This window comes from Papillibacter cinnamivorans DSM 12816 (assembly GCF_900176335.1).
Classification (GTDB): domain Bacteria; phylum Bacillota; class Clostridia; order Oscillospirales; family Oscillospiraceae; genus Papillibacter; species Papillibacter cinnamivorans.
Genome location: NZ_FWXW01000006.1, coordinates 54,449 through 112,119, shown reverse-complemented (window position 1 = coordinate 112,119; position 57,671 = coordinate 54,449). Strand labels below are relative to the sequence as shown.

50 protein-coding genes (2 of these 50 running past the window's edge) are annotated in these 57,671 nt (G+C 57.0%); 15 read left to right on the top strand and 35 right to left on the bottom strand.

The annotated features are described in order from the left end of the window. The 4 genes from rplU to obgE all read left to right on the top strand — a co-directional run. Nucleotides 1–141, top strand: partial view of a 50S ribosomal protein L21 gene (rplU, locus tag B9A13_RS10360; RefSeq protein WP_084235086.1) — the 3' end only. The gene continues 174 nt to the left of window position 1, outside the view; only the last 141 of its 315 coding nucleotides appear in the window; the start codon falls outside the window, past its left edge; the stop codon is at nt 139–141. After that, nucleotides 138–467, top strand: a complete 330-nt coding sequence (locus tag B9A13_RS10355) for a ribosomal-processing cysteine protease Prp (RefSeq protein WP_084235085.1) — start codon at nt 138–140, stop codon at nt 465–467. Before rplU ends, B9A13_RS10355 begins: the two co-directional genes overlap by 4 nt. Nucleotides 468–470: 3 nt before the next feature. Continuing rightward, the gene (gene rpmA, locus B9A13_RS10350; protein ID WP_084235084.1) at nt 471–755 is read left to right on the top strand and encodes a 50S ribosomal protein L27; all 285 of its coding nucleotides are present in this window, start codon (nt 471–473) and stop codon (nt 753–755) included. Between the two features lie 126 nt (nt 756–881). Next, the gene (gene obgE / locus B9A13_RS10345) at nt 882–2,153 is read left to right on the top strand and encodes a GTPase ObgE (protein WP_084235083.1); all 1,272 of its coding nucleotides are present in this window, start codon (nt 882–884) and stop codon (nt 2,151–2,153) included. A gap of 195 nt (nt 2,154–2,348) precedes the next feature. Here the strand turns inward: obgE and B9A13_RS10340 are convergent, their stop codons facing one another. The 18 genes from B9A13_RS10340 to B9A13_RS10255 all read right to left on the bottom strand — a co-directional run bounded on the left by B9A13_RS10340 (nt 2,349) and on the right by B9A13_RS10255 (nt 21,916). Continuing rightward, nucleotides 2,349–2,579, bottom strand: coding sequence for an alpha/beta-type small acid-soluble spore protein (locus B9A13_RS10340; protein ID WP_242942840.1), 231 nt, complete (start codon nt 2,577–2,579; stop codon nt 2,349–2,351). Nucleotides 2,580–2,829: 250 nt separating this feature from the next. Next, nucleotides 2,830–3,450 (bottom strand): single-stranded DNA-binding protein, encoded by a 621-nt coding sequence (locus B9A13_RS10335; RefSeq protein WP_084235081.1) that lies wholly within the window; start codon nt 3,448–3,450, stop codon nt 2,830–2,832. A 128-nt stretch (nt 3,451–3,578) separates the two neighbouring features. Next, nucleotides 3,579–4,094, bottom strand: coding sequence for a hypothetical protein (locus B9A13_RS10330; protein WP_143806945.1), 516 nt, complete (start codon nt 4,092–4,094; stop codon nt 3,579–3,581). A gap of 281 nt (nt 4,095–4,375) precedes the next feature. Then, entirely contained in the window at nt 4,376–5,242 is an 867-nt protein-coding gene (aroE, locus tag B9A13_RS10325; RefSeq protein ID WP_084235079.1) for a shikimate dehydrogenase, read from the bottom strand. Then, nucleotides 5,239–5,676 (bottom strand): type II 3-dehydroquinate dehydratase, encoded by a 438-nt coding sequence (gene aroQ, locus B9A13_RS10320; RefSeq protein WP_084235078.1) that lies wholly within the window; start codon nt 5,674–5,676, stop codon nt 5,239–5,241. Before aroQ ends, aroE begins: the two co-directional genes overlap by 4 nt. Continuing rightward, nucleotides 5,673–6,182, bottom strand: a complete 510-nt coding sequence (locus tag B9A13_RS10315) for a shikimate kinase (protein ID WP_084235077.1) — start codon at nt 6,180–6,182, stop codon at nt 5,673–5,675. Before B9A13_RS10315 ends, aroQ begins: the two co-directional genes overlap by 4 nt. Further along, nucleotides 6,179–7,348, bottom strand: coding sequence for a bifunctional chorismate mutase/prephenate dehydratase (locus B9A13_RS10310; RefSeq protein ID WP_242942839.1), 1,170 nt, complete (start codon nt 7,346–7,348; stop codon nt 6,179–6,181). Before B9A13_RS10310 ends, B9A13_RS10315 begins: the two co-directional genes overlap by 4 nt. Then, on the bottom strand, nt 7,345–8,415 hold the full coding sequence (aroC, locus tag B9A13_RS10305) for a chorismate synthase (RefSeq protein WP_242942838.1): 1,071 nt from the start codon (nt 8,413–8,415) through the stop codon (nt 7,345–7,347). The genes B9A13_RS10310 and aroC overlap by 4 nt, the downstream gene beginning before the upstream one ends. Next, nucleotides 8,412–9,623, bottom strand: coding sequence for a 3-phosphoshikimate 1-carboxyvinyltransferase (gene aroA, locus B9A13_RS10300; RefSeq protein ID WP_084235075.1), 1,212 nt, complete (start codon nt 9,621–9,623; stop codon nt 8,412–8,414). Before aroA ends, aroC begins: the two co-directional genes overlap by 4 nt. Further along, nucleotides 9,620–10,696 (bottom strand): 3-dehydroquinate synthase, encoded by a 1,077-nt coding sequence (gene aroB, locus B9A13_RS10295; protein WP_084235074.1) that lies wholly within the window; start codon nt 10,694–10,696, stop codon nt 9,620–9,622. Before aroB ends, aroA begins: the two co-directional genes overlap by 4 nt. Nucleotides 10,697–10,744: 48 nt before the next feature. Continuing rightward, nucleotides 10,745–11,764, bottom strand: coding sequence for a 3-deoxy-7-phosphoheptulonate synthase (gene aroF, locus B9A13_RS10290; protein WP_084235073.1), 1,020 nt, complete (start codon nt 11,762–11,764; stop codon nt 10,745–10,747). Nucleotides 11,765–12,391: 627 nt separating this feature from the next. Then, entirely contained in the window at nt 12,392–12,889 is a 498-nt protein-coding gene (locus tag B9A13_RS10285) for a universal stress protein (RefSeq protein WP_084235072.1), read from the bottom strand. A 306-nt stretch (nt 12,890–13,195) separates the two neighbouring features. Then, nucleotides 13,196–13,606 (bottom strand): hypothetical protein, encoded by a 411-nt coding sequence (locus B9A13_RS10280; RefSeq protein WP_143806944.1) that lies wholly within the window; start codon nt 13,604–13,606, stop codon nt 13,196–13,198. Nucleotides 13,607–13,836: 230 nt separating this feature from the next. Continuing rightward, nucleotides 13,837–14,592 (bottom strand): polysaccharide deacetylase family protein, encoded by a 756-nt coding sequence (locus B9A13_RS10275; RefSeq protein ID WP_084235070.1) that lies wholly within the window; start codon nt 14,590–14,592, stop codon nt 13,837–13,839. Nucleotides 14,593–14,958: 366 nt separating this feature from the next. Beyond that, nucleotides 14,959–15,444 (bottom strand): prolyl-tRNA synthetase associated domain-containing protein, encoded by a 486-nt coding sequence (locus B9A13_RS10270; protein ID WP_084235069.1) that lies wholly within the window; start codon nt 15,442–15,444, stop codon nt 14,959–14,961. Nucleotides 15,445–15,511: 67 nt separating this feature from the next. Continuing rightward, on the bottom strand, nt 15,512–18,943 hold the full coding sequence (locus tag B9A13_RS10265; RefSeq protein WP_084235068.1) for a pyruvate carboxylase: 3,432 nt from the start codon (nt 18,941–18,943) through the stop codon (nt 15,512–15,514). Between the two features lie 437 nt (nt 18,944–19,380). Further along, on the bottom strand, nt 19,381–19,803 hold the full coding sequence (locus B9A13_RS10260) for a 4Fe-4S dicluster domain-containing protein (RefSeq protein WP_084235067.1): 423 nt from the start codon (nt 19,801–19,803) through the stop codon (nt 19,381–19,383). Beyond that, the gene (locus B9A13_RS10255; RefSeq protein ID WP_278309017.1) at nt 19,787–21,916 is read right to left on the bottom strand and encodes a molybdopterin-containing oxidoreductase family protein; all 2,130 of its coding nucleotides are present in this window, start codon (nt 21,914–21,916) and stop codon (nt 19,787–19,789) included. Before B9A13_RS10255 ends, B9A13_RS10260 begins: the two co-directional genes overlap by 17 nt. Nucleotides 21,917–22,375: 459 nt before the next feature. On the opposite strand from B9A13_RS10255, the gene B9A13_RS10250 reads away from it, so the two are divergent. Both B9A13_RS10250 and B9A13_RS10245 read left to right on the top strand, forming a co-directional pair. After that, nucleotides 22,376–23,809: an N-acetylmuramoyl-L-alanine amidase family protein gene (locus B9A13_RS10250; RefSeq protein WP_084235065.1), complete on the top strand. Its 1,434-nt coding sequence runs from the start codon at nt 22,376–22,378 to the stop codon at nt 23,807–23,809. 204 nt (nt 23,810–24,013) lie between these two features. Further along, on the top strand, nt 24,014–24,712 hold the full coding sequence (locus tag B9A13_RS10245) for a phosphatase PAP2 family protein (protein ID WP_200809710.1): 699 nt from the start codon (nt 24,014–24,016) through the stop codon (nt 24,710–24,712). A gap of 75 nt (nt 24,713–24,787) precedes the next feature. Here the strand turns inward: B9A13_RS10245 and B9A13_RS10240 are convergent, their stop codons facing one another. From B9A13_RS10240 to B9A13_RS10185, 12 genes are all read right to left on the bottom strand, one after another. Then, nucleotides 24,788–25,765, bottom strand: coding sequence for a glycosyltransferase family 2 protein (locus tag B9A13_RS10240; protein WP_423241268.1), 978 nt, complete (start codon nt 25,763–25,765; stop codon nt 24,788–24,790). A 44-nt stretch (nt 25,766–25,809) separates the two neighbouring features. After that, on the bottom strand, nt 25,810–26,991 hold the full coding sequence (gene glf / locus B9A13_RS10235) for a UDP-galactopyranose mutase (RefSeq protein WP_084235063.1): 1,182 nt from the start codon (nt 26,989–26,991) through the stop codon (nt 25,810–25,812). Between the two features lie 147 nt (nt 26,992–27,138). Continuing rightward, complete coding sequence (locus tag B9A13_RS10230) at nt 27,139–27,780, bottom strand: hypothetical protein (RefSeq protein WP_084235062.1); 642 nt, start codon at nt 27,778–27,780, stop codon at nt 27,139–27,141. 75 nt (nt 27,781–27,855) lie between these two features. Next, on the bottom strand, nt 27,856–28,389 hold the full coding sequence (locus B9A13_RS10225; protein ID WP_084235061.1) for an inorganic diphosphatase: 534 nt from the start codon (nt 28,387–28,389) through the stop codon (nt 27,856–27,858). A gap of 573 nt (nt 28,390–28,962) precedes the next feature. Further along, nucleotides 28,963–29,739: an amino acid ABC transporter ATP-binding protein gene (locus B9A13_RS10220; RefSeq protein WP_084235060.1), complete on the bottom strand. Its 777-nt coding sequence runs from the start codon at nt 29,737–29,739 to the stop codon at nt 28,963–28,965. A gap of 15 nt (nt 29,740–29,754) precedes the next feature. Further along, nucleotides 29,755–30,372 carry an amino acid ABC transporter permease gene (locus B9A13_RS10215; protein ID WP_143806952.1) on the bottom strand — a complete coding sequence of 206 codons (618 nt, stop codon included), beginning with the start codon at nt 30,370–30,372 and terminating at the stop codon, nt 29,755–29,757. Nucleotides 30,373–30,482: 110 nt separating this feature from the next. Continuing rightward, nucleotides 30,483–31,307, bottom strand: coding sequence for an amino acid ABC transporter substrate-binding protein (locus tag B9A13_RS10210; RefSeq protein ID WP_084235059.1), 825 nt, complete (start codon nt 31,305–31,307; stop codon nt 30,483–30,485). A gap of 231 nt (nt 31,308–31,538) precedes the next feature. Then, on the bottom strand, nt 31,539–32,360 hold the full coding sequence (locus tag B9A13_RS10205) for a beta-keto acid cleavage family enzyme (protein ID WP_084235058.1): 822 nt from the start codon (nt 32,358–32,360) through the stop codon (nt 31,539–31,541). Between the two features lie 555 nt (nt 32,361–32,915). Continuing rightward, nucleotides 32,916–33,263 carry a rhodanese-like domain-containing protein gene (locus B9A13_RS10200; protein ID WP_084235057.1) on the bottom strand — a complete coding sequence of 116 codons (348 nt, stop codon included), beginning with the start codon at nt 33,261–33,263 and terminating at the stop codon, nt 32,916–32,918. 3 nt (nt 33,264–33,266) lie between these two features. After that, nucleotides 33,267–33,578 (bottom strand): thioredoxin, encoded by a 312-nt coding sequence (gene trxA / locus B9A13_RS10195; protein WP_084235056.1) that lies wholly within the window; start codon nt 33,576–33,578, stop codon nt 33,267–33,269. A gap of 162 nt (nt 33,579–33,740) precedes the next feature. After that, nucleotides 33,741–36,161: an FAD-dependent oxidoreductase gene (locus B9A13_RS10190; RefSeq protein WP_084235055.1), complete on the bottom strand. Its 2,421-nt coding sequence runs from the start codon at nt 36,159–36,161 to the stop codon at nt 33,741–33,743. Between the two features lie 246 nt (nt 36,162–36,407). After that, on the bottom strand, nt 36,408–37,097 hold the full coding sequence (locus B9A13_RS10185; RefSeq protein ID WP_084235054.1) for a Crp/Fnr family transcriptional regulator: 690 nt from the start codon (nt 37,095–37,097) through the stop codon (nt 36,408–36,410). A gap of 305 nt (nt 37,098–37,402) precedes the next feature. On the opposite strand from B9A13_RS10185, the gene B9A13_RS10180 reads away from it, so the two are divergent. The 3 genes from B9A13_RS10180 to B9A13_RS10170 all read left to right on the top strand — a co-directional run bounded on the left by B9A13_RS10180 (nt 37,403) and on the right by B9A13_RS10170 (nt 42,243). Beyond that, nucleotides 37,403–39,073: a B12-binding domain-containing radical SAM protein gene (locus B9A13_RS10180; protein WP_159448098.1), complete on the top strand. Its 1,671-nt coding sequence runs from the start codon at nt 37,403–37,405 to the stop codon at nt 39,071–39,073. 112 nt (nt 39,074–39,185) lie between these two features. Continuing rightward, on the top strand, nt 39,186–39,563 hold the full coding sequence (locus B9A13_RS10175; protein ID WP_084235052.1) for a BlaI/MecI/CopY family transcriptional regulator: 378 nt from the start codon (nt 39,186–39,188) through the stop codon (nt 39,561–39,563). Next, a complete protein-coding gene (locus tag B9A13_RS10170) occupies nt 39,556–42,243 on the top strand; it encodes a M56 family metallopeptidase (RefSeq protein ID WP_084235051.1) in 2,688 nt (895 codons plus the stop codon). Before B9A13_RS10175 ends, B9A13_RS10170 begins: the two co-directional genes overlap by 8 nt. A gap of 153 nt (nt 42,244–42,396) precedes the next feature. Here the strand turns inward: B9A13_RS10170 and B9A13_RS10165 are convergent, their stop codons facing one another. Next, entirely contained in the window at nt 42,397–43,212 is an 816-nt protein-coding gene (locus B9A13_RS10165; RefSeq protein ID WP_084235050.1) for a TIGR03915 family putative DNA repair protein, read from the bottom strand. Continuing rightward, nucleotides 43,191–44,513 carry a putative DNA modification/repair radical SAM protein gene (locus B9A13_RS10160; protein ID WP_084235049.1) on the bottom strand — a complete coding sequence of 441 codons (1,323 nt, stop codon included), beginning with the start codon at nt 44,511–44,513 and terminating at the stop codon, nt 43,191–43,193. The genes B9A13_RS10165 and B9A13_RS10160 overlap by 22 nt, the downstream gene beginning before the upstream one ends. Nucleotides 44,514–44,832: 319 nt before the next feature. Between B9A13_RS10160 and B9A13_RS10155 the strand changes: the two genes are divergently transcribed. From B9A13_RS10155 to B9A13_RS10145, 3 genes are all read left to right on the top strand, one after another. Next, on the top strand, nt 44,833–46,932 hold the full coding sequence (locus tag B9A13_RS10155) for a ribonucleoside triphosphate reductase (RefSeq protein WP_084235048.1): 2,100 nt from the start codon (nt 44,833–44,835) through the stop codon (nt 46,930–46,932). Next, nucleotides 46,929–47,615, top strand: a complete 687-nt coding sequence (locus B9A13_RS10150) for an anaerobic ribonucleoside-triphosphate reductase activating protein (protein ID WP_084235047.1) — start codon at nt 46,929–46,931, stop codon at nt 47,613–47,615. The genes B9A13_RS10155 and B9A13_RS10150 overlap by 4 nt, the downstream gene beginning before the upstream one ends. 143 nt (nt 47,616–47,758) lie before the next feature. Beyond that, complete coding sequence (locus B9A13_RS10145; protein WP_084235046.1) at nt 47,759–48,043, top strand: hypothetical protein; 285 nt, start codon at nt 47,759–47,761, stop codon at nt 48,041–48,043. A 13-nt stretch (nt 48,044–48,056) separates the two neighbouring features. On the opposite strand, the gene B9A13_RS10140 is transcribed toward B9A13_RS10145, so the two are convergent. Continuing rightward, the gene (locus B9A13_RS10140; protein WP_084235045.1) at nt 48,057–48,899 is read right to left on the bottom strand and encodes a prephenate dehydrogenase; all 843 of its coding nucleotides are present in this window, start codon (nt 48,897–48,899) and stop codon (nt 48,057–48,059) included. 7 nt (nt 48,900–48,906) lie between these two features. Next, entirely contained in the window at nt 48,907–49,920 is a 1,014-nt protein-coding gene (gene aroF, locus B9A13_RS10135; RefSeq protein WP_084235044.1) for a 3-deoxy-7-phosphoheptulonate synthase, read from the bottom strand. Nucleotides 49,921–50,377: 457 nt separating this feature from the next. Here aroF (B9A13_RS10135) and B9A13_RS10130 point away from each other — a divergent pair, with 457 nt between their 5' ends. Together B9A13_RS10130 and B9A13_RS10125 are read left to right on the top strand one after the other, a co-directional pair. After that, nucleotides 50,378–52,399, top strand: a complete 2,022-nt coding sequence (locus tag B9A13_RS10130; RefSeq protein WP_084235043.1) for an oxidoreductase — start codon at nt 50,378–50,380, stop codon at nt 52,397–52,399. Between the two features lie 335 nt (nt 52,400–52,734). Then, nucleotides 52,735–53,394, top strand: a complete 660-nt coding sequence (locus B9A13_RS10125) for an HD domain-containing protein (protein WP_242942836.1) — start codon at nt 52,735–52,737, stop codon at nt 53,392–53,394. 215 nt (nt 53,395–53,609) lie between these two features. Here the strand turns inward: B9A13_RS10125 and B9A13_RS10120 are convergent, their stop codons facing one another. Further along, a complete protein-coding gene (locus B9A13_RS10120; RefSeq protein WP_084235042.1) occupies nt 53,610–56,519 on the bottom strand; it encodes a PAS domain S-box protein in 2,910 nt (969 codons plus the stop codon). 287 nt (nt 56,520–56,806) lie between these two features. On the opposite strand from B9A13_RS10120, the gene amrA reads away from it, so the two are divergent. Continuing rightward, nucleotides 56,807–57,671: the 5' portion of an AmmeMemoRadiSam system protein A gene (gene amrA, locus B9A13_RS10115; protein WP_084235041.1), read on the top strand. 521 nt of this gene lie beyond the right edge of the window; the window shows 865 of its 1,386 coding nt (coding positions 1–865); its start codon is at nt 56,807–56,809; the stop codon falls past the right edge of the window.

The window sequence follows — 57,671 nt, the reverse complement described above, 5'->3', positions numbered from 1 at the left end:
GTGGAAGCCACGGCGGAGAAAAACGGCAAGCAGAAGAAGATCCTGATCTTCAAGTACAACTCCAAGAAGGGCTACCGCAAGCGTCAGGGTCACAGGCAGCCCTATACCAAGGTCACCGTCGGCAAAATCACCCTGGCATGACCACCATATCCTTCCGCACGGAAAACGGGCGGATCACCGGCTTTGAGTGCCGGGGACACAGCGGTTTCGGCTGCGAGGGACAGGACATTGTCTGCGCGGCGGTCACCAGCGCGGTCCGTCTCGTGGAATGCGCCCTTGGCGATGTGATGGGCCTGAAGGTGCATGTGAAAACGGACGCGGAACAGGCTCTCATTTCCCTTCGCCTTCCCGGCGGGCTCGCCCCCGAGGAAGAGGAAACCAGCCAGACTCTGCTGTCGGCGCTGATGGTGTATCTGGCAGGGCTCCGGGAGGAATACCCGGACAACATTGACGTTTTGGAGGTGTAATCCATGTTAAAGATAGGTCTTCAGTTTTTTGCACATAAAAAGGGCGTAGGCTCCACCAGAAACGGACGCGACTCCGAGTCCAAGCGGCTGGGCGTCAAGCGGGCCGACGGGCAGTTGGTCCTGGCGGGCAATATCCTGGTCCGGCAGCGGGGAACCAAAATTCATCCGGGCACCAACGTGGGCATCGGCAGCGACGACACCCTCTTTGCTCTGAAAACCGGCCGCGTCAGCTTCCAGCGGCTGGGCAAGGACCGCAAGCAGGTCTCCATCATCGAGCCGGCGCAATAAGAGGACACCCTGAAAATCCCGGGCCTTTGGTTCGGGATTTTTTTATCGTCGGAGCCTCTGTCCCGGGAACGGCATATGAGGCGCAAAACGGGGTAAGGTATGGCTTAGAAGAAAAGGAGGCCGGAAATGTTTATTGATACGGCAAAAATCCTGGTGCGGGCCGGAAACGGCGGGAACGGCGCCGTTTCTTTCCACCGGGAAAAATATATCGCCGCCGGCGGGCCGGACGGCGGAGACGGAGGGCGGGGCGGCGACGTCGTTCTCCAGGTGAGCGACAGCCTGTCCACTCTCATGGACTTCCGCTACAAAACGAAATATGTGGCGGAAAACGGGGAAAACGGACGGGGAAAGCGCTGCTCCGGAAAGGACGGCGCATCTCTTACCATCCGGGTCCCCAGGGGCACTTTGGTCCGGGACGCGGAATCCGGCGGACTGATTAAGGACCTTTGGGATGACGAGCCTTATGTCGTTGCCAGAGGAGGAAAGGGCGGCTGGGGAAACCAGCACTTTGCAACCCCCACACGGCAGGTCCCCCATTTTGCCAAGGCGGGACTGCCCGGAGAGAACCGGGAGATCCGGCTGGAGCTTAAGCTTCTGGCCGACGTGGGCCTAGTGGGATTTCCCAACGCGGGAAAATCCACCTTGCTGTCCGTGGTTTCAAACGCCAGGCCGAAAATCGCCGATTATCCCTTTACCACCCTCTTTCCCAATCTGGGAGTCGTCTATGTGGACGAGGGAGTTTCCTTTGTGATTGCGGACATCCCCGGGATCATCGAGGGAGCTTCCGAAGGAGTGGGCCTGGGACACGACTTTCTTCGTCATATCGACAGGTGTCGGCTTCTGGTCCACATGGTGGACGTCTCCGGCAGCGAGGGGCGGGACCCGGTGGCCGATTTCGACGCCATCAACCTGGAGCTTGCCCGGTACAGCCCGGAGCTCGCTTCCCGGCCCCAGATCGTGGCGGCCAACAAATGCGACCTCCTGGAGGACCCCTCCGCCATGGACCCCCTCCGCCGCCGCGCGGAAGCCCTGGGGTATCCCTTCCTCCCCATTTCCGCCGCCCTGCACCGGGGAACGGAGGATCTGGTCAAAAAAATCGCTTCGGAGCTGCAGCGGCTCCCCGCCATCCGGATTTTCGAGCCGGACTATGTCGCCGCCCCGCCCCGTGCCGGCACCGCGGAAGAGCTTTCCGTCCAGGTGGTGGACGGGACCTACATCGTGGAGGGTCCCTGGCTGCAGCGGCTGATGGCAAACATTAATTTCGGTGATTACGAATCCCGCATGTATTTCGACCGCATGCTCCGGGAGTCTGGCATTTTCAGCCGTCTGGAGGAAATGGGAATCCGGGACGGCGACCCCGTCAGCATGTACAATCTGGAATTCGAATATAAAAAATAAAAGGAACCAGGCAGAATCTTATCCGCCCGTAGAGTACATCTCGATACCTGCGGCCGTTGGACCGCAGCCGCCTTCGCCCTGCAAAGGCGGCGGAAAATCTCGAAATCGGGCAAAAGCCGGTTTCACATTTAAGGCAGACAAAGCCGCCCGGCGAAAACGCCGGGCGGCTTTGTATTGTAAAAAATGGGTCCTTCGTTACTTCATGCCGTTCTCGTAGCTCTGGATCATCTTTTTGACCATCTGGCCGCCGACAGAACCGGCCTGCTTGGAAGTCAGGTCGCCATTGTACCCCTGTTTCAGGTTCACGCCAACTTCGCTGGCAGATTCCATCTTGAACTTGTTCAGAGCTTCACGGGCCTGAGGAACAACGCTCTTGTTTGCCATTGTGTTGATCTCCTTTAATAATAGATTGGGTATCGCGTTCATAGCTTTACCCCACAAATACTTTATATGCATTCTGCTCTCAGTTAAAATAATGCAAATTCACAGAAAATCTGGAATTAAGGCAACACCGCGCAATTCCAAATGCCCGGATGCGCCGTCGGATTTTTCGTCAGATGAAGCAAAGAGCAGAGGAAATTCTATGTGTATTCCTGAGCATTTTTGTGAAATATGGCGGAAAATATGCAGGCAGACGGACGTTTGAGGCGTGAGCCGCGAATTGTGCGGTGCTGCCTTAATTCTGTTCCTCCTCCGGCCCCAGCAGCTTCATAACGGAGACTTCGTAAGCCGTACGCTCCTGGCTCGCCCCGTTTTCCGTCTTGACATAGCTTCTGCTCTGCACTCTTCCCTCCAGGCGGAGCATCGCACCCACGTCCAGGTCCTTTGTTTCCGCCGCCAGCTGTCCCCAGGCGATACAGGGCAGATAATCCGCTCTCCCGTATTTTCGGTTGACGGCCAGCATCAGGTCGCAGATGTCCCTTCCCAGGGGTGTGCGCCGGAAGACGGGCGCTTTGCACAGAGAGCCGGAAAGAAGTATGTAATTATAAAATAGCTCGTCTGTTTTTTTTACCTCTTTGGCAAAAACGGTGATAACCAGCCGGTTTCCTTTGCCGCTCTTGTTGTTGAAGGATCTCAGCTCCCCGGTAATCTCCAGCATCCCGCCCGGACGGACGGTGTCCGGTTCCGCCAGCGGCCCCGGCGCCACCACGTTCAGCCTGTCCGCGATCCCGGAAAGGCGTTTCACCTCCAGGGGAAATGTATAAAACCGCTCTCCGTGGGTTTCGTGGGAAAAAACCGGCTGACCTCCTGCAATTCCGCGAAGCCGGGCGCTGTTTTCGTTCCGGTTGGATTCCATACCCTCCACTCCTTCTGTGCCTTTCGGCGCCCCGCGCCGATTGCCCATTCTGTGGAATGTATATTCGGGTTTGTCCTCTCTTATTCCTGCCGGAACGCACGGCGACACCGCTTCTCCGGTTTTTAAAATCAGCCGGTGAGCCTCTCCGGGGAAACCCCTAAAAGCAGAAGTCCCCCCACGGCGGCCATCAGATCGTCGGCGGAGCCGGGCAGCGGCCGCTTAAGGGGCAGCTCCTGCCGCTCCAGAACCGCTCCGTCCAAAGTCACCAGCTCCCGCTGCAGGGCAACTACCGTCTGCGTGTCGTTGATGCTGGACAGGGTGATGGTATCCCGGGGGGACATGCCGTAACTCACGGCGCTTTTCGTGCGGATCCGCGCCCCCACGGAGGATGCGTGAACTCCAGGGATAAGAGCCGCGCCGCAGTGGATCGGATCCCCGGTTTCTGAATTGGTTTTGTCTCCCCAGTGCCGGGAAAAGATAACCAGCTCCGGGTTTTGCCGGAGAAGAAGGCCCAGTTCCCGTCCCGCCGCCATGCAGATTCCGCCGGATTTTTTTTCGGAAACCACCGGGCAGTTCTCCAGATACGCCCGGATTACCTCGGACAACGCCTCACACTCAAGCTGCGCCACGGCAAAACAACGCACACCGCCCACCTCGGATACAGTTTGATCACTTTTGGCCCGTTTATACCTTTTTTGATTTTCTTGACAGATTGTATAATACTGCTATGCGATGGAAATAAAAATGTTGATATAACAAACAAGACAGTACGGTTGTCCCCCCGCCGGAGGCGGGGGGACAACCGTACTGTCTTGTTTAATCTTTTTATTGGATAATAGTATCAGTATAAACCCCCGGCCAGCTCCGGTAACAAAAAAGCGAAACGGGAGAATCCGCTTCGCTTTTGATATAATTCATTTATTTTTTATTGCCCCCGCTGTTCAAGGACCTCGTGAAGCAGCTTCGCCGCCGCTTTGTGATCGACTGTCGTTTCCGTAAACAGCTCCAGGGCAAAAATCGCCTGGTGTATCAGCATACCAAGGCCCCCGACGGTTCGGAGCCCCCCGGTTTCCGCCCGGCGCAGAAGCTCGGTCTTCCCCGGACTGTAAATGAGATCGCATACGGCGGCGTCCTTGGGAAGTCTGTCGACAAAGTCCAGCCGCTCAAACCGATCCGAAACCCCGGACATGCCCAGGGGGGTTGCGTTTACAAGAAGGTCGCAGTTTGAAGCACCGGCGGATATACCGTCGTAGGAAAAGGCCGCGTGCCCGATGATCTCCGGGGCGGCATCCACAAGCGGCCGGGCCTGTCCTTCCGAGCGGGAGAAGACGGTAATCCGCTCCGCGCCCGCCGCGGCCATGGACAATACCACCGCGCCGGCCGCTCCTCCGGCCCCCAGAACCGCGACGCGCCTTCCCTTCACGGAGATTCCGGCGTCGGCGAGAGACGCTAAAAACCCGGCTCCGTCCGTATTGTGTCCCACGGTCCTTCCGTCCCGGAGAACGACGGTGTTCACCGCTCCGATTCTCTCGGCGTCCGGCGACCGTTCGTCCACAAGGCGGAGAAGCTCCGTCTTGTGGGGCATGGTGGCGTTGAACCCGGCAAAGCCGACCCGACGAGCGGCCTTCAGCCATTCTCCCGTCTCGCCCCGGGGAACGCGCACGGGAAAATAGATATAGTTGAGTCCCAGCCGTCCCAGCATGGTGTTATGGATCAGCGGTGAAAGGCTGTGCCCCACCGGATCCCCGATTACGGCCAGAAGCCTGGTTTCGTTGTTCAGCTCCACCCTCATGCTTCGTTTTTTCTGTCCAGGAAGTAGACCATGGCGGCCTCGTACCCGTAGATGCCCAGCCCGCAGATCTGCCCTACGCAGGCGGGCGCGATCACCGATTTCCTCCGGAATTCCTCCCGCCTGTGCACGTTGGACAGGTGGACCTCCACGGCGGGCAGGCCCGCCGCCAGAATCGCGTCGTAAATGGCGTAGCTGTAATGGGTGAAGGCTCCGGGATTGATGACGATGGCGTCGAATTCCTCCCGGGCGGAGTGGATTTTGTCGATGAGCTCCCCCTCGTGATTGCTCTGGAAGCAGACCGCCTCGCAGCCGATCCGCGTGGCAAAGAGCGTAAGCTCCTCGCAAAGGGCGGCATAGCTGCTCTTTCCGTAGATATCCGGTTCCCGGCTTCCCAGGAGGTTCAGATTCGGCCCGTTGAGAATGAGAAATTTCATTTGGGTTCCCCGCCTTCTTTATAAAATGAGTAAATCCGTTCTGCCGCCTGCTCCGGGGTCCCTACGTTCAAAACCCGGCAGTCCGCGCAGGCAAGATACAGCCCGATCCTCTGATCGTACAGCCGGTAGATCCTCTCCCAGTCCTCCGCCAGCAGCGGCCGGTCGCTTAAATCGGCGCTTTTTAAAATCAGCTCCGGCGGCCGGTCGATAAAAAACACCACGCCGTTTTCCCGGAGGGTCCGCCGGTTCTCCTCCCGGAGGATCGCGCCGCCTCCCGTGGCAATTATGGTATTTTCTGCCCCTGCGGCTTCGGCGATCCAATAAGACTCCAGATCCCGAAAGCATTCCTCGCCCTTTTGGGCAAAAATCTCGGAGATGGTTTTCCCCTCCGCGGCCTCGATCATCTGGTCGGTATCCGCGAATTTCATCCCAAGCCGATCCGCCAGCAGTCTTCCCAGGCTGCTTTTCCCGCTGCCGGGCATCCCGATGAGCACCAGGTTTTTCACATCGCTTCCCCCATGTTGGACCTGTAGTTGCCTAAAATCTGAAACGACCGGCTGTTTTCCCGCAGTTCCCGGATGACGTTGTCCATGCCGCCTTCTCCAAGCCTTCCGGAAAAGTCCACGAAGAACCGGTACTCCCAGCTTCTGTCCGGAATGGGGCGGGACTCGATCTTTAAAAGGTTCAGCCCGCTCACGGCAAAAATGGACAGGGCCCGGTAAAGGCTTCCGCTCTCGTGCTCCAGGGTGAAAAGAGCGCTGATCTTGTCCGCCCCCTCCCGGATTTCCATACCGGGAGAGACCACCACGAAGCGGGTGCTGTTCTTGTCGCTGAAATTGATCCCCTCCGCCAGCACCGTCAGGCTGTAGATGTCGGCGGCCCGGGAACTGGCGATGGCCGCCCTGGCGGGGTCCCCGGACTCCGCCACAAAACGGGCCGCTTCCGCTGTGTTGAGAAGCGGGATCCGCTGCCATTGGGGATACCGCCTTAAATACTCCTCCGATTGAAAAAAGCCCTGCTCGTGAGAATACACCTGCCGGATACCGTCCAGCACCGCGCCCCGGGGAGCCAGCAGGCAGTGGCAGACCCGGACGCTCTGCTCTCCGACGATATAAAATCCGTATTTCCCCAGAAGGTCGTACACCGCGTTGATGGCTCCGGTGGAGCTGTTTTCGATGGGCACCACGCCGTAATCCGCCCTTCCCTGCGAAAGGACCGTAAACACCCCTTCAAAGCTCTCCGTATGGATATAAGAGGCCTCTTTACCGAAAAAAAGCGCCGCCGCCTCTTCGCCGTATGCTCCCGGAAGCCCCTGGTAAGCCACGGTGGGGCGCTCCAGGGGGCGCCGGATTTCCCTCCACACCGGAGAACCGGACGGTTCCGTCGCACCGTTCCCGGCACGGTCCTGCAGCAGTCTCTGCTGCCTCCTGCTCTGGCTCATGATGAGCTCGAACAGGGCCGTGAGGTCGGCTCCCAGCGACCTGTCCCGCAGCAGGGCGCGCCGGGCCGCCAGAGCTTCCGCTTCCCGTTTGGGATCGGTCACTCCAAGCCCCTTGCCGCGCTTGTATTCCCCCACCTGCGCCGTCAGCTCCCGGCGGCGCTCGTAGAGCTCCGTCAGGGCAGCGTCCACCGCGTCGATCTCTCCCCGCAGGCAATCAAGCTTGTCCATCATACCGCTCCCTCGCCGGATTGTTCTAGAATTTCCCAGACCGCCAGCGCTGCCGCCGCCTCGATGACCGGGACCGCCCGGGGCACGATGCAGGGATCGTGTCTGCCCTCGATGATGAGTTCGGCGTTCTCCCCCGTCTCCAGGTTCACCGTGCGCTGGGGCAATCCGATGGAAGGCGTAGGCCGGATAACAACCGAGAAAACTAGCGGCATAGCGTTGGTGATTCCGCCGTTGATCCCGCCGCTGTGGTTAGTCTCCAGGATAATGCCCGCCTCGCCTTGCCGGATGGGGTCGTTGGCCTCGCTCCCCAGCATCCGGGAAAACCGGAATCCCGCGCCGAAGGAAACCCCCTTGACGGCGGGAACGGCGAAAAGGTGCCGGGATAAAATGCTCTCGGCGCTGTCCTGCCCCGGCGCTCCCGCGCCGGCCGGCAGCCCCAGCACCGCGCATTCCACAACGCCGCCCACAGAGTCCCTCGCTTCCCGGGCCTGATCGATTTCCAGCATCATATCCGTCCCGCACTTATCGTCCAGAACGGGGAAGGCCTTCCCCGCCACCACGGCCAGCTGCTCCGGAAGAATATTCACGGGGTCGAAAGACGCGTCCTCTTTGCCGTGGATCTCCAGGATGTGCGCGCCCACGGCAATTGAGCGCCCGGCGAGAACCTGTCTTGCCACGGAGCCGGCGAAGACCAGGGGGGCCGTGAGCCTCCCGGAAAAATGGCCTCCGCCCCGGTAATCCTCAAAGCCGCGGTACTTCACGTGCCCCGTATAATCCGCGTGTCCCGGCCTAGCCAGGTACCGCGTTTTTTCGTAGTCCCCGGACTTGACGTCAGTGTTCCGGATCAGGGCGCACAGAGGGGTCCCCGTGGTTTTTCCCTCAAAGACGCCGCTGAGAATTTCAAAGGCGTCCTCCTCCCGGCGGGGGGTTGAAAAACGGTTTTTCCCCGGAGCCCGCCGCTCCAGTTCCCGCCGGATGAGGCCCTCCTCCAGGGGAATTCCCGGAGGCACTCCCTCCAGCACCACGCCCACGGCCGGACCGTGGGATTCCCCGAAAAGCATGTATTTCATCGGATGTTTCCTCCCAGCATGCGATAGTCTTCCCAGAAGTCCGGATAGGATTTCCGCACCGCTTCCGCTCCCGTGACGGTCACTTCCCCGGATGCCCGGGTGGCGGCCACCGCCAGGGCCATGGCGATCCGGTGGTCCCCCCGGCTGTCGGTAGAACCTCCACGGAGGTTTTCCACGCCGTGTATCTTTAAAAAGTCTTCTCCCGCCTCAATTTCCGCCCCCAGGGCGCTAAGCTCCGCGCTCACGGCCTCCAGCCTGTCGCTCTCCTTGAGCCGCAGGCGTCCGGCCCCCGTGAGGCTCGTTGTCCATCCCCGCCGCAGCGCCGCAGCAGCGGCCAGCGCCGGCACCAGGTCGGGGCACTGGCTGACGTCGATCTCCAGATCCCCCGGTGTCGTCATCCTCCCGGCAAGCTCCAGAATCACCCTGTCTCCCTGAATGGAGTCTGGATTGAGCCCGGAAACCTCGATCCGGTTTCCCATAACATTTGCCGCCAGGAAAAAGGCGGCCTGGGAATAGTCGCTCTCCACCGTCATCTCCCGGGGACGGTAGCTCTGTCCGCCCGGGATGAAAAAGCTTTCGTACCCCCGGTTATCCGCCCGGATGCCGAATCCCGCAAGGGTATCCAGAGTCATGTCCACATAGCCCCGGGATTCCAGAGGCGAGGTGACCTCGATGACCGAGTCTCCCTTCAGAAGGGGAAGAGCAAAGAGAAGTCCCGTGACAAACTGGGAGCTCACATCCCCCGGCAGCCGGAATACGCCGGATTTCAGTTCCCCCTCAGCCCAGAGAAGATCTCCCTGCAAATCGTAACGAATCCCCCGTTCCCGGAAAATTTCAAAATACGGCTCCTGCGGCCGCCGCATCAGGCGGCCCCGGCCGGTGAAGCGTCCAGCTCCAAAAAGGGCGAGGGCAATGGGAATCAGAAACCGGAGGGTGGAGCCCGATTCCCCGCAGTCTATAGGGGCTGCAAGGTCCCGTTTCATCCGCAGCTCGCCCACCGTGACCGTCTTCCCGTCTTTCCGGCAGGAAATCCCCAGGCTTTGTACCGCGCCCATGGTGGCAAGAATGTCTTCCGACGGATCCACGTTTTGAATGCGGCTTGTCCCCCGGGCCAGCGCCGCAGCCAGAAGCGCCCGGTGGGCCTGGCTCTTGGAGGGCGGAGGCTTCACTGTACCGTGAAGCCTTGCGGGAGTGATGAATACCGTCATTCCCTCACCTCTCTCGAAAGAAGCTCCAGAAGCGCCTCTTTCTTTATCTGATAGAGAACGGCCTCTCCCGGGGCTTTCAGCGCAACCAGCCGGATGCTGCCGCCCTCGCCCTTTTTGTCCAGTCGGAGAGCCCTTCCGTATTGCTCCGGGGTACACTCGATGGCGTCGGGAAGCCCCCATTTCCGCACCAGCGCCCGCAGGCGCTTTGCCGTTCCGGGTTCGGTGATCCCAAGCTCTTCTCCCAACAGGGCGATCCGGCACATACCGGCGGCCACCGCCTCGCCGTGGGTATATTTCTCGAAGTTGTAAGCGCTTTCATAGGCGTGAGCCAGGGTATGGCCGAAATTGAGGACCATTCTCTCCCCAGTGTCCCGCTCGTCCCGCTCTACAATCTCCCGCTTGATGTCGCAGCACCGACAGACGATCTCCTCGGTCCCGGCGGGAAGCCCTTCCCGGATCTCGGCTTCCTCCAGCCGCCGGAAGAGCGCCGCGTCCCGGATTGCCCCGTATTTGATGACCTCCGCCATCCCGCCGGAAAGTTCCCGGGGGGGAAGCGTATGGAGGCAATCGGTATCGATAAGCACCAGCCGGGGCTGATAAAAAGCTCCCGCCAGATTCTTCCCCGCCTTCAGGTCAATTGCCACCTTGCCCCCCACGGAACTGTCCACCTGGGCAAGAAGGGTGGTGGGAACCTGGATGAAATCCACGCCCCGCAGGATGGTGGCGGCGGCAAATCCGGCAAGGTCCCCCACGACGCCGCCCCCCAGGGCCAGCACCGCGTCCGCCCGGGTAAGCTCAAAGGACATGAATTCGTCGTAAAGACGCTCCAGCATGGCCATGGACTTGCTGGTCTCTCCCGCGGGGATCACAACGGGCCGGACCGAAAACCCGGCTTTTTCCAAGGCTCCCCGTACCCGGTCCCCGTACAGGGGCATGACGTTCTCATCCGTCACCAGGGCGATCCTCCCTCCCCGGACGGTCTTTCGGACCATTTCCCCCGCCCGGTCCAGGATCCCCCCGTCCGTCAGGATCTCATATTCTCTTCCGGGAATGGACACCTTCAGCTTCTTCATATCCCGCCTCCGTGTGGGTTCGTTTCCATATGCCCTGGCTGTACAGGTTTATTGTACAATTCTTTTGCCCATGAGGTCAACCATTCCGCCCATTTTCCCCATGAGGCTCCCAAACTGCTCCGGCGTCAGAGACTGGGCCCCGTCGCACAGGGCGTGCTTCGGGTCGTTGTGCACTTCCACGATGACCCCGTCGGCCCCCGCGGCGATGGCCGCCAGGGCCAAAGACTCCACCAGCCAGCTGGCTCCCCCGGAATGGGAGGGGTCCACGATGACGGGCAGGTGGCTCATCCGCTTGATGCAGGGGATGGCGCTCACGTCCAGGGTGTTCCGGGTGTAGGTCTCAAAGGTGCGGATGCCCCGCTCGCAGAGAATCACGTTGGGGTTTCCCCCCGCGAGGATATACTCCGCCGACATGATCCACTCCTCATAGGTGCTGGAAAGGCCCCGTTTGAGAAGCACCGGCTTGGACATATGCCCCACCTCCTTGAGAAGGTCGAAGTTCTGCATGTTCCGGGCCCCGATCTGCACCACGTCCACCTTTTCCTCGAAAACCTGGCAGAGCTTAGGCGACATGATTTCGCTCACGATGGGAAGACCCGTGATCGCCTTGGCCTCCAGCAGCAGGTCCAGCCCTTCCGCCTCCAGACCCTGGAAGGAATAGGGGGAGGTCCTGGGCTTGAAGGCTCCCCCCCGGAGCATGGCGGCACCCGCCGCCTTCACCGACTCGGCCACACTTACGATTTGGGCCTCGCTTTCCACCGAGCAGGGGCCGGCGATCACGGAGAAATTGCCTCCCCCCACCTTGGCGCTTCCCACCTGTACTACGGTGGGCTCGGGGTGAAATTTTCGGTTTGCCTTTTTATAGGGCTCCTGGATACGCATCACCCGGTCCACATGCTCGTTGAGGGTAATCTTGTCCATGTCGATGCTGGCGGTGTCTCCCACCAGCCCCAGAATGGAACAACCGATCCCGTTGGTGACGCTGGCTTCCACGTTCAGCTCCCGCAGACTTTCCACAAGGGCCTCGATGTCACTTCGCGCCGTACCCGGCTTTAAAACCACTACCATTTGAATCTCTCCTTGTAAAATAAAATGGGACCCATTGAAATTCAATGAGTCCCGTAAAGTATACTCTTACCGAAGTCCCGTTTCCCGTCTATGCGGAAGCAGGACAGCACCCATCGCTTTCACAATTCAGTTTTCCGCAACTAAACCAGCCGTTATCGAAAAATCGATAGCAGCTGCTGGTAAAGGCGAAAAATTTCATTGTGGAGCGGCTGTAATCCATACCATTACCTCATGCTGTCAGGTTTCATCTTTTTGCGGGGAATTAAAAGCATTATACATGCTTCCGGGGAAAAAAGCAATCGTGAATTCCGGCAAATGCGGTAAAATAAAAACCTTATCCTTCCGACGGCGCTGTGCAGTATGCCCCGCACCGCGCAGAAATGACGGGTACCGCGCAGTTCTGCGCGGGCAAATTTGTCTCCCCCGCACCCTTGATCAGAGCAGGTTCCCGCTTTAAAAACCATGGTACCACACCTGTATGCGGGAAATCGGTCGGAGGTTCCTGTGCCGGATGTGTCTACTTTGCGGCGAAAACGCCGCAGAAACGGATAATAGATTAACTGAACAATAAAAAGCCGCCGAATCTTCAAATACGGCGGCTTTTTGAACGTATATCCAATGTCTGAATCAGTCGGCCTCGTCCTCCGCGTTGGTATGCACCACCAGCACCGGACACGGGGCTTCGGAGATGACTCTTTGGGTAACGGACCCCACAAAAAAGCGCTTGATTTTAGAAAAACCCCGATTCCCCATGACGATCAGGTCGGCGCCTTCTTCTTTTGCGGTCTTAAGAATGACTTCGTACGGCTCACCCATCAGCACTTCTTTTTCAGTGGGCAGCCCGTCACAACCGGCCTGGGTACAGATGGAGTCGATCATTTCGCTGGCCCGGCGGCGCAGCCTGGCGTATACCGCGTCATCGTCCATGGGTGAAATGGTGCCGCGAATCAAAGACCCGTCCAGCTGCTGCCACGCCTTTGCGTTCCTTTTATATGCCTGCAGATCGTCGGGCTTGATAACAGAGATTATTTTAATGGTATAGCCGTCTTTTTTTGCGATTTCGGCCGCTTTCTTAGCCGCGTTGACGGAAGCCCGGGAGCCGTCTACCGGTATAAGCAGTTTCATGCAGTTGCCACCCTTTCTTCTGTGAGGACGCTTTGATCTTCGCATCCGCGGCTCCTTTTGATAAGCCACCCTTCATTAAGTGAAGACAGGATGCCATAGCCTGATTATACAACATTTCTCCGAAAATGAAAACCTTCTGATAAAATGCTATAATTAAATCTCTATAATAACTGCCTTGACGCTGCAATTCCGGTATTCGGTGTGAACGCCAACGGTTTTTGGTACTGCATATTCATCACGCCATACCTAAAAATAAAATAGGAAGACCCATTTTTTCGTTTTAACTGTATATGCTGTGGGCAGCCCTCAGGCCTTTTTAACGACAGCCCAATCCGTTGCTGATTTCTGAATGATTTCAGCATTACTATATCTGCCCATACTATTCTTTATGGCATCAAGCCATTTTTCAAATCTCAGCGTAAATAAGTACTCATTTCCATCTTTTGTATGAACGCACAAAATATTATTATCGAACTGGATTTTCCGCCTGGAGACACCGGAAATTGAACTCAGAGGTATATCCAGAATCGCTTTGCCTTTTGACAAATTTGACAAGGCGCCCGCAAGTACTTTTAAAGCAACATTTTTTTGAAAAAACACAATTCTTTTGTTTGTCAGCTTCAATACCCCAACCTTGCCGGTCCAGGTGCTTGTCATAAGGTTCGTCTGGCTCTCCAGAATAACAAATTCATCTTGATCAAGAACGCTTTCTGGCATATATTTCTCCTCCATTTTTTCTGGTTTTTCCGCGGGCTGAGCAGCTTTATGCAAATCATCAAGCAAATTATATCGTATTAGGAAAATTAATACAAGTCTTACTAAATTTATTATGAATTCCAGCGTATATAAGTAGCGGCTTCTAAAATGCAAGCTTCATGTTGACGGTTACTGATATAAAAAGGCCCGGGCTGTTTTTACCCGCGCCTTTTTTGCATGCATATAGCTTTTTATCCTGCGATCTGCCGTCCGGTGTGGTCGATGGTATAATCGCCGTGTATGATGAGCTCCGACACCGGGACCATCTGGTATCCGTCCTGAATGAGCTTTTCGATAATGCCGGGAAGAGCCTCCGGCGTGTGGAGTGCCGCGTTGTGAAACAGAATGATGGATCCCGATTGGACCTTGTTCGTCACCCTCCGGGTGATCTCATCCGCAGCCAGCTCCTTCCAGTCCAAGCTGTCAACGTCCCATTGAATAGGCTCCATCCCCAGGGAACGGATGGCGGCAATCACCTTGTCGTCGTATTCCCCGTAAGGAGGGCGGAACAGGGTGGGCCTTACGCCGGTGACCTTCTCGATTTTATCGTTGCAGGCCTCCACATCCGCCAGGATCTGGTCCCGGGAGAGCTTGGTCATATGGGCGTGGGTGTCGGAGTGGTTCATTACCTCATGCCCCGCGTCGTGGAGAGCCTTTACCGATTCCGGGTACTTTTCCACCCAGTCCCCCACCACAAAAAACGTCGCTTTGACGTTGTATTTTCCCAGAATATCGATAAGCTTCTGGGTGTCCTCGTTTCCCCAGGCCGCGTCGAAGGTCAGAGAAACCAGCTTCTGGTCCCGCTGTACGCTGTAGATGGGCAGCTGCCGCGCAGTTCCGGAAACCCCCGCGACGGCGGGATAGTTCACCGCATAAATCATCCCCAGGGCCACAAGGATCCCCGCGAGGATCGTAAAGCGTTTCCGTTTCAGCAGCAAAATCTTCATACCGTTCTCCCTTCCCCTCTGTTCCGTGAGGAATCAAACTTTCCTTTCAGAAACCCGGCCCCCGCTTTCCCCCGGTTGTCTCCGCGGCCGCTTTGCCGACGGTACAATCTATGACCGGAGATTTTGATTTATACTAATCTTCGATGGACATGATGAATACAAAAATTGAGTATGCTTTGTCCTGCAAGGCAGAGAACGCATGCGGGCTTCCGCCCGTCAGGGAGGATAACAACGCAGGATAAAGCATACTCAATTTTTGTCATTCGTTTCATCGAAGATTTGTATGAAACTCCCTTTGTCTTCCGAAACAGGAAAAGAGAAAGGCGCCCGTCCGGTTTTCCGGAGGGGCGCCTTTTGCTTCTGTATTTATATTGGAACGGTACGGAAGGGATTTCCGTGGGCCTCGATCACCCGGCGGAGATCCTCACAGGCAATCCAGACAGTCTCCGTGTTGACGTTGGGGTGCACCCCCAGACGCTTTTCGCCGGAAAGCGCCTCGTCAAAGACCACCTCCACCTCACGCCCTTCGTCGTTGAGAATCCCGAAGGGCGTGACGGCCCCCTTGGACAGCTTCAGATACCGCATGAGCCGCTCCTCTGAGGCAAAGCTCAGCCGTGAAGTCTCCAGTGCCTCGGACAGCTTCCGCAGATCCGCCTGCTTGTCCTTCTGCAGCGACACGAGAAAATGCCGCCGTCCCTTGGCGTCCCGCAGAAACAGGTTCTTGCAGACGGCGCCGCCCGTAAACAGGCCCAGCTTGTCCATCTCCTCGATCGTATAAACCGGCGGATGGTTCACGGTTTCATATGAAATCCCCATACGGTCCAGGGTTTCAAATACCAATTCTCTTGACATGCCGCATCTCTCCCAAAGCGGAGGCCCCTCTGGCCGAGCGGCTGAGGGGCCTCCATCGTATTTCGTCTTATTTCATTACAATGAGAAGCTCTCCGGCCTTCACCGACTGGCCCGGCTTGATGAAGACTTCCTTGATGACCCCGTCCATGCGGGCGACCACGCTGGTCTCCATCTTCATGGCCTCGATTACGGCCAGCACCTGGTTCTCCTTCACCGCGTCCCCGGCCTTTACCATGACCTTGCTCACGGCGCCCGGGATGCTGGCTCCGATCTGGCTCTTGTCCTCGGGATCGGCTATGGTCACCGCCTGGGCGGAAACGGGAGCCGTGTTGTCCGGCACGGCCACCTCCCTGCGGGCGCCGTTGAGCTCAAACTGCACGTTGCGCGTGCCGTCCGGATTCAGGTCGCCCAGGCCCAGGTACTTGATTACCAAAGTCTTGCCGTCCTCGATGTTCACCTTGTTGGTCTCGCCCACGGCCAGCCCGTGGAAATACACGTGGCTGCCCAGCCGCATGATGTAACCGTGCTCCCGATAGGTCTTAAAATAGTCCTCCAGCACCTTGGGATACAGGCACCAGCTGAGGATATCCCGCCAGGTGGGATTGTGCTGGAACTTTTCGATCGTCTTCCGCGCGGCCTCGAAGTCCACGGGGGGAAGAAGCTCGCCGGGCCGTCCTCTGATGGGCTCTACGCCCTTGAGAACCACCCGCTGCAGATCCTCCGGGAAGCCCCATGCGGGCTGGCCCATCATTCCCTTGAAATAGCTCACGACGGAGTCCGGGAAGGTCAGGTTCTCGCCCTTGGAAACGATGTTTTCCGGCGTCAGGTCATTCTGCACCATGAAGATCGCCAGGTCTCCCACCATCTTGGAGGAGGGGGTGACCTTTACGATGTCTCCCAGCATGTCGTTGACCGTCTTGTATTTTTCCTTTACCTCGTCGAACCGGTGGCCCAGGCCCAGGCTCTCCACCTGGGGCTTGAGGTTTGTGTACTGGCCGCCGGGGATCTCGTACCGGTAGATGTCCGTGGCCGGGCTCTTGATGCCGGCTTCAAACACGTCGTACCGCTCCCGGATGTCGCTCCAGTAGTCGGTGAGCCCTTGGAGCTTCTGGAGATCCAGGCCGGTATCCCGCTCCTGCCGCTCCAGGGCGGCCACCACGGCGTTCATGGAGGGCTGACTGGTGAGGGAGGACATGCTGGAAATGGCCACGTCCACGATGTCCACTCCCGCCTCCGCCGCCATCAGCAGGGCCGCCACCTGGTTTCCGCTGGTGTCGTGGGTGTGCAGGTGCACCGGGATGCCGATTTCGTTTTTCAGCGCCGTCACCAGTTTTTTGGCCGCATAAGGCTTTATGAGGCCGGACATGTCCTTGATGCAGAGAGTATGAGCTCCCCGCTTTTCCAGCTCCTTGGCCATGTCCACGTAGTATTTTACGGTGTACTTGTCCCTGGACGGATCCAGGATGTCGCCGGTGTAGCAGATGCTGGCCTCGGCGATCTTTCCGCACTTGAGAACCTCGTCGATGGCGATCTCCATGCCGGGGATCCAGTTAAGAGAGTCGAAAATGCGGAACACGTCGATGCCGCTTTTTGCAGCCTCCCGGATGAACTCCCGGATCAGATTGTCCGGATAGTTGGTGTAGCCCACGGCGTTGGCGCCCCGCAGGAGCATCTGGAAGAGGATGTTGGGGATTTTCTCCCGCAGCAGGTCGATCCGCTCCCAGGGATCCTCGTGCAGGAAACGGTAGGCCACGTCGAAGGTCGCGCCGCCCCACATCTCCAGGGAGAAGGCATCTGCCAAAGCGTCCGCCATTCCCTCGGCTCCCTTCACCATGTCCCGGGTACGCACCCGGGTGGCCAGCAGCGACTGATGCGCATCACGCATGGTGGTGTCGCAGACCAGGAGCTTTTTCTGGGCAAGGACCCATTTCTGCACGGCTTCCGGGCCCTCTTTGTCCAGCATCTGCTTCAGGCCGGGCCTGGGCTGCTCCGTGACCTTGGGGAACCGGGGCGTCTCGTAGAGCTTCCGGCCCGCCGTGGGGTCGTTGACCACGATATTTGCGATGTACTTGAGCATCTTTGTCGCCCGGTCCTGGGAATCCTCGATCTTGAACAGTTCGGGCGTTTCGTCTATGAACTTGGTGTGGCACTTGCCGGCCCGGAAGGTGGGGTTGCTGAGGATATTGCTGATAAAGGCCATATTGGTCTTGACGCCCCGCACCCGGGTCTCGCTGATGGAACGAAGAGCTTTCCGGCAGGCGCCCTCGAAGGTGTTGTCGATCGTGGTGATCTTCACCAGCAGGCTGTCGTAATACGGGGAAATTTCGGCGCCCGAGTAAGCGTTGCCCGCGTCCAGCCGCACGCCGTAGCCGCCGCCGGAACGATAGGCCGTGATCTTCCCGGTGTCGGGAGCGAAATTGTTCTGGGGATCCTCCGTGGTGATCCGGCACTGGATGGAATAGCCCCGGGCCTTGACGTCGTTCTGGCTTTTAATGCCGATCTCGGGAGTGCTCAGAGGCTTGCCTTCCGCGATGAGTATCTGGGCCCGGACCAGATCGATGCCCGTCACCATCTCGGTTACGGTGTGCTCCACCTGGATCCGGGGGTTCATCTCGATGAAGAAGTGGTTCCCGCTTTTATCCACCAGAAACTCTACGGTTCCGGCGTTGATGTACCCGACTTCCTTTGCGATCTTCACGGCGTCCGCGTAGAGCTTTTTCCTGGTCTCCTCCGGTACGGCAAAGGCGGGGGTAAACTCCACCACCTTCTGATAGCGCCGCTGGAGAGAGCAGTCGCGCTCATACAGATGCACCACGTTGCCGTGTTCGTCCGCCAGAATCTGGACTTCCACGTGTTTGGGCTCTTCTATGAATTTTTCAATAAAAATATCGTCGTTTCCAAAGGCCTTTTTCGCCTCGCTGCGCACCAGGTCGAATGCGGGGATTACCTCCTCCGGTTTGCTGCACCGGCGCATGCCCCGGCCGCCGCCGCCGGCCGCCGCCTTGAGGATGACGGGAAATCCGTAGTTTACGGCCTTTTCCAGCGCGTCCTGTCCGTCCTTCAGGGGCACGGTGCTGCCCGGAATGATGGGAACGCCGCACCGGATTGCAATCGCCTTGGCGTTGAGCTTGTCGCCCATCTGGGCAAGAACGCTGGAGGGGGGCCCGATGAACTTGATTCCGTTGTCTTCGCAGGCTTTGGCAAAATTCGGGTTTTCCGATAAAAATCCGTATCCCGGATGGATGGCGTCCGCCCCTCTGCGCTTGGCCTCGGCGATGATCCAGTCGATGTCCAGATACGCGCCCAGGGGGCTGTGGCTCTCGTCTACCTGATACGATTCGTCCGCCTTGGTCCGGAATAAATTATAAACGTCCTCCTTGGAATAGATTGCAACCGTGTTGAGCCCCAGGTCATAGCAGGCGCGAAAAATTCGGATTGCAATCTCGCCCCGGTTGGCCACAAGTACCTTCTTGAAATCCTTTACCTCAGTCTGTGCCACTTTACCAATCAATCCTTCCGTCCGGGTCTAGAGCATCAATGGGTACAGCAGCGCTGGAGGCGTGATCCCCTTTGATACGCGACCTTCGTTATTTACGGCAGCCGTATAAGGCTGCCGATGGGTGAAGTGCTCCGCCCCGGCCAATCGGAATGGTGAAAAGAAACCAGGGGGATTCCTTCCTTTGTCTTTCGATTTTATTATACGATATGTAAAAGATTTTTGCAATATAAACGATGCCGAATTGCAAATTAATAGTGCTCCCCGGATTGGGGAATTTGCCCTGTATTTATGCCCCGTCCGCTTTTACGCCGGTTTCCGGCACTGCCATGCTCCCGCAGTATATTGCATACAGGCGGAAGCCGCGTTTCCTTTCCCGGGGAAAATCCATCGGGAAAAGTCTGTTTCGGGTCCGCATCCGCGTTTAACAAACGGCGGGACTATCGGTCAAACTGAAGCGCCTGTTGGGGGCATGCCGCCACGCAGGCGGGAAGCAGCCCCCTTCGCACCCGCTCGATGCACCCGTCGCATTTCTGAATTATGTGATTCTCGTCAAAGGAAATCGCGCCGAACGGGCAGGCCTCGGCGCATTTTCCGCATCCGATGCAGGGCGCCCGGTTATGTACCACAAGGCCGGTCTCCGGGTCCTTTACAATGCAGCCGTTGGGACAGGCCGGAGCGCATTTTGTGGTCACACAGTGGAGGCACCCTCTGGAGTCGAAGGCGATCTGGACCTCTCCCGCCTCCACCCTTTCCCGGCGGACTATCCTCCGAAGGGGAGAAGTGCGGTCCCTCTCGTCCATGCAGGCCACCACGCAGACGCCGCAGCCGGTGCACCTGGTCGTGTCACAGTGTATTCCCATTGCTTATCCTCCTGACGGCGCAGCGCATGGCCCGGAACGCGGGATATCCGGTATACGGGTCCAGATGGTTGGAAACGATGATGGAACTCACGTCCGCCTCCTCGTAATCCGGCAGCATGTGGACCGTTCCGGGGAGAATGGAAATACTGAGGTTAGCCTTGATGCGTATGCTCCCGCCGGGGGTGGAGATCTCCATATCGTCCCCCTGCCTGAGGTCCAGGGCCTCGGCGTCCGACGGATTCATATCGGCCATTGCGTCCGGCCGCAGAGCCCGCAGCCAGTTGACACGGTGCATCCTGGAGTGGAACGCGAAGGGCATCCGGTTTCCTACCGACAGAATGAAGGGGTATTCCTTGGAATCCGCCTTGTCCAGGGAAGACACATATTCCGGCAGCGGCAGAAGACCTCTGACGCCGCAGGACTCGATCACGGTGGATTTCAGCTCGTATTTTCCGGTGGGCGTGGAAAATCCGCCTGAGGTATACTCCCCCGGCTCCGGTCTGCGAAGGCGCGGCAGAAGGATTGGTTCGTCCGACCGCTTCACTGCCTCGATGCCGTAAGGCAGCCGCCGCATCATCCGGGCCCAGCACGCGTCGGTGCCCCCCCGCAGCACGTCGTCCCCCAGCTTCAGCGTTTCCGCCAGAGAACAGATGATATCCGTATCCGGTCTGGCCTCCCCCGGAGGAAAAATCACCGGTTTTGTGTAGTACAACGAGTTTCCCACTCTTCGAAGCTCTCCCCGTTCAAAGGAAGAGCAGGCGGGAAATACGATATCCGCGTAGCGGGTGGTGGGAGTTGAAAATAAATCGGCGGTGACAAAAAAGTCCAGATCGCCGAGGGCCTGATACATTTCCCGGTTGTTGGGGAATCTTCCGGCATTCATTCCGAAGGCGCAGAGAGCGCGGACAGGATACGGCTCCGAAGAGAGAATCTGCCGGGGCAGATCCATGGTCTGAAACTCGCGGGCGTATTTGGCCCAGAGAGGAAACCGCCGGCTGCCGATTCGGGGCCGGGCTCCCCGGGGGCTGGTTTCCAGGACAAAACCTTCCGTGTCGAGTTCCGCGGCTCCGCTATTGAGATTGCTCCCCCATCCCACCGGGAGCATTCCTCCCTTACGGTCGAAATTTCCCGTGATGGCGCAGAGTGCGTCGATGGCGCGGCAGGTCTGCATCCCGTTTTTCTGCTGGGTGATGCCGCCGTCCGACTTCCAGACGGCAAGGGGCCCGTTGCCCATGATGAGACGGGCTGCGTTCCGGATTTTTCGCTCCGGAAGGCCGGTGATCTCCGACACGGTTTTGAGATCGAAGCGCTCCACATAGGATGCGTATTCCGGGAAGCCGTAAACATGCTCCTGGATAAACTGCGTATCGATCCACCTGGAATGGATAAAAATCCTGGCTAGGCCGTGGGCCAGGGCAGCATCGGTGCCCGGCCGGATGTGCAGGTGCTGGTCTCCCAGCTTATAGGTACTAACCGTGGTCCTGGGATCGACAACGATGATTTTCATACCCCGCCGTTTCTGGGCAAGCGCCGGAGGCTCCGTCACCACGTCGCCGCTGTATTGGTTGCATCCCCACATCAGAAGCACCCCGGCGTTTTCCAGATCCGGTTCGGCCCCGGTGCCCGCTGAAATCTTTCCCGCAATCACAGCCGCCTGGCCAGACATGCTCCCTTCGCTCCCGAAATTTACCGATCCGAAGGAATGGGCAAACCTTTCCAGAAATACCTGATGCCAGCCGCCGGCACCGGAATAAAAGGCCACGGAGTCCCCCCCGTAGAGCTTTCGTATCCCGTCCAGCCGCTCGGCGGTTTCGGAAAGCGCCTCTTCCCAGGAGACGGGAACGAACTTCCCGCCTCCCCGCGCTCCCGACCTGCGCAGCGGAACCGTAAGCCTGTCCTCATGGTAGATATACTGGCGGCTGGCGTGACCCTTGGCGCAAAGATACCCGCTGCCAAAGCCCGGGGCCTTGCACCCCTCCACCTTGACAACCACACCGTTCTTCACATATGCATCCGCCCAACATCCCGCATTGCAAATATCACATACGGCGCGCTTCACTTCAATTCCCGTATCCGCACCGGCAATTTTCAATCCGCTGGCTGTTTCCTGCATTGACATGGCATCCCCTCCTGCAGAATCCCGCATGGCCTTAATTATATCAGACTACAGGAAAAATGGATATAGAAGATTTTTATAACCGCCGGTTTGTAAGGAATGGCTCTCCGTTCATGGGAATCGGAAAGACCGGCGTACCGCCGGTATAACCGTTTCGGCCGCCTGCAGCTGCGCGGTTCTGCGGGCTTTCTTCTTTTCATTCCTCAATCCATGGCGGAAAAGCGTCGTTTTTTAAGGGAACTTGTCTCTGGAAAATCCGTCTATCCTGGCGGTGCCGTTTCATTTGACAGGTGAAATTGCAGGACAGGGAAAAAGATGATTCAAACAGAACGGGAATCGGCAGTTTGTCCGGTTTTAGCCGAAATGGGAATGGTTTTCTGTCAGCACTTGACATAAAACCTTTTATTATGTAAAATAATAGGGAATTTATGCCGATGCGGGACAGGAGGCTTGGAGATGAAGCGGATTGCGTGGTTTCTTTCGGTTGTGTTGCTTCTTTCTAACCTATTGGGAGTTCCCGCGGCCGCGGCTTCCGGCACGGTTGCGCTGGGCATTTTCCATCCGGACACCGGCCAGTATCGGCAGACCCAGGTGCAAACGGCGCAGCTCATCTTTGACGGAGAGCCGATTCAAAGCGACATGCCCTCCTTTATCCTCAATTCCCGCACCATGGTCCCCGTACGGATTCTTGCCGAACGGCTGAGCGCCGAGGTCCTGTGGGTTCCGGACAACCAGCAGGTCATCATTCTCAGTGAAAAAAACACCATCGTCCTCACCATCGGCTCCCCTGTCGCCCAGGTTGACGGGGTGGACACCACCCTTCCCGACGGGGTTTCCGTAGGGCTTGCAAAGTATGACGGGGTGGAGCGCACTTTGGTGCCCCTGCGGTTCGTATCCGAACAGCTGGGCGCGGAAGTTACGTGGGATAACGACACTTACACGGCGTCCGTCACCTCGCCGGCGCCCTCGGCGGTATATTCCGTCACGGATATTGCCGCGGATCCGGCCTCGTGTCTGGTCACCATCGCCACTTCTTCCCGGCCGGACTGCAATATCAAGGATTTCGGGAACCGGGTCGTCATCGACATACTGGACGCAGTGCTGACCTCCGGAATGCCGGGCTCTGTCGCCGTAAACGGCAGTCTGGTAAAGGCGGTTCGCTACTCCCAGTATGATCAGTACTATAAGGATCATGCCCGCGTCGTCCGGGTGGTGCTGGACCTCACGGATACCGCCTCCTATTCGGATTTTTCCTTTGAAACCGGGGATACCGGGCTCCTGATCCGCCCCGCCGAGAGCGGAGAAGCGCCTCCGGTGGTAACGCCGGACCCCTCGGTGGACTATAGCCAATTCACCGTCGTCCTCGATCCCGGACACGGGGGAGCGGACTGCGGCGCCATCTACGAGGGAGTAAACGAAAAGGACATCAATCTCGCGGTCGCCCTGAAGGTCCGCTCGCTTCTGGAACAGGCCAGGGTGAATGTCATTATGACCCGCGACGAGGATGTGACGGTGGGGCTTTATACCCGGGCTCCCCTTGCCAACGACGCCCAGGCGGACATATTCGTCAGTATTCACAGCAACGCCAGCAGCACCAGCAACACGGTCCAGGGGATATATACCTGCTACTATGCCGACGCGACGCCCGGCTGCGATCTCGCCGAAACCCTTCAGACCGCTGTGATATCCTCCACCGGCGCATTTGACCGCGGCCTTCAGTGCCACCCGGATTATGTGGTGCTGCGCTATACCAAGATGCCCGCCGTCCTCATTGAAATGGGCTTCATGAGTACGCCCGCAGAGCTTTCCTGTCTGATGGACGACGGGTATCGAGACAGTCTGGCCTCGGGGATCGCCGGCGGGATCCTGAACTATCTGAGCGCGGACTGACGGGCCTTCCCGCATTTACATCCGGGAGGGCAGAAACGCGGCAGCCGTGATATTTTATTTAAAATTCGGCTTTTAGCTGTTATTTTGTCGCTAAAACGCCGCCTAATCTTAATAATCTTTTAACAATTTTCTTCTGGTATCTTAAAATCTGAGTGCTATAATAATGACTAATGAAAAACCCGCAGGACACGGGCGGAGGAAATCATGGCTGAAAAAGTGAAAAAAATTCTGTACCAATACAGGCACGGAGTTATATTGAGTTACTTCCTCGTTTATATCGGTTTCTTCATGATGCTGGAGGAGAACGTACGGGTAAAATACGTCATGCGCTCCTGGCTGGACGCTTACATACCGTTTCAGGAAGCCTTTATCATACCCTACTTCATGTGGTTCTTCTATGTGGGCTCGGTTATTGTCTATCTGATGCTGAAATCGAAACGGGATTTTTACAGGGCCTGCATGTTTCTCTTTACGGGAATGAGCCTGTGCCTCGTTTTTTACGCGCTCTTTCCCAACGGGCAGTACCTGCGTCCCCATGTATTCCCCCGGGACAATTTCCTTGTGGATATGGTCAGGTATATTTACGCCCATGACACTCCTACCAACGTCTGTCCCAGCATCCACGTGCTCAATTCCATCGGCATCAACATCGCCGTGCAAAAATCGGAAGTGTTCCGAAACCGGCGGAAGCTGCGGAGGTCTTCAACGGTGCTGATGATCCTGATCTGCATGTCCACGGTATTCTTGAAGCAGCATTCCGTAATCGACGTCATCTGCGCCATTCTCCTGAGCATTCCTCTGTACCTGCTGGCTTATCGGGTCGAATGGAAGCGCTTTGTTCCTCTTAAGGAAGAGGAAGAACCCATTTCCATCAAGCAGGGAAGCACCATTCACTGGAACTGAACGACAAGTCAATAAAAAGCGCTGCGGATCACATCCGCAGCGCTTTCTGATTACCGGCTTTGATTCAAATTTCTATCAGTTGAATTTATAGATCTTTCGCGCCACCCGGTACAGGGAAACGGAAGCCTTCCTGCCGCCGTAGCCCGGAAGATGGGCGACGAGGCCGATGGAACGGTACTTCATATGGTGATACAGGGCGGAGTCCTTGGTGCGCAGATACTCCCACAGCTCGGTTTTTTTCCCCAGGCTCTCCGGTGTCCCGGATATGGTGAGAAAAATGGAGGAGATCACCATCATCATGCACAGGTAGCTGAACATATAGCGGGCCAGTCTGTTCCCCGCCTTCAGCGCCACTTCCCTCAAATCATGGGAATCGATCATGATGCGGGTCACCCGTACCTGCTGGTCGACCCTGCGAACCATCACCTGTTCGTTGACGGATTGGTCCGAGCGCCCGATGAAATACCGGTAGAAATCCAGGTCCATGTAGTACATGGTTTTTACCCAGGGGAGGGGTTGGTATACGAAGATATTGTCCACGTAGAACGTATGCTTGGGAAGCACCAGTCCGCAGTCCCGGAGAAGCTGCGTTCTGTAAAACACGGAGTGCATCAGCAAATACTGGGACGGCCGAAAGCGTCCGATATCCTCCCAGGTGAAGATCCTGTCCTGAGGCAGAACATTGGTGTAGCGAACGGCATGCTCGCTGTTGTCTTCCGCGTGCTCGTAAACGTAATTGCAGATAAAAAGATCCGGTCCCCTGCCCTGGGCGATCAGCCGTCGCAGGGTCTCCACGACCTCTTTCAGGCTTTCCGTATCCGCCCAGTCGTCGGAATCCACCACCTTGTAATAGACCCCCACGGCGTTTCGAAGCCCGGTATTGACGCCCTCGCCGTGTCCGCCGTTTTCCTGATGGATCGCCCGCACGATGGATGGGTATCGCCGCTGGTACTCGTCCGCGATTTCTCCGGTCCTGTCAGTAGATCCGTCGTCGATGAGAAGGATCTCCACCTCGTCTCCCCCGGTGAGCAGTGTATGGATACAGTGCTCCATATACGCCTCAGAGTTATAGCAGGGAACTGCGAACGTGATGACCTTCACTTTCTTATCCCTCCCTGCGCGATCAGCCTGTCGCCCAGCAGCAGAGCTTTCTCGGCAATGGCATCCATATTGTAGTATTTGTATTCCGCGAGCCTGCCTAAAAGATAAAAATCCGGCAGGCCGGAGGCCTCAGAGGAATATTTCTCATATTGGCTTGCCGAATCCGGATTGTTCACGGCGTAATAAGGCGTCTCCCCCGGCGCTCCGGTGTAAGCCCTGGAAAACTCCTTGACGATGGTGGTGCGCTCGTTAAGCTTCTGCCCCGTCAGGTACTTGAATTCCGTAATGCGGGTATACGCCTCGTCCACCGTGTAATTTACCGTGCCGTAAGTCTGGAACCAGGTTTCCGGATAGGTTTCAAACTGGAAATCCAGCGTGCGGTACGGCAGCCTTCCGAACCGGCAGCCCAAAAGCTCGTCGGCGGGGCCGGTGTAAACCACCGTGCCGGAAAAAGGTTTGCCATCGAAAAAGATCCTTCCGCCGTCGATCCGAAGCAGATCCAGCGCGTCGGTTTTCAGCCTCAGCTCGATATTGGGGTGATCCAGCAGCCTCTCGAACAGGGCGGTATATCCCTCCGCGGGAATCCCCTGATAGCGATCCTGAAAATACCGGTCGTCCCGGGAGATGAAAATGGGTACCCGCGCCGTCACCTCGGGGTCGGTCTCCTCGGGAGTGGTTCCCCACTGTTTCTGCGTGTAATATAAAAATACGTTCCGATAGACATAATCGGCAAGTTCCGTGAGTTCCGGATCCGCGGATCTCCGCAGCTCCAAAATCGGCACCTTGCGCTCTCTGCCGTAAGTCTCCGTCAGCTTTCCTTCGATTCGGGACGCCTTTTCCGCCTCGAAAGCCAGATCCAGGGAATTGAGGTTAAACGGAACGGGCAGATACTTCCCGTAAACGCTGCATACCACCTTGTGTTCATAGGGTCTCCAGGCGGTGAATCGTGACAGATATTCGTATACTCTCCGGCTGTTTGAGTGAAAAATATGCGGGCCGTACCGATGAATCAGAACGCCCGCCTGATCGATGCAGTCATAAGCGTTGCCGCCGATATGGTCCCGCTTTTCCAGCAGTAAAACCCGCCTGCCGCCCCGCTCCGCCAGTTCCCGGGCGATGATTCCGCCTGCAAAACCGCATCCTATTACAAGGCATTCGGCATCCATGGTTTTCGTCATAGGCTCCTCCGGGTAAAACGTGAATTGGATAAACCGCCGCCCGTCGGATTGACCTCCGGGCCGCTGCCAGTCTTATTCTAACATAGGTTGATAGGAAAAGATACTGCGCGCCGCCTTAATATTTGATTAATTTTCCTCGGAGCCGCCTCAATGGGAAAACGGGAGAAAGGTCTCCAGCATCTGCCCCAGCCGGGACCCGTGTCCCTCCTGTGCTTCCGCCGGGCAGGTGATTTTCAGGACGAAAACCCCGTCCCCGTCGTTGATCAGGTACGCCTGCATCACGAGAGAATCCGCCTTATCCCCGGTGCTGGCGCTGATTGCCGTCGCCATGAGGCCGCTGTCTCCGATCTCAATCTCTCCCAGATAGGAAATATCCGTATATTCGGGGTAATCGTTCATATACTTCGGTTCCAGGGTCTGCGCGTCGGCTCCCGCCAGGTACCTCACCTCCATGGACACGTTTGCCACAGACTGGCCAGAGGGCGTGATCCTGTCGGCGCCGTCCGAGTATTCTGCCTGATAGCGCGAGGTATCCACGTACATAGAATAGAGAAGCGGGCTGACGTACAGCTCGGTTTCAACAGTTTCGTCCAGGCCTTCCACCCGAAATACCTGCTCTGTCGTCTCCGGCCGTTCCGTGCGCATGGTGGGAGAAACAGTTTCGGTGGGACTGGCGGTCGGCGGAAGGGTCGGCGAAGGGGTCGCGGTGGGCTGTGTGGTTCCGCCGCAGCCGGCTGCGATTCCGGCCAGCAGTATGGCGGTTAAAATAACGGCATAGCTTCGTTTCATAATTTCTCCTTCCGGTAAATCGGATCGGGAACAGAGCCTGTTTTGTATCATTGTCTCCGGTTTTCGCCCTGATCTTCAGCGGCAGTATTTTCCCCGGTAGTTTTCAATTGCGGAGCGGATGATCTTCACCGCATCCTCCCGTCCGCTGGTCTCCTTCACGGCGGTCTGCTTGTTTTCCAGTTCTTTATAGACCGTGAAAAAATGGGACATTTCCGCGAATATATGGTTGGGAAGCTGGCTGATATCCGTATAGGAATGATAACTGGGATCGGAAAAAGGAATGGCCAGAATTTTCTCATCCTGCCTCCCGTTGTCCACCATGGATATGACCCCGATGGGATAACAGCGCACTAAAGTCATGGGGTCGATCTGCTCCGAACACAGCACCAGCACGTCCAGCGGATCCATGTCGTCGGCATACGTGCGGGGGATAAAGCCGTAATTGGCCGGATAATGGGTGGAGGTATAGAGGATCCGGTCTAAAATCAGCATTCCCGTTTCCTTATCCAGCTCGTATTTTTTCTTGCTCCCCTTGCTGATTTCAATCACGGCCAGAAAATCCTCCGGAGAAATACGGGATGGGTTAACATCGTGCCAAATGTTTTTCATAAGAGGCTCCTCCCGGGGCGCATCTCGCGCCGCGGCTTGATTTCTGCGCGCGCCCTCATGGAAGGCACTTGCGCGTATTTGTGTCTCGCGTGCCTTCGCAAAGGCGCGGTCCTTCCCCGTTCCATGGGATAACCGAGTTTTTCGACGGTCTCAACAGCCGCCCTGCGGTTTTTGACGTTCTTGAGGTTGAGGTTATTATACCACAAACGCGAAGCATTTCGTGGTATATGGCATCGTTTGCGGTTCCGCCCCAAGGGCGGGAGCAAACCGCGCCGTCAAACCGGTATAGTAGCCGCTTTGCGGCTTCTATACCACAAACGCGAAGCGTTTCGTGGTATAATGGCATCGTTTGCGGTTCCGCCCCAAGGGCGGGAGCAAACCGCGCCGTACGGCCCGGTATGATGGCTGCTTTACGGCCATTATACCGTAACGGCGCGCTTTTTACAATGGCTTTGCCCTTCCTCCGAAAGACGGATAAAAGCAGCCGGAGGTTGGCCTTTTAACCAATCTCCGGCTGTCCTCATTGTATAGCTGCGGCGGGGCGCCTCTCCCCGGCAAACCGCAGCCTTACCGTCAGCCCGCCCGGTCCTCGAAATACCGCTGCAGAAACCGCTGGGTCCGCTCCTCCTTCGGACGAAAGAACACTTCCTCCGGCGTGCCGGATTCCACCACTACTCCTTCGTCCATAAACACGATATGATCCGCCACGTCCCGGGCGAAAGCCATCTCATGGGTCACGATCACCATGGTCATGTGTTCCTGTGCCAAAGCGCGGATCACCCGCAGGATGGCGCCGGTAAGCTCCGGATCCAGGGCGCTGGTGGGCTCGTCGAAAAACAGGATTTTGGGGCTCAGAGCCATGGCCCGGGCGATGGAAACCCGCTGCTGCTGCCCGCCGGAAAGCTGGTAGGGATACTGTTCGGCCTTGTCCGACAGGCCCATTTTTGAAAGAAGAACCTTTGCCTCCGCCTCCGCTTCCCGACGGGGCTTGCCCAGAACGCTCACGGGCGCCTCCGTGATGTTCCGCAGGACGGAGAAATGCGGAAACAGATTGTAGTTTTGAAACACCATTCCCAAATCCAGGCGGATCTTCCGCAGGGTGTCTTTATCCGCGTATACCGTCCGCTGCAGGCGCTCGTCGAAGCTCACCATTTTTTTGCCGCAGACGGTGATTTCTCCGGAATCGATGGTTTCAAACTGGTTGATGCAGCGCAGAAGCGTGCTCTTTCCGGAGCCGGAGGGGCCGATGACCGCCACCACCTGTCCCTGGTCCACTTCCAGCGAGATGTCCCGCAGGACCTCGGCGTCCCCGAAACGTTTGCATATATTTCTGGCCGACAGCATCCGCATGCGCCCCGTCTCCTTCTATCTGTAATAATCCAGTTTCTTTTCCGCCGCCACGAAGCATTGGCCCACGATTGCGTTCATGGCAAGGTAAAACGCGCCCGCCACAATAAACGGTATTACCGAATTGTGCCCTGAAGCCGCCTTCTGGGCCACGTCGAACATCTCACTGAAAGCAATCACCCGGGCCAGGGCCGTGTCCTTAACCAGCGTCATGAACTCGTTTCCCATGGGAGGGATCACACGCTTGACCACCTGAGGCAGAATGATCTTGAAAAAGGTCTGGCCCTTCGTAAATCCCAAAGTGGCCGCGGCCTCGTACTGTCCCACGGGGATGGACTCCAGGCCGCCCCGGTAGATCTCGGCGAAATAGGCCGCGTAGTTCAGGGAAAAAGCTACGATCACGGCGCCGAACCGGGAGATTCCGGTATAACCCAGTATGTAGTACGGACCGTACATGAAAAAGAACAGCTGCAGCATCAGGGGCGTACCCCGCATGACCAGCAGGTAGGCCTGCACGGGCAGGGAGATCACCCGGTGCCGCGACATGCGTCCTCCCGCCAGAACAAGTCCCAGCGGCAGCCCGATCAGAAGAGTCAGGGCAAAGATCTGAAGGGATGATAAAAGACCCTCCATCATGTCGGAGAGCAATATGGCATAGTTGATTTCAGCCGCGTGCACCGCTCTTCACTCCATCCCGGCAGGAATAGGCGGGCGGCACGAAAGCCGCCCGCCCCGGCATTTAAGGTTTAGTCAGCCTTTATGGTGGTCACGTCCTTGCCGAACCACTTGGTGGAGATCTCGGCCAGCTTGCCGTTTTTGGCCAGTTCCTTCAGGGCGGCGTTTACCTCGTCCCGCAGTTCCGTGTCCGCTTTACGGAAACCGATACCATATTCCTCGGATGCAAGGGACTCGCCGATCACTTTAAATGGGCTTCCCTCGTTTGCTATGTAATAGTTTGCCACGATCTCATCCATGAGGACTGCGTCTGAGGATCCGCTTTCCAGGTCCATCATGGCCAGCATGTTGTTTTCAAAGGTGTTGACCTTTCCCAGGCTGTTCTTGAAATCGGCGTTGTTGTTGAGGGCCTCCTCCGCGGAGGAGCCGGTCTGCAGTGCCAGCTTCTTTCCGGCGAGATCCGCGAGGGTTTCATAGTCGGAATCCGCCATGACCACGACCACCTGGTTGTTATTCATATACGGGTCGGAGCAGCTCATGGTCTCCAGACGCGCGTCGGTAAGGGTCATGCCGTTCCAGATACAGTCGATATTGCCGGAATTGAGCTCCATTTCGTTGGCGGACCAGTCGATGGGCTGCAGCTTGAGCTCCCAGCCTTTCAGTTCGCACACGGCCTTGGCGACGTCGATGTCAAAACCCACGATTTCGCCGTTTTCCACATACCCCATGGGCGGGAAGGAGTCGTCCAGTCCCAGAATCAGGCTGGTGCGCACAGGTGAAGGTTCCGGAGTTGCCGTTGGGGTGGGCGTTGCCTGGCTGGAGGTAGTGCCGCAGGCCGCCAGGGCCATGCATAAAGCCGCTGCAAGAGCTAAAATAAGCCATCTTCTCTGTTTCATTTCATATCCTCCCATGATTTGAATTGGGGAATCCCATCTTCCTTAACCAATTAGTATATTAGCATAATAGCGCGCTAATGTATAGGCATAAAATAAAAATGCCTGTTCATTTCTTGTCCGGTACAGGTGTATCGGGTCAGGCACATGCCGTCCCGGATAAGCGGAAAGCCGCAGGAGACCGGGCGTACCGTCCGGGCTCCTGCGGCTTTAAATCCGTATGAAATGCTTCGTTTACCGGGTGATGCTGAGCATCTTGCGGGCCTCGTCGGGAGTTGCAACCTCTGCGCCCATTTCGCGGATGACGCGGGCGGCTCTGGTTACCAGCATCTCGTTGTTGGCCATAACGCCCTTGGTATAGAATCCGGAATCCTCCAGGCCTACGCGGACATGTCCGCCCAGGGCCAGGATGGCGTACATCATGGGCATGCTGGCGGCGGAGATGCCGAACGCCGACCAGGTGGAACCCGGCGGCAGAAGGTTCCTCAGATGAACCAGGTTCTCAACCGTGGGAGCGAGGCCGCCCTTGACGCCCAGCACGAACTGGAAGTGGCAGGGGGTCTTGAGTTCGCCGCGCTCAATGTAATACTCGGCAACGCTGATCATGCCGCCGTTGAAGATCTCGATTTCCGGCCGGATGTTATAATCGAGGCAAACCTTATTGAGCTTTGTCAGAAATTCCGGGGTGTTGTAGAAAACCCAGGGAGGGTTGGCCATCCAGTTGAAGGTACCGGAGTCGTATGAGCAGAACTCGGGTTTCAGTTTGATGATATGTGCCATGCGCTTATCGTCGTCCGAATCGCCGGTGGAGGTCATGTTGATGATGATGTTGCACTTTTTCTGAATAAGGTGCTGGGTCTCTTCAAACTTTGCAATGTCGCAGGTGGGCTTGTCGTTTTCGTCCCTCATGTGGAGGTGGACCATGGCGGCGCCGGCCTTCCAGCACTTATATGCGTCTTCCGCGATCTCTTCGGGGGTGACGGGTACGTTGGGGTTCACTTTTTTCGGGGACATAGCTCCGGTCAGGGCAGCGGTGATAATTCTCTTGTCAGCCATTGGTATTACTCCTTTTTTATAATTTCTTAAGCACGGCACCGGCAAAGCGGCTTTCACAGAGTTCTGCCGATGTCTATTTAAGCGTACTTACTGCGCCGTCCCCCTCCCGGTGTGCCCAGCGGAAGAAAAACAGCGCGCTCTGAAGGAGTGCAGACTTCACAGCTTAAAGGAAAAAACAGGATTTCTCTGTTGATATTATAGCATATTATACACGGTATTTCAACGCCGTTTTGCCAGTTTTCGGTCAATATGCCATCATTCGCGGCCTTTCTTTCAATGTAAAAGCCGCTTCGGAGCGGCTCAGTCTATCGAAAGAGCCTCGCAGAGTTTCGCCGCCGGAGTGGCGAAATAAAATCGCATCATTTTCGGGTGCGGCGTGTACGTGCCCGAAAATACTTCTCCGTCTGCCGTGCGCCTCGCCGTCCGCCGCAGGCGTACGGCGAGGCGCACGGCAGACGGCAAGCGCTTTTGTCGAAAAAGGCAGAATGCCTTATTCGACAAACTAAAAACCGCTCCGGATATTCCGGAGCGGCTTTTATGTATCAGAAAGTGCTTTTAATTTGCATATGCCTTATTTCCCCTTGCGAGAGGACCGTTCCAGGCGGTAATCCCGCCGATATTCGTCACGTCGGCAAACCCCAGCTTTTTAAGCCTTCTGCAGGCCTGCCAGCTTCTGGATCCGCTGTAGCAATATATAAACATCCTTTTATCCTTATCCTTGAGCTTTTTATTGTCCGGCCCGATTGTATGGAGCGGGATGTTTCTGCTTCCCGGAATGTGGCCCGACCGGTATTCTTCTTCCGTCCTCACGTCTATGATCTGGACGGTCCTGTCGCGCTCCCATTCCTCTTTTGCCTGATTCATCGGCATGCGGTTGGTCTTGAAGCCAAACAATCCGAACATCTTTTATACTCCCAGCAGCTTTTTCAGCCCCCGCTTGTCTCTGGCGCCCACTTCCAGGGCTGTAACCTTACCGTTTTTGATGACTGCGAGGGTAGGAATGCTCATGATCCGGAAGGTTTCTGCCAGCTCCCTCTCTTCATCCACGTTGATCTTGCCGACTTTGGCGGTTCCGCTTACTTCGCCGGCCAGCTCCTCCACGACGGGACCCACCATCCGGCAGGGACCGCACCAGGGCGCCCAGAAATCCAAAAGAACCGGAACATCAGATTTAAGTACTTCCTCCTCGAAGTTTTCCTTGGTTATTTTCAATGACATATTGATTTACTCCTTTCCCAGGTCACGCTTTGACTTTCTTTTTTATGTTATCAGTATAGCGCGAATAATATTATGATTCTGTGACTAAGTCACCGTCCCTCTCTATTGTATTCAGGAAGCGCCGCCGGCGTAATACCGGCGGCGCCTGTCTTTGGGAAACGGTTAGATAAACAGAGACATATCCGATTCTTCCGCATTGGCAAGCATGGAAGCCGCGCCTCCGATTTTGACACCGTCGATGAGTTCCTCCTGGGCGATTCCCATGAGGTCCATGCTCATGGAACAGGCCACCAGCTCCACGCCGTTCTTCAGAGCGATCTGGATCATCTCTTCCAGGCTGTTCACGTTCTTTTCCTTCATAACGCCGCGGATCATATTGGCTCCCATCCCGCCCATGTTCAGTTTGGACAGAGCGAGCTTCCCGGCTCCCCGGGGCATCATGGCGCCGAACATCCGGCCCATAAAGGTTTTTTGCACGGGCACCTTCTCCGGCCGCCGGAGGATATTGAGCCCCCAGAAGGTGAAGAACATGGATACCTTCCGGCCCATGGAAGCCGCCGTATTGGCGATAATAAAGGACGCGATTGCCTTATCCAGGTCGCCGGAAAAGACGATGATGTTCTTCTTGTTGTTTGCCGTATAATTTGCGCAGGGCGCACTCCCGCCCTTTTTGATTACGGCCTTGAAAATTCCTTTTTCCGAGGATACGCCCAAAAAGGTGTTCCCTGTTCTCCGGCACCAGGCCTCCACATCGCCGGTAAAGGCGGGATCGCTGGTTTTAATCTCAATGACGGCGCCGTTTTCCGCGTTTTTCATGGTCTCGGACAGCTTGAGAATCGGTCCGGGGCACTGCAGGCCGCAGGCGTTCACCTGAATGGTGGAGGCAAGGGGCCGCATGGTTTCGCTGTTTATCTTCGTCTCGTGCTTCACGGGCTGCGCCTGATTGTAGATGCTCTCGTACAGGCGGTAGCCTCCGGACAGGTTCCGGCAGGTAAACCCGTGCTGGGTGAGGATGCGGCAGGCGACATATCCCCGCAGGCCTATCTGGCAGGTGGCGTAAACAGGCTTGGATTTATCCAGTTCGTCAAGGTGTTTTCGGAGCTCATCCAGGGGGATGTTCACAAACCCGTCCATCACGCCGGTCTCGCACTCCAGAGGGGTCCGGACGTCCAGAAGCGTGACGCTTCCGTCCCGGGGCAGATCGTTTACCTCGTTCCAATGAAAAACATTAACCTTACCGGTGAGAATGTTTTCGGCGACGAAACCCGCCATGTTAACCGGGTCCTTGGCCGAGGAAAAGGGCGGCGCGTACGCCAGCTCCAGCCGGGTCAGATCGAAAACCGTCAGGCCGGAGCGCATAGCGGAGGCGATGACGTCGATCCGTTTGTCCACTCCGTCGAATCCCACGATCTGGGCTCCCAAGATCTTTCCGTCCTTCCCGAAGATCAGCTTCATGGAGAGATTTACGGCGCCGGGATAATAAGAGGCGTGGGAGGAGGAATAGGTAAAGGATTTTTCATACTCAAGCCCCAGGGCCTTGGCTCTCGCCTCCGTGATCCCCACGGTGGCGATGGTGAGATCGAAGCATTTGAGGATACCGGTTCCCAGGGTTCCCCCGTAGGTACTCTCAATTCCGCAGATGTTGTCCGCGGCGATCCGGCCCTGCTTGTTTGCCGGCCCCGCCAGCGGGATATATCCCTTTTCGCCGGTGACGACGTCGCGGATCTCCACCGCGTCACCCACAGCGTAGATGTTCTCGTCGGAGGTACGCATTTTTTCATCCACGATGATAGCGCCCCGGGGATTGACCGCGAGTCCCGCGTCCTTGGCGATGGCGCTCTCCGGCCGCACGCCCACGGACATGAGGACCATATCTGCGCGGATCGCCCGGTTCCCCAGTTGGATCTTCAGCTGCTCCCCATCCTCGGAAATGGCCTTGACCCCGTCCTTCAGGATGAGTTCTACGCCCTTTTGGCGCAGATGATTATGCACATCGCAGGCCATATCGTAGTCCAGCGGCGCGATCACATGGTCGGCAAACTCGACAATGGTGACCTCAAGACCCGCATTGGCAAGGTTTTCCGCCATTTCCACGCCAATATATCCCCCGCCCACCACTATGGCGCTCTTGGGGGATTTCTGATCGATGTATTCTCTGATCCGGTAAGTGTCGGGAATGTTGCGCAGGGAAAAGACCCGGGGGTTATCGGCGCCCTCGATGGGAGGCTTCACCGGCTCTGCGCCCGGGGACAGAATCATCTTATCGTAGCTTTCCTGATAGGTGGCACCGGTTTTGACGTTTTTCACCTTAACAGTTTTGCCCTTGGGATCGATGGAGACGACCTCCTGGTTCACCCGTACATCCACCTGGAACCGGTCATAAAAGCTCTCCGGTGTTTGAAGGGTCAGCGCTTCCTTGTCGGTGATCTCTCCGCCGATATAATATGGCAGCCCGCAGTTTGCAAAAGAAATGTACTCTCCCCGTTCGAACATGATGATCTCCGAATGTTCGTCCAGGCGCCGCAGCCGCGCGGCCGCGGAGGCGCCGCCGGCGACTCCGCCCACAATCAGAATCTTGCTCATATTTTAGCCGCCTTTCACTTTGTTAAATTTCAGACAATCGGTATGATTGTAGTATATGCCGCCCCCGCGCTTTCTTCTGTGACAAAGTCACAATCCCGTTAGTTATAATTCGACAAAATTCTACTTTTAGTAATGGGATTATATAGCATAAAGCACCCTTTCAGTCTACCGGCCATGTGCGGTGTAAGACTAAAAGGGTGCGGCAGAGCTGACCTGCGGGTTCCTGATCCAAATAAAAACCCCGGTTTAAACTTCGTTTTGGCTTACGCCCAGCTCCTCGAGTTTCTCCTTGTCGAGGATCTGTATGGTGCTCCGTCCGAGAGCTACGACGTTGTCGGTGGCAAAGTGCTTTAAAAGGCGGGTTACCACTTCCCGGGCCGTTCCCAGGTCGTTTGCGATGGCCTCATGGGTGACGCGCAGGGTATCCGAGTCCTCCAGCGCGCTGTGTTCCAGAAGAAATCGGGCCAGCCGCCCCGCCGCGGTGCCGAACACGTATTGGTCGAACACCCACATGACCTCGGAAAACCGGGCGGACATGAGCTCCAGCGCGAAATTTTTCACCGCGATATTCTCATTGCTCAGCCGGTTGAAGCAGTCCGTGGGAAGTACGAACAAGCGGCTGTCTTTTTCCACTTCTATATTGACGTCGAAGTTCAGGTTCTTGATCATACAGGAAGCGGAGAGGATGCACACGTCCAGAGATAAAAGCCTGTAAAGGCTGATCTCCTTTCCTTCCTTCGACGTAATAAAGGCCCGGAGCTGCCCGCTTTCCACCAGGACCAGGCCCAGGCATTCCTTATTTCCGCCGTAGAGCTTTTTCCCCTTGGGATACACCGCCGCAAAGGTGCAGCCTTCCGCGTCGGCGCGTTCCGCGTCGGTAAGATGGCGCCAGAAACTTAAGTGCTTTGCAAGATATTCCCTATCCTGCTGATTCATTCGGATCCCTCCCAAAGGAAAAATACCGGTCACCGCGGATTTCTGCCGGCGCGGGGCGGAAGTTGTTCCTCCGCCGCATCCCTTTCCGGATACTTCGCGGAAGAATCGTCCGCTTTTTCCAGTATACTAAAGATTTCCCGCCGCCGCAAGTGTTCCCTGCCCGGAGAAGGGAAGAAGCGGAGCATTCCGCCGCCCTGGCTTTTCCATCCGGTTTATGGTATCCTCCTATTGTATTGAAAAACAAAATCTGCAGCGGCGTAATGCCGGGTACTTGCAACCTATCTGCCGGGAAAGGAGCGGTCGGTTTGAAGGCGGTCATTTGTTCCCTGAACGCGAAATATGTGCACTCTTCCCTCGCTCCCTGGTGCCTTCTGGCCGCAGTCCGGCGGGACTGCCGGGAAGCGGTGGACCTTTCCGTGGTGGAGGGTACCGTCAACCAGCCGCCGGAGGAGATCCTGGCCGCCGTTGCTGCCGAATCCCCCGACGTCGTGGGCTTTTGCTGTTATATCTGGAATATTTCCGTGGTAAAAAAGCTCGTTTTTCTTCTTGCCGGAGCGCTGCCAGGCGTTGTGATTGTCCTGGGCGGACCGGAGGTCTCCTTCTGCCCGGAGGAGACTTTGAAGGCTCTGCCTCCTGTCGGCTATATTCTCCGGGGGGAAGGCGAGGGCTCCTTTCCCCGGTTTTTGGACTTCCTTGCTTCGGGAAAGCCCGCACAGGCGGTGCCGGGCCTCTGCTTCCGGCTTGGCGGCGGGATTGTGTGCAGCCCGGAGGCCTCTCCGGAGGCTGAGCCGCCCTCACCTTATTGCCCGGAGTATGTAAGCCGCCTGAAGGGACGGATCGCCTATCTGGAGACCTCCCGGGGCTGCCCCTTTTCCTGCGCTTTCTGCCTCTCGGGGCACACCCCCGGCGTACGCTTTTATAATCTGGAGCGGGCCAAACGGGAAATGCTTCTTCTGGCAAACTCCGGAGCCGAAACGGTCAAGCTGGTGGACCGGACTTTCAACTGTAATCCGGACCGGGCCTTTGCGCTCTTTGAATTTCTCATACGAAGCGCAGGAGACGCGATCCCGGCCGGGGTCTGCTTCCATTTCGAGGTGGGAGCGGATCTCTTCGACGAAAAAACCCTGCGGCTTCTTGCTTCCGCGCCTCCCGGACTGATACGGATAGAGGCGGGAATCCAGAGCTTCAGCGAAGCGGCTCTCGCGGCGGTGAACCGGAAGACCGACGCGGAAAAGCTTTACGGTAACCTGCGCAGCCTGATAGCCCCGCGCAACATTCACGTCCACGTGGATCTCATCGCAGGCCTCCCGTATGAGGGCTTCGAGAGTTTCGGCAGGACCTTCGACCGGGCCTTTTCTCTTCGCCCGGACATGCTGCAGGTGGGCTTTTTAAAGCTCCTTCACGGCTCCCGCCTGCGTTCCGAGGCTCCCCGCCTCGGCCTCGCCTGGTCGCCGGATCCTCCCTACGAGATTCTCTCCGGGCCATGCCTTTCCTCCGGGGAGCTCACCCGCCTTCACATGCTGGAAGACGCGGTGGAAAGGCTTTACAACAGCGGACGTTTCCGGGACACCCTGGAATACTTTCTGAAGGTCTCCCAAATGCGGCCCTTTGAACTGTTCCTCGCCCTCGGGGAAGCCGCCGGGGACACAACCGGCATTTCTCTGGACAAATACACGGAAAAGATCCTGAAGATCGGCTCTGCCCTAACCGGGGCGGATCCTCTTCTGCTTCGGGACCATTTGGTCTGCGACCGTCTGGCCTCTGGCCGGGACGGGCGGCTCCCCGTCTGCCTCCAGGTGCCCGATCTCCGCCTGAAGCACCTGCGGGGGGAATACTTCCGCCAGCACCCGGAAGAGCGCGGCAGGGCCGGCCTCGCCATCCTGTACGGCGGCGGAGAAAAACTCGCAGCGGCCGATTACCGGGCGGCGGATCCGATTACCGGCCGGTATCCCCTCCGGATTGTCAAGCCTTTATAAAGTCCCCTGATATTAAATATCCAAATTTTTCTTTTCTGGTACTTGACAGCAAAAGATTACGGTCGTAAACTTTAAGAAAAGATTACTCTTGTAAACCTTACGGGAGGCTGCCATGAACGAACGGTCCGGCAAAATTCAGGATTCGGAGCTGGAAGTGATGCGCGTGCTCTGGAGTGCGGGAGAGGCCCTGCCGCTCATTGAGGTACGCCGCGTGCTTTCCCTGCGCTGCGGATGGGAAGATTCCACGATAAAGACGCTTCTCCGGCGGCTACAGGCCAAGGGAATCGTTAGGCTGGAGAGGCGGGGGGTCTACAGCGCGGTGGTAACCCGGGAGGAATACAGCCGGTGGTCTACGCGTACATTTGTAAACAAGATATTTGCTGGGAGCGCGAAAAAGCTGGTGGCGTCGCTGGTTTCGGACGGGCAACTGGGCGAAAAGGATATAGCGGAGCTTACCGCAATGTTCAACGCAGGTGAAAAGCATGAATAGCATAGTGATGACCATATTGTCCCTTTCCGCATCCGGCTCCCTTTTAGCCCTGGTCCTGTTTGCCGGAAAACCCTTTCTGAAAAACAGGATACCCAAAGCCTTTTCCTATTACATCTGGCTTTTGGTGCTGCTGCGCCTCGTTTTGCCTATTTCAGCTCCCGTGAATCTCATGGGTTCTCTCTTTGTAGCCGGACAGACGGATGTGAACCGGATCCCGTCCGTGCAGGACGATCGTTCGCCGCAAAGTGAAACGGGCGGGGCCGATGGGAACGCCGCCGTAAAATCACCTGCGACAGCCGTCCCGCAGCAGCCGCAGAACCTTGAAGCCGCCGGCGCGAAAACGCCTGTAAATACACGGCAGACACCGGATTTATGGAGCTTTATTAAAAGCAGCCTGATATGGATTTGGCTGGCCGGCTCGGCCGTAAGCTTCGGCTGGTTCGTGACTGCGTATCTGTATTTTGTCCGGCGCATACGGCGCTCCCGCACCGCACCGCACGGGGACGATCTTACGGTGTTTGAGGAGCTGATCGGCAGCTCCCGCCTTTCCATTGTTTGCAGCGGCGGTGTCGCCACGCCCATGCTGGTGGGCATTTTCCGCCCGGTTATCGTCCTTCCTCCCCTCGCCTATGTCCGCAGCGGCCTGGGCGGGGAGCTGAAAGACATTCTGCGCCATGAGCTGACTCACTACAAACGAAAGGACGTGCTTTATAAGTGGCTGGCCGTGGCCGTCACGTCCTTGCACTGGTTTAACCCTCTGATGCCTTTTATACGCAAAGAGATCAGCGCCGCTTGCGAGCTTTCCTGCGACGAGGCGGTAATCGGTGAAATATCCGAAGCCGAGAGGCAGCGGTACGGAAACACGCTTCTCGCCTTTTCCGCAGGCGGAAGACTGCCCGCCGGCATCCTCACCACAACCCTGTGCGAAGAAAAAAAGCAGCTGAAGGAAAGACTGGTCGGCATCCTGCATTACCGGAAAATAACACCCCGGGCGGCGGCGCTGGCCCTTGCGCTGGCCCTTCTGCTCACGGGCTGCGCCGGGGCGTTGGGCGTGGTCGTAACCAAGTCCGCCGGCGATACGGATCCTCAGAGCGGTTTATCCGCGGAAGACACCGCAAAGGCAGACGGATATACGCTGATTGCCGCGGTTCCCCTCGCGGATACCGAGCCTTACGAAGCTCCCGAGGTGGAGACGGCCGCGGTGGATCCTTCCGACATTGCCTCCGTGATAGTATCTTATCCCTGTGAAAACGAAACCGAAGTGTTTTTCTGCCGGGCGCAGTCCGGAGGCATATTCTGCGCCTATAAAACCGCCGACGGCAGAGTAACGCGGTTTTATGAGGCCGGTCTGTACGAAGAAGGATATGACATCGGGCCTTTCGAGAACGTTTTCAGTCATGACGGCTTTTATATCCAGTCTCCGGTCGGAGCCGCCTATACGGCCATAGACTATTACTATTTTGAAGCGGACGGAACTCTGAAGCTCCTGGTCCGGTGTGACAATTTCGTCATCGAGAACGATATGGACGGTGACGGCAAGAAAGAACTGCTCTGGTTCTATCACGGGTATCCGGGCGATGTTTCGGGCGCGAGAGACGCGTTTTACTGCTATGAGCGGAACGGGCAGATCTATGTGACGGCGTTCGACGATCTGCTGATGAGCACCTTCCCGGATATCGCTTTTCCCGGGCACTACTTTTCAAGCTCCGATGACCCTTCGGTTTTACGGTTTACATACCACCTGAACGGTGAAGAGAGCGATACCCACGAATTCCGGCTCCGGTTTACGGAAGACTCTTTGACGGTCTATTCCAAGGCGGACGGAAATGGCGGCGCCGCGCAGTCTGACCTCCGGGCCATGAATCCGCAGGATCTGTATACGGACGGAAAAATATTCGAAGGCGCCCCGGAGGATTTCATAAATTCTTTTCAGGATACAGTAGCGGCGCTGACCGTACCGGATGCCAGAAAGGGAGAAAGGGCAACGGATATTCGGGCAAAAAACGAAGGCTGGCAGAACAGTTCCCTGTTTTTTCTAAATTCCATTCCGGAGCGGAACATCTATCTTTATGGCTATAACGATACGGCGCATCCTGACTACGGGCTTATCCTGGATATCGGAGAAGAACAGCATATCTACGCTTTCCCGTATCTGTATATGACTAACACGACTCTGCCTCCGGAGGTAAGTGCCAGCGAAGATGGGAGTGAGATATTCGTCGCCTGCCATACCGGAAGCGGGACGGGAGTATCGATATCCGACCTGCATGTCTTTCAGGTGAGCGGCAGTCAGGCGGTCCCGTATCATTTGGATATCGGCAGCATGGTCGACTCTCTCAACGATAAAATCACTATGTCCTATGACGCGGAGAGCAAGACGGTGACGGTCCGCGCTGACGGCGTGCAAATTGCGGCGGACAGCCTGGTATCCATCGGGACTCCTGACGGTACGGATATTATGCCGGACGGCTTCTACTTTGGAAACCAGATCTGGTATACCCTCAGCGGCAATTCTGTAAAAGTATCCTTCGTTCCGACGCTTTATTCGCAGGCGCAGCCGGGAGTTCAGTGCTATCTGGAACATATGCCGCCCTTTGAGGCCGATGTCGGTTTTACATACGACGGCAATGGGGCTGTGACGGGTTTTGATATGGGAGAAATAACGTCATCTGTTTCCTGACAGATCGGCGCTGCTCACGGAAACAACCGTCAGAAAAAAACGCTGTCCCGGCGGCGGGCTGGATTCAGGAAATACCATACGCAGGCGGCGGCTTTGAAACAAAGAATTTCAAAGCCGCCGCTCTCTCTCGGGATAGGATGATCGTTTGCGTCTTCAGCGTTTTTCCTCCAGGGAAAAAGCCGCGGAGGTCGGAGCGGAAAGCCGGCCTGTTTCCTTCTCCTCGCGGCCGAGCTCGGTCATATACGCCCAGTAGCGCTTTGGCATGTGGCTCATGCGGCACTTGGGATTGTGCCTGCCCGGAACCTCGATGGTGTTGTAGTACGTCCGCCAGAGCTCCCGGAAATCCTGCTCCTCCCGGTCCGGCAGGGGCATCGTAAGGCCTTCCGTTCCCAGAATGGCCGCTTTGTGCGGACAATAGAGCAGCGCCATTTCGTGGGCCGTGTCGTGGATGAGGAAGCGCTCCTCCGGGAAGCGCCGGCAGAAATGCTCGGTGAGCAGGGGCAGGACGAAATTTTCCGGCCCGATCTCCGCCGCCAGCAGATTCCCGTAAGCGGAAAACCGGATGAAGCCCTTCAGAAGGTGCGCCTCCCGGGTCAGGTGCTGCACCGCCTTCTGGACAGGATAGACGGCGTCATCCGTAAGCCTGCGGCAGATGGACGGGCCGCACTGGTACCCCCTGCGCAGAAACAGGAGGATGTGCAGTTCCTTTTGCGCAAGGCAGGTGAGAAAGGCGTATTTTACAAGTCCCAGGGCATCCTGCCCCATTTTCTCCGGGATCGATCGGAGCACCCGCCGGGCCCGCTCCGGATCGGTCCCGATCTCGCGTCCCGGCAAAAACGACAGCTGGGAGCTGTCCGGTGGAAGGATATCCGCCGGGATTTCATCTCTTTGATAGCTTTCAAAGACGCAGCAGAGAAGGCCCTCGAAGCTGCCGTCGTAAAGATAGTTCAGATTTGGCCTGTGAGGCATTTCTGCAGATCCTCCTGTGTCGGATTCCGGTCGCCGAAGAGGGAAAGCTGCTCCGGGGCCTGAAACAGGCGTCGGCTCCCCTGATAAAGCTCCAGTTCTCTGTCCGACATCAGGGCGCGCAACGCGGAATCCTGTGTGATTTTCAGCCCTTCCAGCCGCTTCCCGTCGCAGGTCACGAAATACTGGGCCCGCTTCAAAACGACTCCCAGCCGCTTGAGCCCGACAAAATCCAGGCGGGACTGCCTTCTGGCCCGGAGGATGCGCTTGGCCCCCGTCACCCCGATCCCCGGGACCCGGAGGAGCGTCTCGTAGGCCGCCCGGTTTACCTCCACGGGGAAGAGCTCCATGTGGTTGAGGGCCCAGTTGCACTTGGGGTCCACAAAGGGATTGAAGGTCTGGTGCTCCTCGTCCAGCAGCTCCCCGGCGGAAAACTGATAGTACCGCAGCAGCCAGTCCGCCTGGTACAGCCGGTGCTCCCGGAGAAGGGGCGGCTTTGTGCCGGCGGCCGGCAGCAGCTCGTGGGAGGCCATGGGGATGTAGGCGGAAAAGAACACCCGCTTGAGGGAGTATTTCCTGTAAAGGCCTTCCGTGAGCTTCAGGATCTGGTAGTCCGTGTCCGGCGTGGCCCCCACGATCATCTGGGTGCTCTGCCCCGCCGGGGCGAAGCGGGGCGCGCCCCGGTACCTCACAAGCTCGGTGGAGTTGTCCTGGATCCTGTCCCGGATCTGCCCCATGGGCGCGAAAATGGACTGCCGGGATTTGTCGGGAGCCAGCAGACGCAGGCTCTCCCGGGAGGGAAGCTCGATATTGATGCTCATCCGGTCGGCAAGGCACCCCAGTCGGTCGATGAGCCGCGGGTCGGCCCCGGGGATGGCCTTGGCGTGGATATACCCGGAAAACCGGTACTCCTCCCGGAGCGTCCGCAGCACCTCGATCATCTGCTCGCAGGTGTAGTCCGGATTCCGGTATACCCCGGAGCTTAAAAAAAGCCCCTCGATATAGTTCCGGCGGTAAAACTGGATGGTGAGTTCCGCCAGCTCCCGGGGGGTGAACACCGCCCGGGGCGTGTCGTTGGACCTGCGGTTGACGCAGTATTTGCAGTCGTAAACGCAGCTGTTGGTGAGCAGAACTTTTAAAAGAGATACACATCGGCCGTCCGCCGCGAAGGTGTGGCAGATGCCGCAGGAAGCGGCGCTCCCGATTCCGCCGGGGGCGGCTGTTTTTTCTACGCCGCTGGAGGTGCACGCCACGTCGAATTTGGCAGCGTCCGTGAGAATCCTGAGCTTTTCAAACAGGTCCATGGCCTCGCCTCCTTGTCCCGAGTATATCATAGAACATATGTTCTTGTAAAGGTCCTGAAAACGAAAAATTCCTTCCTTCAAACGTCCCCCCGGCAAGCCTTTGAGCTTGTTTCAGCTCATCATCCGGAGGTAAAAATAAAAAAAATTATGGTCGACCTGTTGACAACGCCTTCCAGGTAAATTAATATATATAGTACCTAACGAAATGTGCGCATCATATATATTGTGTTTTTCCCAGAACGGATCTGCCGCGGGCGGCGGTTGGGAAAAGGAAATACGCGGGGCCGAAGGGCCTCGCGATGCATCAGGAGGGATGGACATGCTTACTCAGATTGTAAAAAGAGACCGCTCCACCGTACCTTTTAAGAAGGAGAAGATCGTACTGGCCATTTTCAAGGCGGCCACCGCCGTGGGCGGAAACGATTTTGCCACTTCCGAGCGCCTGGCGGACGAGGTGGTGCTTCTGGCCGAAGCGCGGTATGCCGACGGGGTTGCCGAGGTGGAGGGAATCCAGGATATTGTGGAAAAGGTACTCATTGAAAACGGGCATGCCAAAACCGCAAAAGCCTTCATTCTCTACCGGGAAAAAAGGCGCTCCGCCCGGGAGTCCAACGCCCTCATCGGGGCCACCATCCACATGTTCACCGAGTATTTGAACGACCGGGACTGGAAAATAAACGAAAACGCCAACACCCAGAAGTCCATCAACGGTCTGAACAACTATGTGCGGGAAGCCTTTACCCAGAATTATTGGCTTCATGAGATCTATCCCGACAGCATCCGGGAGGCCCATCTGTCCGGCGATATCCACATCCACGACCTTGGGTTCTTCGGGCCCTACTGCGCGGGATGGGACCTGCGCCAGGTGCTGGTAAAAGGCTTCGGCGGAGTCCCCGGTAAGGTGGAATCCAAGCCGGCCAAGCACCTGCGTTCCTTCCTGGGCCAGATTGTAAACTCCACCTTCACCACACAGGGGGAAACCGCCGGTGCTCAGGCCTGGTCCTCTTTCGACACTTACTGCGCTCCCTTTATCCGCTATGACAAGCTGGACTACCAGACGGTAAAGCAGGCGCTGCAGGAATTTGTCTTCAACCTCAACGTGCCCACCCGGGTGGGCTTCCAGTGCCCCTTCTCCAACCTGACCTTCGACATCGTTCCTCCCTCCACGCTGAAAAACCAGGGCGTCGTCGTGGGCGGGAAGGTCATGCCGGAGACCTACGGCGACTTCCAGGCGGAAATGGACATGCTGAACATGGCCTTCTGCGATGTGATGATGGAGGGCGATTCCAAGGGCCGGGTCTTCACCTTCCCCATCCCCACCATCAACGTCACCAAAAATTTCGACTGGGACAGCCCCGTGGTGGACCAGTTTATGCGCATCTCCTGCAAATACGGAATTCCCTATTTCTCCAATTATGTGAACTCCGATCTCTCCCCCGAGGACGCCCTTTCCATGTGCTGCCGCCTGCGGCTTAACACGGCGGAGCTGCGCAAGCGGGGCGGCGGCCTCTTCGGCTCCAATCCCCTCACCGGCTCCATCGGGGTCGTCACCGTCAATCTGCCCCGTCTTGCCTATCTGTCCAAAAGCGAGTCGGAATTCCGGATTCGTCTGTGGCAGCAGATGATACATGCGAAAGACAGCCTGGAAATCAAGCGCAAGGTGATCGAGGAACAGACCGATCACGGCCTGTACCCTTACTCCGCCAACTACCTCAAAGATGTGAAGGAGCGCACGGGGTCTTATTGGTACAATCATTTCAACACCATCGGCCTCATCGGCATGAGCGAGGCCTGCCAGAATCTTTTCGGGCGGGACACCGATCTTACGACCCCCGAGGGTCAGCGGTTCGCCGTGGATACCCTCACCTATATGCGGGACATCATCCGGGAGATTCAGGACGAAACCGGGCATTACTACAATCTGGAGGCGACGCCCGCGGAAGGAACCAGCTACCGCCTGGCAAAGCTGGACCGCGAACGCTGGCCGGATATTATCACGGCGGGGGAGAGCGTCCCCTATTACACCAACTCCTCCCAGCTTCCCGTGGGCTTTTCTGACGATATTTTCGAGACCCTGGACCTTCAGGACGAGCTTCAGTCTTTGTACACGGGGGGAACGGTGCTCCACCTCTACCTGGGCGAGGAAATAAAGGACGTGGAGGCCTCCAAGCACCTCATCCGCACCATATTCACGAAGTACAAGCTTCCCTACGTATCCCTTACCCCCACCTTCTCCGTCTGCAACGACCACGGCTATATTGCCGGCGAGCACTTCACCTGCCCGGAGTGCGGCGCTCCCGCGGAGGTATGGAGCCGGGTGGTGGGCTATCTGCGCCCGGTGCAGAACTTCAACAAGGGGAAAAAGGAGGAGTATGCCCAGCGGGTGAAATTTGTCATGAAGGAAGCCCTCCCCGTATGAATATCGCTGGGATCGTCAAGACCACCATGGTGGATTTTCCCGGCAGCACCGCCTGTATCCTTTTCGTCCGGGGATGCAATTACAACTGCTTTTACTGCCACAACCGGGCAATCCTCTCTCCCTCCGCCCCTCTTCTGGAGGATCGGGAAATCGGCGCTTTTCTTACGTCCCGCGCAGGGCTCTTGGAAGGAGTGGTGATCAGCGGAGGGGAACCCACTCTTCAGCCGGACCTTCTTCCCTTCCTGAGAAAGCTCAAGGCTATGGGCTACCGGGTCAAGCTGGACACCAACGGCTCCTCCCCCGGGATTGTGGAAAGCCTTCTGAAGGAAGCGGTATGCGATTACTTTGCGGTGGATTACAAGGCGCCGAAAGGCCGGTATCCGGAGATCTGCGGCAGCGGAGGGGCGGCGGAGCCGGTCCTCCGCACCGTGAAGCTCCTCCTGGAGGACGGCGTTTCCTTTGAGGTCCGCACAACGGTGGCGCCCCAGTTGTCCGAAGAGGATCTTCTCGGTATGGCGCGGGAGCTCCCCCCCCTGCCGAAGTACATCCTCAACCGCTATCGTCCCCCGGAACAGTATCTCCCGGAGGACGAGGACCGGGTGTCGGCCCGTCCCTATACCCGTGCGGAACTGGAGGCCCTGGCCGCAAAAATCCGGGCCTTTCAGCCCAATGTGATTTTTTAAATGAATAGCCGGAGGCGGGAATCCGTCTCCGGCTTCTTCATTGCTTTTTTGTCTCCGGTATACTATAATCTTTCTGTAGTTTGTCTTCACGGAAGGACCTTTTTCATATCTTATGCCGGGATATCGGCGGAACGGAGTTTTGTATGAGCCTTTTTGAAGCGGGGATGCTGATTTGCTTCGGATTTGCCTGGCCCACGAACATCTACAAATCGGTCAAGTCAAAATCCACCAAAGGAAAAAGCCTGCAGTTTCTGCTCATCATCGAAGTGGGATATGTCTTTGGCATCATTCACAAGATTCTCTACAGCCAGGATATCGTGCTTGTCCTGTATATCCTCAACTTCGTCATGGTCGCCGTTGACACGGCCCTGTACTTCGTAAACCGCAAGCGTGAAAAAGAACTGGAGGCCAAGGAAGCGCAGAACTGACCCTCTTCGTCCGTCATTCCAGGTTCATATGCCGTTTCCGGTCGGAGGAATAGCGGAGCTTTTCCGAAAGGCTTTCCCTGTCGCCCGTTTCCAGGGCCTCCCTATATGCCTTAAGGCTACCCTCCAGCCGGGAAAGCACTCCGGTCAGGGCTCCGGCGTTCAGGGAAAACAGCTCCGTCCAGAGGGGAACGTCCAGGGCGGCCACCCGGGTGCAGTCCCGGAAGCTTCCTCCCTCGAAGCCCCTGCAGCGAAACAAAACGGGGTCGTCGCAGATTGCCACGGCCATGACGTGCATCACCTGGCTGGTGTAGGCGATGATCTCGTCGTGCTCCTCCGGTTTTGTCTGTACCAGGTCCCGGCATCCGATATGCCGGGCGATGCGCTCCATCAGAGCGAGAGCAGAGGGCGTGGTTTTCTCCGATGGCGTAACGATATAGTGCGCCCCCCGGAAAAGCCGCCCGTCCGCGTTTTGAATCCCGCTGGTTTCGCGCCCGGCCATGGGGTGTCCGCCGATAAACTCAACGGTATCCGGAAGGCAGCGGGCGGCCGCAACTATGGCCCCCTTGATTCCCGCCACGTCCGTCACCACGGCGCCGGAGCGGAACTGCCCGGCGTATTTTTCCATAAACCGGATGATCCCCTCCGGGCGCAGGCAGAGGAATACCAGATCCGCCCTTCCCAGCACCGTTTCCGCGTTCTCCGCCGCCTCGTCCACGGCGCCCCGCTCCACAGCGAACCGGAGGGTTTCCGGGTCTGTGTCGACTCCTACCAGGCGGCTGTCTTCAAAGCCACGCAGCGCCATAGCCATGGATCCGCCGATGAGTCCCAGTCCTATAATAACGATGGTTTTTCCCATTTTCGCCTCACAGTTCCCGGCCCACCAGGGCCGCCATTGCCTTGAGCTTCTCCATGAGCGCCTGGAACTGGTCGGGGGTAATGGACTGGGCTCCGTCGCACAGTGCGTTGGGCGGATCGTTGTGCACCTCGATGAGAAGGCCGTCCGCGCCGGCTGCTATGGCGGCGATGGCCATGCTCTCCACCATCCAGGCCCTGCCTGTGGAGTGGGAGGGATCCACCAGCACCGGCAGATGGCTCAGGGACTTGACGGCGGGAATGGCGCTTAAGTCCAGCGTGTTCCGGGTAAAGGTCTCGAAGGTTCGGATCCCCCGCTCGCAGAGGATCACGTTTTCGTTTCCCCCCGCCATGATATATTCCGCGCTCATGAGCCACTCCTCGATGGTGGAGGACATCCCCCGTTTGAGGAGGATGGGCTTCGAGGTCTTTCCCAGCTGCTTGAGCAGGTCGAAATTCTGCATGTTCCGGGCGCCCACCTGGATAACGTCCACGCACATCTCGAACATCTCCACGTTGTCGGTGGACATGATTTCCGTCACGATGGGAAGCCCCGTCTTTTCCCGGGCCTCCTGGAGCATATGGATTCCTTCCTTCTCCAGCCCCTGGAAGGAGTACGGGGAGGACCGGGGTTTGTACGCCCCGCCGCGGAGGGCGCAGGCGCCGGAGCTCTGAACGCTCCTTGCGACCTCCAGGATCTGCTCGTGGCTCTCCACCGAACAGGGCCCCGCGATGATGCCCAGCTTTTTCCCGCCCAGGACGGCATTCCCCACCGGTACAAGGCTGTTGTCGGGATGATATTTCCGGTTGGCCTTCTTATAGGGCTCCGTAACCCGCATAATACGCTCAACCCCGGGCATAAGGGAAATCTTTTCCATGTCCACCGCTGCGGCGTTTCCCTCCGCGCCGAGGATGGTGGTGTCCTGGCCGTGGCTCACCATGACCTTGACGCCCCCGGCCTCCATCTGCTGCTTTACCCCGTCCAGCTCCTGGGCGGTAAAGCCCCGCTTCATTACTACAACCATGCTGATCCGTCCTTTCCGGGTGCTGCCCCGTTGGTTTATACTTATCTGTTCCGCCGGTTTTTACTCTGCCGTTTGGTCAAGGCCATAATAAAAACCGCGGCAACCCTTTACGAGTCGCCGCGGCTGGTTCGCCTTTGAAAGGCGCTTCAGGCGCATCCGGCTGGCTCAGGGCATATAAAATCGGCCGCTCCGTAATAATAGCGGCGGTAGCCCTGATAATAGAACGCGGATACGAACTTCATATTCTGCACCTCACGAACACTTTAACACTTTGTGCCATTAAAGTCAATAGTTTTTGTCTGTCTTTTTTCCCCCGTCCCTCCGGCGGGAACGGCACTTGTCGCTATTGTAAATTTTCTCCCGCCTGTGCATCGCGCTTTCCAAACGGAACTCCCCTGCCGCGGCTGCGGTTTGGCGCGCGGAAACACTGCTGAAATTGAAAGGAAGGATGCTTGCCATGGAATTCAAGAGGCTCTTCTCCCCAATCAACGTCAGGGGCCTGACCCTGAAAAACCGGGTGGTTATGCCCGCCATTCACCATCTCTACACGGACAATGGCTTCGCGACTCCCCGTTTCAACCAATACTACTGGAGAAGGGCCGAGGGCGGCCCCGGTCTCATCATCGTGGGAGGCTGCCGCTTCGACGACTACGGAGGCCCCCTGTCCATGATGAGCCTTCGCACCGACGACACCATCCCCGGCTGGCGGGAATTCACCGACGGGATGCACGCTCGTAACTGCCCTGTGGCGGTGCAGCTCTATCACGCCGGGCGCTATTCCCACAGCAGCTGCGTCCCGGAGGGCAAGCAGGCTCTGGCTCCCTCTGCGGTCTACTCTACCTTCACCAGAGAGACCCCCAAGGAGATAACGAAGGAAGAGATCCGGGAGGTCATCGACAATTGGGCCCAGGGCGCCCGCCGGGCCAAGGAAGCCGGATTTGACGCCGTAGAGATCATAGGGGGCGCCGGCTATCTCATCAGCCAGTTCCTCTCCCCCGTCACCAACCTCCGCACCGACGAATACGGCGGCTCCTGGGAAAACCGCTGCCGCTTTCCCAGGGAAGTGGTCGCCGCGGTCCGCGCCGCCGTGGGGGACTATCCCGTCTTCATGCGCATCGCGGGAAACGACTTCATCCCCGGTTCCAACACCAACGTCCAGGCGGTGGAATTTGCCAAGGTTATGGAGCAGGCGGGAATCGACCTGCTCAACGTCACCGGCGGCTGGCATGAGACAGTAGTCCCCCAGCTCCCGGGAGAACTGCCTGTGGGAGGATTTACCTATCTGGCCGCCGCGGTGAAAAAGGCCGTGAATATTCCCGTCATGGCCTGCAATCGGATTAACGACCCTGTGATCGCGGAGGAAACCCTGGCGCTGGAACGGGGCGATCTTATCGGCGTCGGCCGTCCCATGATTGCGGACCCGGACTGGTGCAGAAAAGCCCGGGAAGGAAACACCCGTCTCATCCGCCGCTGCGTCGCCTGCAACCAGGGGTGCCTTGCCAAGACCTTCTTCAACAAATCCGTAGAGTGCCTGGTGAACGGGACGGCGGGACGGGAATATCTCATCGACGAGAACGTCAGGACGCAGTCTCCGAAAAAGGTCCTTGTAATCGGCGGCGGCCCCGGCGGCTGCGAGTTCGCCCTCCGGGCAAAAAGGGCCGGCCATTTTGTCACTCTTTGGGAAAAATCGTCCCGCCTGGGAGGTCAGCTGCATCTGGTCATGATGCCGCCCTCCAAGGGGGAGTTTATCCACCTCATCGAATACTATGAAGCCATGCTGGCCGAGTGCGGCGTCAAAGTGGAACTGTGCAAAGAGGGAACTCCGGAAAACATAGAGGCGGCCGGATTCGACGCGGTGGTGATCGCCTCCGGCGTGATCCCCAACACCTTGACCCTCCCGGGCGACACCTCGGGCATCGACGTGTGCACCGCCGCGGCTGTTCTGGCCGGAGAGTGCATGCCGGGGAAAAACGTCGTTGTGGTGGGCGGCGGCTCGGTGGGCTGTGAAACGGCCCAGTATCTGGCCCACAGGGGTTCCATCTCTCCCGAGGAACTCTATTTCCTGACGGTACATAGGGCCGAAACGCCGGAAAAAATCGACTACATGGTCAATCACAGCGACCGCGCCGTCACCATCATCGAAATCGCAAAGCGCATCGGCGCGGGCTTCGAGCTGGGAACGGGGTGGCCCATCTTCAAGGATCTTAAACGTTTGAACGTCAGGCAGCACGCCCTGACAAAAATTACGGATATCCGGAATCAGACGGTATACGCCCAGATGGAAAAGGACGGGGCGGTTACAAATCTGGAAATTCCCTGCGATACGATCGTACTGGCCGTGGGTTCCCATCCGGACAACGCGCTGTATGAGTCTCTGAAAGATCGCCTGCCCCGGGTGTACGCCCTCGGCGACTCCAAAAAGGTGGGCAAGGTGCAGGACGCCATCCAGGACGCCGTAGACCTCGCCGCAAGGATTTAACCTTTAATCGAACCGGCGCGGCAGCCGGGTCCTTTCTGACGACAAAAACGCGCCCGGTTTCCGTCTGGATCCGGGCGCGTTTTCGTCTGCTGCGTGATGAAATCGACTTTGCTCCGGTTCAAACCCGTCTTATACTAGACTTCAAGAAAAATGTCGATACAACAATTGAGGATGTTTTGCATCCCGCATGCAGGAACCCAGACCGATTTTTATCATTGGGTTCATCGCATATCAGTATTCATTTGGTATACTATAAGGAAAGAAACGAAGGGCGCATCGTCGAGGCAGTTTTTGCCCGGCACCGGGCCCGGATGGAAACCGGAGGCAGAATGCTCTTGGAAAAAGTCAGTGAAAGTGATCGGAAAGCCTTTGATATGCTGGACGCCCATCTGACGGCGGATACGCGGCCTTCCCGCTTTATCGCCGGCTCCGCCTTTGCGCCCTCGCTGGAAAGTCCCGCTTTTTCCGCCCTGTCCCGGCTGAAAGGGACCCTTCAGCCTCCGGCGCACCATCCCGAAGGGGACGCCTGGAGCCATACCCTGCTGGTGGTGGACGAAGCCGCCGCGGTAAAGGAGTGGAGCACTTCGCCCCGGGCCTTTATGTGGGCGGCCTTGCTCCACGATATTGGAAAACCCGGAACCACCCAGATCCGCAGGGGAAAAATCACCTCTTACGGTCACGATGTCCTCGGAGCGCGCATGGCGCGGGAATTCCTCTCCCGGTTTTCCATGGAAAAAGAGCCGGCGGAGAAAATCCGCGCCCTGGTCCGCTGGCACATGCAGCCGCTTTTTGTGATAAAAGGGCTCCCTTTCGCGGACATCGGGCAAATGAAAAAAGAAACTCCCGTCCTGGACGTGGCCCTTCTGAGTCTCTGCGACAGACTTGGCCGGCTGGGGGCGGACCGGGCTGCGGAAGAAGATACGATCCGCCGGTTTCTGTTCTGTTGCGGGGAAACTCCCCAGCGTCTTCCGGATAACATCTTCCGTTCCGGTTAGGTTATACCCGTCCGGGGGTTCAGGCTCCCGCCGGTGAAAAGCTTTACGAATTTTCCGTGACTGGAATCACATAGTATAAAACTAAAATGCCATGCGAAAAGAAATGCATGGCATTTCTTCCCTCATACCCATCGGAAAACAAGTTTTTTCGACGAACGCAGGAACCGCCGGTAAAACCGGCGGTTCCTGCCAAAATACCGTTCACTTATTCCCATTTACGATTCTGCTCGGACTTCTTTATGTGTGTCGTCGGCCTGCATCCGGATCTGCCGGACGAAAGCCTTGACGATCTCCGGATCAAACTGCGTTCCGGCGTTTCTCTCCAGCTCGGCGATGGCCTCCTCCCGGCTCATGGCGGCGCGGTAAGGTTTATTGTGCGTCATCGCCTCATAGGAATCCACCACGGCCATCACCCTGGACAATAGCGGAATATCTTCGCCGGCCAGGCCCTGGGGATAACCGCTTCCGTCCCACCGTTCGTGATGGCTGAGGATGAAGTCCGCGATATGCTTGAGCTCCGGGGAGGCCTGGGCGATTCTGTAACCCACCTCCGGATGCTTCTTCAGCTGATACCATTCGTCTTCCGTGAGTTTTCCCGGTTTAAATAAAACGTCCTCGTCGATGCTGATCTTCCCGATATCGTGAATGGAAGAAAGAAGCTCCAGCTCGTTGAGCTGGTATTCCGAAAGTCCTAAAGCCTTCCCCAGTGATTCGGAAAGGTCCTTGATCCTCCCGGCCTCTTCTTCCGTTTCGTGGCTCTTCTCATGCATGGCCGTCCGGATGGACGCGATGATGGAGCCGTGCAGGCTTTTGTGCTCCAGCAGTTTCCGCTTGTACATGTATTCTTCCGCCGTCTTGATAACGGCTTCAAAGGATTCCTCCTTTAAAACCTTGGTCGCGTGCCCCAAAGATATGCTGGTGAAATAAATACCCGTTTCGGGGTTCGCGGCGGTTTCACCGCACATGGCTTCGATTCTTTCAAGAATGGCATGGGCCTCTTCACCGGTGGTCTGAGGAAGAAGGATACTGAACTCGTCGCCCCCGGTCCTCGCCACGATGTCTTCTTTTCTTGTGCAGAGCTTTAGTATCCGGGCGATTTCCACCAACATTTTATCCCCTTCGGCATGTCCGAAGGCGTCGTTGATCAGCTTCAGTCCATTGATATCTCCGATGATGACGGAAAGAGGCAGCTGACGCGGCGTGTCCAGCCGCTTTTGCTCTTCGTCGAAGAACGCCCGGTTATACAGATCTGTCAGCACATCGTGATAATAGAGATAATAGATTTGTTCTTCCCGCTGCTTCCGCTCCGTGATGTCCTGCCCGTTGATGAGGACCCCTTGTATATTTTTGTCCTCCAGAAGATTGGTCGCGGCGATCTCCATGGGTCGGTATGCCCCGTCCCTGCACAGATATTGAAGTTCCAGCGTATTGCAGCTTCCCGCTTTTTGTTCCAGCAGCCCCAGGAAAATGCCCTCCAGGTTTTTTTCCTCGTCGGGATGAAGAAAAACCCTGATGTCTTTCCCCACAATATCCTCCGCATTCCAGCCGCACCGTGTACCGAGGTTCGGGCTGCAGTAGGTTGCCTTGAACTGTCTGTCAACGATGAGGATCACGTCCGAAATGTTGGCCACCATGGTCCTGTGTTTTGCCTCGCTTGCCTCCAGCGCTTCCTCGGTTCTTGCCTGCTCAGAGATGTCCTCCAGCATCCACAGGATCAAGCCGTCCCCCACGTCACCGGTATGAACTTGGATTCTGGTCTGCCTGATCCAGATCATCGAACCGTCGGGCCGGCGAAGCTTCTTTCTTCCGTGACTGCCGGGACTGCTTTTTTCAGGTGGTTCCTCCTTGGTTTCCCCGGATAAAATCTCCTCTACAATGAGGCGTTCCGCCCCTTCTTTCCCCAGTTCTGCCTCTGTTCTTCCTGTAATTTCCCGGAGTTTCCCATTGGAGCAGAAAAAGCGTCCGGAAGAGGAATCGGCGATGCCGATTCCAACGGGCGCCTGCTGGAATACGGCGGCAAACTGCAGCTGAGAAACCCTCAGTTCCTCTTCGATCCGCCGAAGCGCCGTTATGTCCAGTACCACACCCAGTATTTTTTCCGGCGCCCCGTCTTTATTCCGCTCCAGGGAAGCAAAAGCATGAACGATTCTTTCTTTTTCGCCCTCGGCGGGCTGGATACGGTATTCAAGGTCGCAGGTTTCGCCCTTGTCCAGAAGCCATGTCAGGGCGCGGTCAAATTTCCCTCGGTCCTCCGCATGAATGGAATTCCGGATCTCATCTTTGGTAATCGGATATTTCTCGCCCTTCAAATTCAAAATCCGGCGTGCTTCCTCGGAAACCACGGCCTGTCCGCTGTAAATATCCGCTTCCCAGCTTCCCATATGGGCGATGGCCTGCGCCTTTTTTAACCCGTCTTCACTTTCCTTCAATGCCGCTTCGGCCAGTTTCCTGTCCGTGATATCCTGTATGATGATCAGGAGATATCGGCCGGTATCTTTGACATTCGGAAACGGGAGAACCGACAAATCGGTCCAGATCGAGCTTCCGTCTTTTCGGAAAAGGAGCTGCTCCTTGCTGGCCGCCCTGTCCTCCGGTCCCGGAGGAGTCCTGAAGAAGGTTTCCGCAGCCTCCCGCTCTCCCGGGAACGTCAGATCCATTAAAGGCATGTCCCTGAGCTCGTCTTCCGTATACCCCAGGATATGTCTGAACTTGACGTTGGCTTTCAGAATCCGGCCTTCTGCGGAAACAAAACAAATTCCAAAGGACAAAGGATCAAACAGGATCCGAAATACCGGGTCCTGATCTTTCAGAAATTTCTGTGCAATACTCAGGTCAAAGTCATGTTGTATCGCTTCACCGCATAGATCAAGCTGTCTGTCCGAAATAGCACCGGTTAAGGCCGAACCGTCCGGATCTGATGGTTTCTCCGCGGGCTCTTTCGTATCTAAAATCACCAAGAGGATTGCGGTTCCCGCCACGGCAGCAATTGTCATGGCCAAAAGAATACCCTGCATAAAAGAATTTTTAATTCCTCCGGCATTTAAGAACACCATGGTCAGCAGCATGACAAGGCTCACCAGCAGACCGGTGAGGACGATGGACAGCCGGGTGTTCTTTCTGGACAACAGTACTCACCTCCTGCTTTCTGACAACGCGTTAATGATATTCTATTATACTTGACCCCGGCGCATTATGCAACGGGTGATTCCCTGCGGGCAATTCGACCGCATTTTTTACCCTTTGCTGCGGTATAATACCGCAAAACAGCTGTTATACCGGCACTAACGGCGCGGTTTGCTCCCGCCCTTCGGCCGGAACCGCAAACGATGCCATATACCACGAAACGCTTCGCGTTTGTGGTATAATAGAGAGAGAAAAAAGCGTCGCATCATTGTGGAAAGGAGTGTGTCGCATGTCCGTTATCAGCGCGTATATCGTACCGCATCCTCCCATCATTCTTCCGGCTGTGGGCAGGGGAGAAGAGAAAAAAATCCAAAAAACAGCAGATTCTTTTAGGATGGTTTCCCGGAAAATTTCAGAAGTCAAGCCGGAAACCGTCGTGGTGATTTCTCCTCATTCCGTAATGTACCGGGATTACATTCATATTTCCCCCGGCCCCTCGGCGTCCGGGGACTTTGGGCAATTCGGCGCGCCTCAGGTTTCCGTGAAAAAGGATTATGACATGGAATTTGTAAGTGCCCTGGTGCGGGAAGCGGAAAGCGCGGGGATATCCGCCGGCACGGAGGGAGAACGGGACCGTTCTTTGGATCACGGAGTTTTGGTTCCGCTCTGCTTTCTGGAACAGCAGTACAGAAGCTACCGGATCGTTCGCGTCTCCCTGTCGGGGCTTCCCCTGTCCGATCATTATGTCTTTGGAACATGCATCACAAAAGCGGCGGAGCGGCTCGGGCGGAAGACCGTGATTTTGGCCAGCGGCGATCTTTCCCACCGTCTGAAGGAGGACGGGCCTTACGGTCTTTCGCCCGAAGGGCCTGTATTCGACGCGGAAGTCACGGCCGCCATGAAAACCGCCGATTTTTCCCGTTTCCTGCGTTTTAACGCGGCTTTCTGCGAATCGGCGGCGGAATGCGGCCTGCGCTCCTTTGTTGAAATGGCGGGCGCCCTGGACGGAAAAGCCGTAGAATCCGAGTTTTTATCCTACGAAGGTCCCTTTGGCGTCGGCTACGCCCTGTGCTGCTATACCGTAACGGGAGACGCGGAGGACCGCCGGTTTCTTCAGCTCCGGAGTGAGGAGCGCAAAGAACGCCCGCCGGAGA

Excerpts from the sequence above, each read along its gene's own strand:
- aroE (WP_084235079.1), bottom strand. The coding sequence starts at position 5,242 with ATGAGGGTGGAGCTGAACAACGAAACCAGGCTTCTGGCCGTAATCGGG.
- trxA (WP_084235056.1), bottom strand. The coding sequence starts at position 33,578 with ATGTCATTGAAAATAACCAAGGAAAACTTCGAGGAGGAAGTACTTAAA.
- B9A13_RS10280 (WP_143806944.1), bottom strand. The coding sequence starts at position 13,606 with ATGCCAGAAAGCGTTCTTGATCAAGATGAATTTGTTATTCTGGAGAGC.
- B9A13_RS10210 (WP_084235059.1), bottom strand. The coding sequence starts at position 31,307 with ATGAAACAGAGAAGATGGCTTATTTTAGCTCTTGCAGCGGCTTTATGC.
- B9A13_RS10150 (WP_084235047.1), top strand. The coding sequence starts at position 46,929 with ATGAATATCGCTGGGATCGTCAAGACCACCATGGTGGATTTTCCCGGC.
- rpmA (WP_084235084.1), top strand. The coding sequence starts at position 471 with ATGTTAAAGATAGGTCTTCAGTTTTTTGCACATAAAAAGGGCGTAGGC.
- aroB (WP_084235074.1), bottom strand. The coding sequence starts at position 10,696 with ATGAAGAAGCTGAAGGTGTCCATTCCCGGAAGAGAATATGAGATCCTG.
- aroF (WP_084235044.1), bottom strand. The coding sequence starts at position 49,920 with ATGGTTGTAGTAATGAAGCGGGGCTTTACCGCCCAGGAGCTGGACGGG.
- aroF (WP_084235073.1), bottom strand. The coding sequence starts at position 11,764 with ATGGTAGTGGTTTTAAAGCCGGGTACGGCGCGAAGTGACATCGAGGCC.
- B9A13_RS10260 (WP_084235067.1), bottom strand. The coding sequence starts at position 19,803 with ATGGGAATACACTGTGACACGACCAGGTGCACCGGCTGCGGCGTCTGC.
- B9A13_RS10185 (WP_084235054.1), bottom strand. The coding sequence starts at position 37,097 with ATGAATCAGCAGGATAGGGAATATCTTGCAAAGCACTTAAGTTTCTGG.
- B9A13_RS10245 (WP_200809710.1), top strand. The coding sequence starts at position 24,014 with ATGGCTGAAAAAGTGAAAAAAATTCTGTACCAATACAGGCACGGAGTT.
- B9A13_RS10170 (WP_084235051.1), top strand. The coding sequence starts at position 39,556 with ATGAATAGCATAGTGATGACCATATTGTCCCTTTCCGCATCCGGCTCC.
- B9A13_RS10155 (WP_084235048.1), top strand. The coding sequence starts at position 44,833 with ATGCTTACTCAGATTGTAAAAAGAGACCGCTCCACCGTACCTTTTAAG.
- B9A13_RS10200 (WP_084235057.1), bottom strand. The coding sequence starts at position 33,263 with ATGTTCGGATTGTTTGGCTTCAAGACCAACCGCATGCCGATGAATCAG.
- B9A13_RS10240 (WP_423241268.1), bottom strand. The coding sequence starts at position 25,765 with ATGGAGCACTGTATCCATACACTGCTCACCGGGGGAGACGAGGTGGAG.
- obgE (WP_084235083.1), top strand. The coding sequence starts at position 882 with ATGTTTATTGATACGGCAAAAATCCTGGTGCGGGCCGGAAACGGCGGG.
- B9A13_RS10130 (WP_084235043.1), top strand. The coding sequence starts at position 50,378 with ATGGAATTCAAGAGGCTCTTCTCCCCAATCAACGTCAGGGGCCTGACC.
- B9A13_RS10250 (WP_084235065.1), top strand. The coding sequence starts at position 22,376 with ATGAAGCGGATTGCGTGGTTTCTTTCGGTTGTGTTGCTTCTTTCTAAC.
- B9A13_RS10165 (WP_084235050.1), bottom strand. The coding sequence starts at position 43,212 with ATGCCTCACAGGCCAAATCTGAACTATCTTTACGACGGCAGCTTCGAG.
- aroA (WP_084235075.1), bottom strand. The coding sequence starts at position 9,623 with ATGACGGTATTCATCACTCCCGCAAGGCTTCACGGTACAGTGAAGCCT.
- B9A13_RS10270 (WP_084235069.1), bottom strand. The coding sequence starts at position 15,444 with ATGTCAAGAGAATTGGTATTTGAAACCCTGGACCGTATGGGGATTTCA.
- B9A13_RS10160 (WP_084235049.1), bottom strand. The coding sequence starts at position 44,513 with ATGGACCTGTTTGAAAAGCTCAGGATTCTCACGGACGCTGCCAAATTC.
- B9A13_RS10215 (WP_143806952.1), bottom strand. The coding sequence starts at position 30,372 with ATGATGGAGGGTCTTTTATCATCCCTTCAGATCTTTGCCCTGACTCTT.
- B9A13_RS10355 (WP_084235085.1), top strand. The coding sequence starts at position 138 with ATGACCACCATATCCTTCCGCACGGAAAACGGGCGGATCACCGGCTTT.
- glf (WP_084235063.1), bottom strand. The coding sequence starts at position 26,991 with ATGACGAAAACCATGGATGCCGAATGCCTTGTAATAGGATGCGGTTTT.
- B9A13_RS10205 (WP_084235058.1), bottom strand. The coding sequence starts at position 32,360 with ATGGCTGACAAGAGAATTATCACCGCTGCCCTGACCGGAGCTATGTCC.
- aroC (WP_242942838.1), bottom strand. The coding sequence starts at position 8,415 with ATGAAATACATGCTTTTCGGGGAATCCCACGGTCCGGCCGTGGGCGTG.
- B9A13_RS10275 (WP_084235070.1), bottom strand. The coding sequence starts at position 14,592 with ATGAAGATTTTGCTGCTGAAACGGAAACGCTTTACGATCCTCGCGGGG.
- B9A13_RS10140 (WP_084235045.1), bottom strand. The coding sequence starts at position 48,899 with ATGGGAAAAACCATCGTTATTATAGGACTGGGACTCATCGGCGGATCC.
- B9A13_RS10335 (WP_084235081.1), bottom strand. The coding sequence starts at position 3,450 with ATGGAATCCAACCGGAACGAAAACAGCGCCCGGCTTCGCGGAATTGCA.
- B9A13_RS10225 (WP_084235061.1), bottom strand. The coding sequence starts at position 28,389 with ATGAAAAACATTTGGCACGATGTTAACCCATCCCGTATTTCTCCGGAG.
- aroQ (WP_084235078.1), bottom strand. The coding sequence starts at position 5,676 with ATGAAATTTCTCATTCTCAACGGGCCGAATCTGAACCTCCTGGGAAGC.
- B9A13_RS10175 (WP_084235052.1), top strand. The coding sequence starts at position 39,186 with ATGAACGAACGGTCCGGCAAAATTCAGGATTCGGAGCTGGAAGTGATG.
- B9A13_RS10145 (WP_084235046.1), top strand. The coding sequence starts at position 47,759 with ATGAGCCTTTTTGAAGCGGGGATGCTGATTTGCTTCGGATTTGCCTGG.
- B9A13_RS10190 (WP_084235055.1), bottom strand. The coding sequence starts at position 36,161 with ATGAGCAAGATTCTGATTGTGGGCGGAGTCGCCGGCGGCGCCTCCGCG.
- B9A13_RS10285 (WP_084235072.1), bottom strand. The coding sequence starts at position 12,889 with ATGAAACTGCTTATACCGGTAGACGGCTCCCGGGCTTCCGTCAACGCG.
- B9A13_RS10310 (WP_242942839.1), bottom strand. The coding sequence starts at position 7,348 with ATGATGGACAAGCTTGATTGCCTGCGGGGAGAGATCGACGCGGTGGAC.
- B9A13_RS10255 (WP_278309017.1), bottom strand. The coding sequence starts at position 21,916 with ATGCAGGAAACAGCCAGCGGATTGAAAATTGCCGGTGCGGATACGGGA.
- B9A13_RS10220 (WP_084235060.1), bottom strand. The coding sequence starts at position 29,739 with ATGCGGATGCTGTCGGCCAGAAATATATGCAAACGTTTCGGGGACGCC.
- B9A13_RS10340 (WP_242942840.1), bottom strand. The coding sequence starts at position 2,579 with ATGAACGCGATACCCAATCTATTATTAAAGGAGATCAACACAATGGCA.
- B9A13_RS10230 (WP_084235062.1), bottom strand. The coding sequence starts at position 27,780 with ATGAAACGAAGCTATGCCGTTATTTTAACCGCCATACTGCTGGCCGGA.